This is a genomic window from Mycobacterium sp. E735 (assembly GCF_001666955.1).
In the GTDB taxonomy this organism is placed as follows: Bacteria; Actinomycetota; Actinomycetes; order Mycobacteriales; family Mycobacteriaceae; genus Mycobacterium.
Map to the genome: position 1 here is coordinate 1 of NZ_LZIX01000317.1, position 42,264 is coordinate 42,264.

45 protein-coding genes, 4 tRNA genes and 3 pseudogenes are annotated in these 42,264 nt (G+C 68.1%); 28 read left to right on the top strand and 24 right to left on the bottom strand.

What is annotated here, in order from left to right:
• A pseudogene (locus tag A5704_RS29905) lies at window positions 1-96 on the bottom strand (cation transporter); the annotation flags it as partial.
• 326 nt (window positions 97-422) lie between these two features.
• Between A5704_RS29905 and A5704_RS25615 the strand changes: the two are divergent.
• Window positions 423-758 (top strand): DUF732 domain-containing protein, encoded by a 336-nt coding sequence (locus A5704_RS25615; RefSeq protein ID WP_067751509.1) that lies wholly within the window; start codon window positions 423-425, stop codon window positions 756-758.
• Here A5704_RS25615 and A5704_RS25620 read toward each other — a convergent pair.
• The 3 genes from A5704_RS25620 to A5704_RS25630 form a co-directional block, all read right to left on the bottom strand.
• Window positions 755-985 carry a hypothetical protein gene (locus A5704_RS25620; RefSeq protein WP_067891735.1) on the bottom strand — a complete coding sequence of 77 codons (231 nt, stop codon included), beginning with the start codon at window positions 983-985 and terminating at the stop codon, window positions 755-757. The genes A5704_RS25615 and A5704_RS25620 overlap by 4 nt on opposite strands.
• A 62-nt stretch (window positions 986-1,047) precedes the next feature.
• Window positions 1,048-1,629, bottom strand: a complete 582-nt coding sequence (locus A5704_RS25625) for a hypothetical protein (RefSeq protein ID WP_067751516.1) — start codon at window positions 1,627-1,629, stop codon at window positions 1,048-1,050.
• Window positions 1,610-3,556, bottom strand: a complete 1,947-nt coding sequence (locus A5704_RS25630) for an alpha/beta hydrolase (protein ID WP_067891740.1) — start codon at window positions 3,554-3,556, stop codon at window positions 1,610-1,612. Before A5704_RS25630 ends, A5704_RS25625 begins: the two co-directional genes overlap by 20 nt.
• A 610-nt stretch (window positions 3,557-4,166) precedes the next feature.
• Here A5704_RS25630 and A5704_RS25635 point away from each other — a divergent pair.
• The 4 genes from A5704_RS25635 (at window position 4,167) to A5704_RS25650 (ending at window position 6,220) form a co-directional block, all read left to right on the top strand.
• The gene (locus tag A5704_RS25635) at window positions 4,167-4,514 is read left to right on the top strand and encodes a DUF732 domain-containing protein (protein WP_067751522.1); all 348 of its coding nucleotides are present in this window, start codon (window positions 4,167-4,169) and stop codon (window positions 4,512-4,514) included.
• Window positions 4,515-4,678: 164 nt separating this feature from the next.
• Entirely contained in the window at window positions 4,679-5,422 is a 744-nt protein-coding gene (locus A5704_RS25640; RefSeq protein ID WP_067751525.1) for a hypothetical protein, read from the top strand.
• 38 nt (window positions 5,423-5,460) lie between these two features.
• Window positions 5,461-5,691, top strand: a complete 231-nt coding sequence (locus tag A5704_RS25645) for a hypothetical protein (RefSeq protein ID WP_067751528.1) — start codon at window positions 5,461-5,463, stop codon at window positions 5,689-5,691.
• Window positions 5,692-5,806: 115 nt separating this feature from the next.
• Complete coding sequence (locus A5704_RS25650; RefSeq protein WP_067891742.1) at window positions 5,807-6,220, top strand: hypothetical protein; 414 nt, start codon at window positions 5,807-5,809, stop codon at window positions 6,218-6,220.
• A gap of 47 nt (window positions 6,221-6,267) precedes the next feature.
• On the opposite strand, the gene A5704_RS25655 is transcribed toward A5704_RS25650, so the two are convergent.
• Window positions 6,268-7,167 carry a helix-turn-helix domain-containing protein gene (locus A5704_RS25655; RefSeq protein ID WP_067784764.1) on the bottom strand — a complete coding sequence of 300 codons (900 nt, stop codon included), beginning with the start codon at window positions 7,165-7,167 and terminating at the stop codon, window positions 6,268-6,270.
• A 65-nt stretch (window positions 7,168-7,232) separates the two neighbouring features.
• On the opposite strand from A5704_RS25655, the gene A5704_RS25660 reads away from it, so the two are divergent.
• The 7 genes from A5704_RS25660 (at window position 7,233) to A5704_RS25690 (ending at window position 13,588) form a co-directional block, all read left to right on the top strand.
• Complete coding sequence (locus tag A5704_RS25660; protein WP_067891745.1) at window positions 7,233-8,171, top strand: SDR family oxidoreductase; 939 nt, start codon at window positions 7,233-7,235, stop codon at window positions 8,169-8,171.
• Complete coding sequence (locus tag A5704_RS25665; RefSeq protein WP_067751540.1) at window positions 8,168-8,971, top strand: acetoacetate decarboxylase family protein; 804 nt, start codon at window positions 8,168-8,170, stop codon at window positions 8,969-8,971. Before A5704_RS25660 ends, A5704_RS25665 begins: the two co-directional genes overlap by 4 nt.
• 4 nt (window positions 8,972-8,975) lie before the next feature.
• Window positions 8,976-10,190 carry an amidohydrolase family protein gene (locus A5704_RS25670; RefSeq protein ID WP_067751543.1) on the top strand — a complete coding sequence of 405 codons (1,215 nt, stop codon included), beginning with the start codon at window positions 8,976-8,978 and terminating at the stop codon, window positions 10,188-10,190.
• A 16-nt stretch (window positions 10,191-10,206) separates the two neighbouring features.
• On the top strand, window positions 10,207-11,475 hold the full coding sequence (locus tag A5704_RS25675; RefSeq protein WP_067751546.1) for an amidohydrolase family protein: 1,269 nt from the start codon (window positions 10,207-10,209) through the stop codon (window positions 11,473-11,475).
• A gap of 101 nt (window positions 11,476-11,576) precedes the next feature.
• A complete protein-coding gene (locus A5704_RS25680) occupies window positions 11,577-12,077 on the top strand; it encodes a hypothetical protein (RefSeq protein WP_067751549.1) in 501 nt (166 codons plus the stop codon).
• A gap of 464 nt (window positions 12,078-12,541) precedes the next feature.
• On the top strand, window positions 12,542-13,213 hold the full coding sequence (locus A5704_RS25685; RefSeq protein WP_067891748.1) for a hypothetical protein: 672 nt from the start codon (window positions 12,542-12,544) through the stop codon (window positions 13,211-13,213).
• Between the two features lie 90 nt (window positions 13,214-13,303).
• Complete coding sequence (locus tag A5704_RS25690; protein WP_156737765.1) at window positions 13,304-13,588, top strand: hypothetical protein; 285 nt, start codon at window positions 13,304-13,306, stop codon at window positions 13,586-13,588.
• Window positions 13,589-13,676: 88 nt separating this feature from the next.
• Here the strand turns inward: A5704_RS25690 and A5704_RS25695 are convergent, their stop codons facing one another.
• On the bottom strand, window positions 13,677-14,042 hold the full coding sequence (locus tag A5704_RS25695; protein WP_231969363.1) for a hypothetical protein: 366 nt from the start codon (window positions 14,040-14,042) through the stop codon (window positions 13,677-13,679).
• Between the two features lie 120 nt (window positions 14,043-14,162).
• Between A5704_RS25695 and A5704_RS25700 the strand changes: the two genes are divergently transcribed.
• Window positions 14,163-14,966 carry an SDR family oxidoreductase gene (locus A5704_RS25700; RefSeq protein ID WP_067891755.1) on the top strand — a complete coding sequence of 268 codons (804 nt, stop codon included), beginning with the start codon at window positions 14,163-14,165 and terminating at the stop codon, window positions 14,964-14,966.
• 119 nt (window positions 14,967-15,085) lie between these two features.
• Window positions 15,086-15,964, top strand: a complete 879-nt coding sequence (locus A5704_RS25705) for a helix-turn-helix transcriptional regulator (protein WP_067891758.1) — start codon at window positions 15,086-15,088, stop codon at window positions 15,962-15,964.
• Window positions 15,965-16,687: 723 nt separating this feature from the next.
• Here the strand turns inward: A5704_RS25705 and A5704_RS25710 are convergent.
• The 3 genes from A5704_RS25710 to A5704_RS25720 all read right to left on the bottom strand — a co-directional run bounded on the left by A5704_RS25710 (window position 16,688) and on the right by A5704_RS25720 (window position 16,950).
• Window positions 16,688-16,762: transfer RNA gene (locus A5704_RS25710), tRNA-Val, on the bottom strand.
• A gap of 13 nt (window positions 16,763-16,775) precedes the next feature.
• Window positions 16,776-16,849 (bottom strand) — tRNA-Cys (locus tag A5704_RS25715).
• 28 nt (window positions 16,850-16,877) lie between these two features.
• Window positions 16,878-16,950, bottom strand: a tRNA-Gly gene (locus A5704_RS25720).
• Between the two features lie 178 nt (window positions 16,951-17,128).
• On the opposite strand from A5704_RS25720, the gene A5704_RS25725 reads away from it, so the two are divergent.
• The 4 genes from A5704_RS25725 (at window position 17,129) to A5704_RS25740 (ending at window position 21,792) form a co-directional block, all read left to right on the top strand.
• Window positions 17,129-17,203: transfer RNA gene (locus A5704_RS25725), tRNA-Val, on the top strand.
• A 114-nt stretch (window positions 17,204-17,317) separates the two neighbouring features.
• On the top strand, window positions 17,318-20,575 hold the full coding sequence (locus A5704_RS25730; protein WP_067891761.1) for a serine/threonine-protein kinase: 3,258 nt from the start codon (window positions 17,318-17,320) through the stop codon (window positions 20,573-20,575).
• Between the two features lie 32 nt (window positions 20,576-20,607).
• Window positions 20,608-20,901, top strand: coding sequence for a hypothetical protein (locus tag A5704_RS25735; protein WP_067891764.1), 294 nt, complete (start codon window positions 20,608-20,610; stop codon window positions 20,899-20,901).
• Window positions 20,902-20,952: 51 nt separating this feature from the next.
• A complete protein-coding gene (locus tag A5704_RS25740; RefSeq protein WP_067891767.1) occupies window positions 20,953-21,792 on the top strand; it encodes an enoyl-CoA hydratase/isomerase family protein in 840 nt (279 codons plus the stop codon).
• On the opposite strand, the gene A5704_RS25745 is transcribed toward A5704_RS25740, so the two are convergent.
• Window positions 21,787-22,575: an MBL fold metallo-hydrolase gene (locus A5704_RS25745; protein ID WP_067891770.1), complete on the bottom strand. Its 789-nt coding sequence runs from the start codon at window positions 22,573-22,575 to the stop codon at window positions 21,787-21,789. The two genes, A5704_RS25740 and A5704_RS25745, sit on opposite strands and share 6 nt — an antisense overlap.
• A complete protein-coding gene (locus A5704_RS25750) occupies window positions 22,572-24,131 on the bottom strand; it encodes a long-chain-fatty-acid--CoA ligase (protein WP_067891774.1) in 1,560 nt (519 codons plus the stop codon). Before A5704_RS25750 ends, A5704_RS25745 begins: the two co-directional genes overlap by 4 nt.
• A 150-nt stretch (window positions 24,132-24,281) precedes the next feature.
• On the opposite strand from A5704_RS25750, the gene A5704_RS25755 reads away from it, so the two are divergent.
• On the top strand, window positions 24,282-24,872 hold the full coding sequence (locus A5704_RS25755) for a carboxymuconolactone decarboxylase family protein (protein WP_067891776.1): 591 nt from the start codon (window positions 24,282-24,284) through the stop codon (window positions 24,870-24,872).
• Between the two features lie 42 nt (window positions 24,873-24,914).
• Here the strand turns inward: A5704_RS25755 and A5704_RS25760 are convergent, their stop codons facing one another.
• On the bottom strand, window positions 24,915-25,490 hold the full coding sequence (locus A5704_RS25760) for a hypothetical protein (protein ID WP_067782584.1): 576 nt from the start codon (window positions 25,488-25,490) through the stop codon (window positions 24,915-24,917).
• Between the two features lie 196 nt (window positions 25,491-25,686).
• Between A5704_RS25760 and A5704_RS25765 the strand changes: the two genes are divergently transcribed.
• The 3 genes from A5704_RS25765 (at window position 25,687) to A5704_RS25775 (ending at window position 28,276) form a co-directional block, all read left to right on the top strand.
• Complete coding sequence (locus A5704_RS25765) at window positions 25,687-26,475, top strand: SDR family NAD(P)-dependent oxidoreductase (RefSeq protein ID WP_067782582.1); 789 nt, start codon at window positions 25,687-25,689, stop codon at window positions 26,473-26,475.
• A gap of 17 nt (window positions 26,476-26,492) precedes the next feature.
• Window positions 26,493-27,425 (top strand): catalase family peroxidase, encoded by a 933-nt coding sequence (locus A5704_RS25770; RefSeq protein WP_067751606.1) that lies wholly within the window; start codon window positions 26,493-26,495, stop codon window positions 27,423-27,425.
• A gap of 65 nt (window positions 27,426-27,490) precedes the next feature.
• Window positions 27,491-28,276, top strand: a complete 786-nt coding sequence (locus tag A5704_RS25775) for a sulfite exporter TauE/SafE family protein (RefSeq protein ID WP_082954976.1) — start codon at window positions 27,491-27,493, stop codon at window positions 28,274-28,276.
• 120 nt (window positions 28,277-28,396) lie between these two features.
• Here the strand turns inward: A5704_RS25775 and A5704_RS25780 are convergent, their stop codons facing one another.
• On the bottom strand, window positions 28,397-29,479 hold the full coding sequence (locus A5704_RS25780) for a glutamate--cysteine ligase (protein WP_067782579.1): 1,083 nt from the start codon (window positions 29,477-29,479) through the stop codon (window positions 28,397-28,399).
• Between the two features lie 39 nt (window positions 29,480-29,518).
• A complete protein-coding gene (locus tag A5704_RS25785; RefSeq protein WP_067751614.1) occupies window positions 29,519-29,956 on the bottom strand; it encodes an anti-sigma factor antagonist in 438 nt (145 codons plus the stop codon).
• Between the two features lie 155 nt (window positions 29,957-30,111).
• Here A5704_RS25785 and A5704_RS25790 point away from each other — a divergent pair, with 155 nt between their 5' ends.
• A complete protein-coding gene (locus A5704_RS25790) occupies window positions 30,112-30,732 on the top strand; it encodes a TetR/AcrR family transcriptional regulator (protein ID WP_067751617.1) in 621 nt (206 codons plus the stop codon).
• A gap of 10 nt (window positions 30,733-30,742) precedes the next feature.
• Here A5704_RS25790 and A5704_RS25795 read toward each other — a convergent pair whose 3' ends face one another.
• A complete protein-coding gene (locus A5704_RS25795; protein WP_067891779.1) occupies window positions 30,743-31,399 on the bottom strand; it encodes a DedA family protein in 657 nt (218 codons plus the stop codon).
• Between the two features lie 36 nt (window positions 31,400-31,435).
• The gene (locus A5704_RS25800) at window positions 31,436-32,275 is read right to left on the bottom strand and encodes an SGNH/GDSL hydrolase family protein (protein WP_369828503.1); all 840 of its coding nucleotides are present in this window, start codon (window positions 32,273-32,275) and stop codon (window positions 31,436-31,438) included.
• Between the two features lie 76 nt (window positions 32,276-32,351).
• Here A5704_RS25800 and A5704_RS25805 point away from each other — a divergent pair, with 76 nt between their 5' ends.
• Together A5704_RS25805 and A5704_RS25810 are read left to right on the top strand one after the other, a co-directional pair.
• A complete protein-coding gene (locus tag A5704_RS25805) occupies window positions 32,352-33,440 on the top strand; it encodes a permease (RefSeq protein ID WP_067891784.1) in 1,089 nt (362 codons plus the stop codon).
• Between the two features lie 30 nt (window positions 33,441-33,470).
• Window positions 33,471-34,274 (top strand): IclR family transcriptional regulator, encoded by an 804-nt coding sequence (locus tag A5704_RS25810; RefSeq protein ID WP_067891785.1) that lies wholly within the window; start codon window positions 33,471-33,473, stop codon window positions 34,272-34,274.
• A 12-nt stretch (window positions 34,275-34,286) separates the two neighbouring features.
• Here the strand turns inward: A5704_RS25810 and A5704_RS25815 are convergent, their stop codons facing one another.
• Window positions 34,287-35,060 carry a polysaccharide deacetylase family protein gene (locus A5704_RS25815; protein WP_082950112.1) on the bottom strand — a complete coding sequence of 258 codons (774 nt, stop codon included), beginning with the start codon at window positions 35,058-35,060 and terminating at the stop codon, window positions 34,287-34,289.
• Window positions 35,061-35,284: 224 nt separating this feature from the next.
• On the opposite strand from A5704_RS25815, the gene A5704_RS25820 reads away from it, so the two are divergent.
• Window positions 35,285-35,578 carry a YiaA/YiaB family inner membrane protein gene (locus A5704_RS25820; RefSeq protein WP_067751635.1) on the top strand — a complete coding sequence of 98 codons (294 nt, stop codon included), beginning with the start codon at window positions 35,285-35,287 and terminating at the stop codon, window positions 35,576-35,578.
• A 158-nt stretch (window positions 35,579-35,736) separates the two neighbouring features.
• On the top strand, window positions 35,737-37,053 hold the full coding sequence (locus A5704_RS25825; RefSeq protein ID WP_067782572.1) for an acyltransferase: 1,317 nt from the start codon (window positions 35,737-35,739) through the stop codon (window positions 37,051-37,053).
• A 48-nt stretch (window positions 37,054-37,101) separates the two neighbouring features.
• Here A5704_RS25825 and A5704_RS25830 read toward each other — a convergent pair whose 3' ends face one another.
• From A5704_RS25830 to A5704_RS25860, 7 genes and pseudogenes are all read right to left on the bottom strand, one after another.
• On the bottom strand, window positions 37,102-37,764 hold the full coding sequence (locus A5704_RS25830; protein ID WP_067751640.1) for a response regulator transcription factor: 663 nt from the start codon (window positions 37,762-37,764) through the stop codon (window positions 37,102-37,104).
• Window positions 37,754-38,914: a MacS family sensor histidine kinase gene (gene macS, locus A5704_RS25835; RefSeq protein WP_067751643.1), complete on the bottom strand. Its 1,161-nt coding sequence runs from the start codon at window positions 38,912-38,914 to the stop codon at window positions 37,754-37,756. The genes A5704_RS25830 and macS overlap by 11 nt, the downstream gene beginning before the upstream one ends.
• Before the next feature lie 47 nt (window positions 38,915-38,961).
• Window positions 38,962-39,684, bottom strand: coding sequence for a class II aldolase/adducin family protein (locus tag A5704_RS25840; RefSeq protein ID WP_082954978.1), 723 nt, complete (start codon window positions 39,682-39,684; stop codon window positions 38,962-38,964).
• Window positions 39,681-40,475 carry a 3-(cis-5,6-dihydroxycyclohexa-1,3-dien-1-yl)propanoate dehydrogenase gene (gene hcaB, locus A5704_RS25845; RefSeq protein ID WP_067751646.1) on the bottom strand — a complete coding sequence of 265 codons (795 nt, stop codon included), beginning with the start codon at window positions 40,473-40,475 and terminating at the stop codon, window positions 39,681-39,683. Before hcaB ends, A5704_RS25840 begins: the two co-directional genes overlap by 4 nt.
• The gene (locus tag A5704_RS25850; RefSeq protein ID WP_067751649.1) at window positions 40,459-40,737 is read right to left on the bottom strand and encodes a dihydrodiol dehydrogenase; all 279 of its coding nucleotides are present in this window, start codon (window positions 40,735-40,737) and stop codon (window positions 40,459-40,461) included. Before A5704_RS25850 ends, hcaB begins: the two co-directional genes overlap by 17 nt.
• Window positions 40,734-41,273, bottom strand: coding sequence for a 3-phenylpropionate/cinnamic acid dioxygenase subunit beta (locus tag A5704_RS25855; protein WP_067751652.1), 540 nt, complete (start codon window positions 41,271-41,273; stop codon window positions 40,734-40,736). The genes A5704_RS25850 and A5704_RS25855 overlap by 4 nt, the downstream gene beginning before the upstream one ends.
• Window positions 41,270-42,058 (bottom strand): annotated as a pseudogene (locus A5704_RS25860) (SRPBCC family protein); the annotation flags it as partial. The pseudogene A5704_RS25860 and the gene A5704_RS25855, both read right to left, overlap by 4 nt.
• On the opposite strand from A5704_RS25860, the pseudogene A5704_RS28640 reads away from it, so the two are divergent.
• Window positions 42,052-42,264 (top strand): annotated as a pseudogene (locus A5704_RS28640) (aromatic ring-hydroxylating dioxygenase subunit alpha); the annotation flags it as partial. The pseudogenes A5704_RS25860 and A5704_RS28640 sit on opposite strands and share 7 nt — an antisense overlap.

Below are 42,264 nucleotides of genomic sequence, written 5' to 3' on the forward strand. Positions count from 1 at the left end.
GGCCCGGTTGGCCTGCCGACGCTCGGCCGCATCATCGGTGACGGTGTCGAGGGGAAAACTTGCCGCGGGGTCGCGGACGCCGTTGACGAGGTGCATACGGCAAGCATGCCCGAACGCGCGCCGGCGCCCCACCCCGCTGGGCCGGCGTTTCCGCGACCCGCTCGGGGGTGGGCCTCGGGGCGCGGCGGGCGCCGTCGCGTGTTTCGGCAACCGTTGCTGCGGTCGGGGCGATAACTCGGCATAAATGCCGTTTCCGTTAATTATGGCGGAGTTTCGCGCGGCCGTCACCGGACAGGAAGTTTGCCGATTGCCGAGCGCCGAACCGGCGCGTGTGTAAAAGTATCGAGTGGCCGAACCATTAACCGATCGGCGCGTACACAAATACCGACGGCTAGAAGTTGATCCCACCCTGAGGAGCCACCATGAAGAACATCGCACGCTTGACCGGCCCAGTTGCCGTGGGTTTGGCGAGCATGGCTGTCATCGCCGCGCCCTTGGCGAATGCGGACGCGACGGATGACGTTTTCCTGCAGGCGCTCGGACAGCAGGGAATCACATTCCCCAACCTGTCGAATCAGACGGTCGTCAATGCCGGACATGGCGTTTGCCAGGACTGGACCAATGGCGCGACGCTGGCACAGACATTGGCCGACGTAAAGAGTGCGCTGCAGTTATCTGACAACAATTCGGGTTACTTCATCGGCGCGGCAACGCAGTCGTACTGCCCGCAGTACGTCAGCAAAGCCACGCAGAGCTAATCGGGGTTCCGCGGTAACTTCTTCTGGTCTGGGCGAATGGTGCCGTCGGGCGACGAGCCAAAACGCCTCGGCAGCAGCATGAACATCACCGGGAACCGTAGTCGCGCGTCGCGGTGGGAGAGTTCGAGGAACACGGTCTCTATCTCGATGTTCCGGATCGGTTGTCGCTCCATCATCAAACGCGTGCGCAGGTGATGCGGGCTTTTCAGCCACTCGACCAAATTCATGCCCGCGACTCTACCCTTCTGACGAAAGTCATTGCGGGGCCGAATGATTTCCCTGGATCACGTCAGCGGGCGTTCAGCTGGCTGGTGATGTCCGTGGTGTTCGTCTTGCCGTCGTGGTGGTGATCGGTGGTGTTGCGGCATTGTCCGTACAGCATGATCTGCCCGTAACTGTGGTCGGAGGGGGAGTAGCTCATATTCGCCGTCACCCCATCCTTGTTCAGCGTGGTGCCGAAGTAATGCTGTCCGGGAGGGGCGCCGTCGTTCCAGCCATGAGCCACCATCGCGGCGTGCACCTGCTGGAAGTACGCGTCGGGGTCGCCCTGCAACAGGAAACTCATGGTGACGGTGCCCATGTAGGGCGGATCTCCCTGGTCGTTGCAGGAGGCGAACGAGAAACCCCCGCTGAGTCCCCGCAAATTCGCCACGGCCGCAATCTGTTTCGCCGGATCGACAACCTGAGCCATGGCCTGGTCGTCGGTCAGGGGATGCGCGGAATCATCCACCGGATGAGAGGAACCGGGGGAATGTTGTTTGGGCGACATGGAACCGCATCCTCCTATCAACAGCGTGACGACGGCCGCCAGCGCGGCAAGCGCTGCCTGCCGCGACCGCTTGCGCCGGCGCTCAATGGTGGTGCTGGCCATCGAAGAAGTGATTGTCGGTGACAGAACCCGGCGGGCGGTTCCACTCCGGGTCGACGACCGCCGGGGTATGTGGTCCGACGGTGACCGGGGGGAGCCCGGGAATCCTGATTTGGACGCCGCCTATCTGGTGACGATGTCCGGCCGTCAGGCCGTCGGCTTCCAACGCGTCTCCGTGGCCCGAGACGATGTCGGCCATGCTGTGCAGCGCCTCGCTTCCGGGATAGTAGTAGTGCGAATGGTCGTGGGGGTTAATGCCGTTCGCGCCGGGCACCTCGGCGCGGAACCGCGTCGATCCGAAGCCGTCGACGGCGGGATCGGCGCCCAGGCCGGGGTCGCTGCCCATCACCTGCCCGACGATGTCGTCGCCGAAGAAGTGCTTGCTCAAGCCATTCAGCTGGCCGAGCATTCCGACCGGGTCGGTGGAGGCGTCCCCGACGAACACATGACCGCCGTCCAGGTGGAAATCGGCGGCGCTTTTGGCGGCGTCGGTGCCCGGACAGCCGAGCAGCACAGCGTCATTGGCGTGCATGCCGTGCATGGCGAAGGCGTCGGCCACGGTCGTCGAACCGTAGGAGTGGCCCAGCACCGTGACGTGTTGTCCGCCGCCGAGATGTGTCGCCCACAGTCCGTTGACGTCCTGCGCCAGCGCCGCGCTGCCGGTCCGTGCGAGTTCGGGTGTGGAGATGCGCTGCACGTCGGAGAAGTCGTTGGGGGCGTCGTACCCCATCCAGGCGATCACGGCCGTCGGGTTGGTGGGGTCGGCCGCGTTGGCTTGAGCGAAGAGGTTGATGGCGTCGTTGTGACCGTCGTGCAGCCATCCGCCCTTCACGCTGCTGCTGGTGCCCGGCACGATCACCGCCGTGTTCTTCGCGGTGTCCGGGTTGCCGATGGCGATCGCCGCGCGGCCCTTGCCGCCGAACGCCAACGGGTCGTAGGCGAACAGGTAGGTCGGATTGGGGTGCCGCGGATCGTTGCCCGCGTCGTGGTCGAGCCCTTGCTTGGTCTCGTTGGCGTTCTGGTAGCGGGTGATGTCGGTCGGCGAGAGGCCGTATTTGGCGGGGTCGTGCAGCACGTCGTCGACGGATACGCCGCTGCGGGAGGCGATGTCGCGCACCCGGTTGAGGTCACGGGTCATCACGGCGATGTTGGCGTCGCTTCGGGCCAGGACCGGGACGCCGTTGAGATTGCCGATCTGGTCCGGGTTTTCGGCGATGAAGCGCTGCCGCTGCTCGGGTGTCAGTGACGTCCACCAGCGATGCACGTCCTCGGGGTTGGTGTCCGGCGCCGGAATCTGCGTGTCGGCGTCGACTTGGCGCAGCGACTCGGGGTCGTATCCGTCGGCACGCAGATTGCCCAGCGACTTCTGCAACGTGGCCGAGTAGCCGTTGCGCAGCGCCTGCAGCTGCGCCAGCGCGGCCTTGGTGTCGCTGATGGCGTCGTCTTCGCACGCGTGGATGAGGGCGTCGAGCGCCTGCCGGTCGGCCGCGCTGAGGTGGCTGTCCTTTTCCATGTCGACCGCCTGCCCGATCAGGTCGTCGAGCTTCTGCAGCTCGCCTTCCAGCGTGGCGATCTCGCCGGCCCCGGCCTTTTGCGCCTCGGCCAGGGCGGCCGCGATGTTCTCCAAGTCGGCGCCGATCTTGGGCAGCTGGAGGGACTGGGCGCCCAGCGCTTTGATCACGCGCTGCACTTCGGCCGAGCCGTTGATCGGATGGTCGCCGTTCTGGTGGTTCCAGGCGGCGTCGAAGCGTTTGCGGGCTTGTTCGAAACTCTCGTTCGCTTCTTGGGTGCAGCGGCCCGCCTGGTGGAAAGCCTCGGCGAGATTCGAAATCTGAAACGGGCTACCGGCTTGCAGGCTCTGGTTGATCGCCCAGGGATCGCCCCCCGCTTCGGCGATCAGCGCCGGGACGCTTATGTACCGGAGCTGCATCGCACCGCCTGCTGTTTTGCGGCGTCACCGCCTCCCATGTCGGTGAACTTTACTATCGAACGCCCTCTTACACGCTTCACCCCGAGCGCGGTCTGGGGGCGCCGCATGTTGTCCGCAGGCCGGCCGCACGGCCGATTGTCAGGAATTCTCCAGGCCTTCAGCAGTTCGGACAATTAGCATTCGAATCGTGAACGCGCGGGCCGAAGGCTAGCGACTCGCTCTGGTGGTTCCCCAAGCACCGGAATCGCGATGAGGAAGTCGGCAGCGATATTTGTCGCCGTTGGGACTGTGATGCTCAGCGGAGCGACCGCTCACGCTGACTCGCCGTCTCCCGGCCCGACGCCGCCGCCGGGCACGCCGAAATGCCTGACGTTCGACGGCCCCCAGCTGAACTGGCTGCCGTGCGGGTGGACCACGGACGGGCGGAGATGGACTCCGCCGCCGCCACCGCCGCCCGCGGGCTGACACTGAAGCCTTGAGCGATGCCGACTATTCAGCTTTTCATAAGCTGCAATTTCCCTGCCTTTCCTATTCTTCGTTTTCTTGCCGCGTTTGCGACCGTCGACTGACGGCGGCGTCGCCACCGGCGCGAGGAAAGGAAACGCATCGAATGCCCTTACGTCGCTGGCTAACCCGGTTGGCCGTTCCCGTCACGGCTGGCGCCGCCCTTCTCGCCAGCGCCGGCATCGCGGCCGCCGATCCCCTCGACGACGCCTACCTGGCCCAGCTGCGGGCCCAGGGTTTCAATTGGCCGCCGGAACACGACGCCGCCCTCACGGGAATGGGGCGCCTCATCTGTGACGACCTGGGCTGGGGTTGGACGTATGACCAGATCGCTCAGAGCATCCACGCCAACCTGGATCAACGGAACGTGACGTTCGGAGACGTGCATTCCATGGTGGCCCTCGCGCATTCGACGTACTGCCCCTTGCAGCGGTGTTGGACAGACCACTGCTGAAATTGGCGAGCCCCGGCGGGTTTCGGTAATGGGTCGATAAGGAAGCCGCGGGATCCTTTACGAATTGCCCATCGAGTTCTTGCGTCCATTTCAAGGACGTGGCCTTTGGTCCCGGTGTAGCGTCCCGATCAATTTCATATGGGGCGTGGCAGAAAGACCAGGCGATGAGATCAGCAATCGCGGCCGCGACGGCAGCCGTTTTTGCCTTCGGTCTGAGCACCGCCGCGCCCGCTCAGGCTGAAACGACCGGCACCGTCAAAGCGCCGACCACCAATCGCATGACCGGCCCCACCTCGAAGGCAGGCCAGGAGGGCGTCTACAACGCCGGCCAGGTCCTGACCCTCGTTTGCCATACCGCGGGCGAGCCCGTGAAGGGCTTCTTCAGCTACCAGATCTCCAACGGCGGTTGGGACAGCCTCTGGTACAAGACAACTGACGGTCATTACGTCGCCGATGTCGACATCGACACGCGCACTCTCGACGCGCTCGGGCCGGACTGCGCCGGCGGCGCGGCGGCGCCCACCTCCAACGCCGGCGAGGACAAGGCGGCGCACGCCCTCGCGTGGGCGCGCGACCAGATGGCCAGCGACCCGAACAACACCGTGCAGTGCGAGGCGTTCGTCGAACAGGCCTACAACCACGCGTTCCGCTACCCCTCGGCGATGGATGCGTTCAACGACCTCAATCGCAACGGGCAGATCCATACCAGCCCCGACGGCATCCCGGAGGGGGCGCTCGTTTTTACGAGCAATCCCGGGTTCGACCACGGCACCGGACACGTGATGCTCAGCGAGGGCAACGGGCAGTACCTGACCGCCAATTACTTCACCCCGCCGCACATCCGGGAAATCAGACCGAGCCCGAACGACACGCAAAACATCTTTCTCGGTTGGGCGTACGCGCCGTAGCTGCGACGGCCGGCACCGCCTGTGGTACTCACGACGACATGGACAATCCTTCACCGGGCCCGGGATGGTGGCTGGCGTCAGACGGCAAGTGGTACCCGCAGCAATGGGAGTACACCTGGGATTACCGCGAGGGGGACACCGCGATGGACGAGATGAAGCTGAGGGCCGATGAGCTCGGTCGGCTGGGGTGGGAGATGGTCGGGCTGGACGCCGACCACCGCGGAGCCTTTTCCGTCGCATGTTTCTTCAAGCGGCCGATTGCGCCCTGAACCCGGGCGCGAGACACATCGGTGAGGCGTCGCCGGCACAAGTGGGTAAACAACGCAGTAACGCGCCGGGCGCGTCGGTTGTGCAAACAGCTCACTAGTTGAAAGGCGGCATCAGATGGCTCGTGACGAGGGGGGCCGGTGGGACGTCGGCATCAAGGACGACGCAGTTTTCGTTCAGCGTGTCTCGGACGCCGACGAGCAATTGTTTCTCGATTCGCTGGACTCCGATGAGGCCCGGAAACTAGCCGAGCTGTTGACGAAATTCGCGGACAAGCTCGACAACTCCGACAAATCGGACTCCGAAAAGTCCAAGGGCAAGGACAAAGACAAGAAGGACGAGGGCAAGGGCAAGAAGGACGACAAGGACTCGAAGGACGACAAGTCCAAGAAGGACAAGTCCAAGGACGACAAGGACTCCAAGGACGAGGACGACAAGGACGACGAGGACGACGAGGACGACGAGGACGACGAGGACGACGACGAGGACGACGACGAGGATTCCAAAGACTCCAAGAAGTCGTCGGACTGAGTCCACTCAAGCCGCGGGCCACTTCGTCGCCCGGCAGCCGTTGTCTCTCAACGAGTTTCGGCCACCGACTCTTCGGCCAGGGTCGCGCTCAGGTTGCGGGTCGCGGAAGCGAGCTGCGCCCCCATGCGGGTTACCGCCGCGCCGCTCATCGGCTCCGCGCTGGGGACCAGGCTGAGCATCAGGGCGATGCGGGAATCGGGTCCCAGGATGGGGGAGTCGATGTGGCTCACCTCGTAGGTGCGGTCCGGCTCCAGGCTGACCGGGAACCAGTCCTCCTGGTGGATCAGCTCGTCGGTCAGTTGCTGCGCCAGCTGGCTGAGCCGCGAGGAACGGACCTCGGCGCTGCGCACGATCAGCGCCAGCTCCTGCAGGCGCAGGTCGGGCAGGAGGTGAAGACCGACCGCGTAGCCGCGCTGTTGTGCTGCCGCGATGGCCCGCCCGTAGCGGTCCCGCACGTCCTCGGGCAGCGCGGCCAGCCAGCGCTCCCGCGCCTCGGCCCCGGCAAAGGCAACGGTCGAGGCGCCGTAGGGCGGGCGATGGGGGAACTGGGTGCCGGTGGGCATCGGATGCCCGCCGCCGCGGCGGCTACGAACCTGATCGACCACCGTCGAGTGGTCCTCGCTCACCGAGAACGCCACGCAGTGCGCGCCCGTCGCGGCCGACAGTTCGGCCATCGCGGAGCGGGCCAGCACCAGCGCCGGATAGCGCCCCGCCGCCTCCCGGCCGAGGCGAACCAGGGCGGGACCCAGGTGATAGGTCTTGCGAACCGGGTCGCGCAGCAGCCAGCCGGCTCGCAGCAACTCGGACAGCATCGAATGGCAACTGGCCTTATGGACGCTCAACCGGCGCGACACCTCGGCCAGCGTCATGCCCCGGCTCGTGTCGCCCGCGAGCTGCTCGAATAGGGCCACTACCCGCTCGGTTTGCGGGGAGGGACGCGGCGCCATGGGCGCAATGGTCGCATAGTGCGACTGCTTGCGATGTGATAAGCGACTATGTGACGATCGCCACAATGAATGACCTACCGGGCAAGGTGGCGGTGATAACCGGCGGAGCCGGGGGCATCGGCCGGGCCATGGGCAGGCGGTTCGGCCAAGAGGGCATGAAGGTGGTGCTGGCCGACGTCCTCGCCGAGCCGCTGGACCAGGCGACCCGGGCGCTCGCGGACGAGGGCATCGAGGTGGCCGGCGTGGTCACCGACGTCACCGACTATTCCTCGGTCGAGTCGCTCGCCAAGGAGGCGATTTCTCGCTTTGGCGGCGTGCACGTGGTGTGCAACAACGCCGGCACCGGCGGGGTCTCCGAGGGTTACATGTGGGAGCACGATCTGGCCGATTGGCGCTGGGGGATCGATGTCAACGTGTTGGGCGTCATCCATGGCATCAAGGCCTTCGTGCCCCTCCTGCTCGAACGGGGCGAAGGGCACGTGGTCAACACCTGCTCGGGCAATGGCGGGTTCGCGCCGATCGCTCGCGGGGCCATGGGCGGACCGGCCACGGCGGTCTACCCGATGACCAAGGCCGCGGTGCTCTGTCTGACGGAGAGCCTCTACACCCACCTGGAGATGACGGGGACGGGGGTGCGGGCGCACGTCCTGTTCCCCGGCGGCTTCTTGAACACCGGCATCTGGGAATCGTGGCGACACCGACCGCGGCGCTACGCCGCGACGCAGCAGCGTCAGACACCCGATCAGACCTTGGCGAAGGTGGTGGCCCGCTTCGAGGCCGCCGGTGCGCATGTCGAGTTCACTCCGCTCGAGACGGTCGCCGACCTGGTGGTGGACGGCATTCGCGCGGAGCGCTTTTGGATGATGGGGCCACCCACACCGGCCGATCAGGTCGTGAGCCGAAAGGCGGCCTCGATCCTGAATCGCGGCACACCCGATTACCTGGTCGACGTCCTCGGCCGAAGCGCCGAGCGGGCTGATGAGACGGAAGGAGAAAAGCGTTGAGCAACAAGGAAATCCGTTACGGTCCTCGCGCACCGGAGGCGCAGGTAGACCATGAGATCGATGCCACCAAGGCGCCCATCGCCACCGAGGCGGTGACGGTCACCTACCTCACCGATCCGGACATCGTCGCGGCCGTGCTGCCCAAGCCGCTGCAGCCGGGGGCCGAACCGCTGGTGCGGGTTCAGCTTCAGCGCGTGCGCATCGAGGGCAGGCCGCCGTTCGGGTCGGCGGTGTTCTCGGTGGCCGCCCGGCATGGCGAACGCGAGGGCGACTATCCCCTCTTCATGCCCCAGTCCACCGAACAGTCGGTCACGGGCGGGCGCGAAACATTCGGCGAACCAAAGAAACTGGCCCACATCGAGGTGGAGCGCGACGGTGATCGCGTCACCGCCGCCGTTGACCGCTTGGGCTATCAGCTCATCAGGGTGGTCGGGCAGGTCGCCGGCCCGGCGGAGCTGCCGCCCGACCAGGTGAACACCGAGTTCTACTTCAAGTTCCTGCGCGCCCCCGACGGCGGCGGTATCACCGACCCCCACCTGGTCTACGGCGAATACCATCGGCACTACGAGCTGTTGGAGAACATCGACGGCACCCTCGAGTTGGGGGAGTCGCCTCTTGACCCGGTGGCCGACATCGTGATTCGCGAAATCCGGTCGATCACCTGGTGCCGTCGGCGCACCATCCAGGTGGGCCGGATCGCGGCCCGCGTGCCGCAGGAATGGCTGCTGCCGTACGTGCACCAGCGCTACGACGACGTGGCCCTGCTCGCCGCCCCCGGGCCCGAGCCGGCGCGGGTGTAGGCGCATGGACCGGTACACGGTCATCTCGGCCGATTGCCACGCCGGCGCTGACCTGCTCGACTATCGCGACTACCTCGATCCGCACTATCGGGATGAATTCGACAGCTGGGCAAGGACATACGTCAACCCGTTCGGCGACCTCAGCGAGCCCGACGCCGAGCACAACTGGAACAGCGACCGGCGAAACTCGGAGCTGGACTCCGACGGCATTGCGGGGGAGGTCATCTTCCCCAACACCGTGCCGCCGTTCTTCCCGCACGCGAGCCTGGCCGCCCCTCCGCCGGAGACCGCGCGGGAGCTCGAGCTGCGCTGGGCGGGCCTGCGCGCGCACAATCGCTGGCTGTCCGACTTCTGCTCGTTGTCACCCGAGCGGCGGGCCGGCGTCGGCCAGATCCTGCTCGGGGATCTCGACGAAGCCATCGCCGAGCTGGCGCACATCGCCAAGCTCGGCCTGCGCGGCGGGGTGTTGCTGCCCGGAATCGCCCCGGGCACCGGCCTTCCCCCGCTCTACGCCGAGCATTGGGAACCGCTGTGGGCGGCGTGCGCGGAGGCGGGCCTGGTGCTCAACCACCACGGCGGCAACGCCGGCCCCAGCCCCACGGACGGGTGGGGCAGCTCGTTCGCGGTGTGGGTGTACGAGACGCACTGGTGGGCGCACCGGGCGCTGTGGCACCTGATCCTCAGCGGCGCACTGGATCGCCACCCGGACCTCACCGTGGTCTTCACCGAGCAGGGCGCCGGCTGGATACCGGCAACCCTCGCTTCGCTCGACGTCGCGGCGGCGCGCTACGGGCGTGCGAGCTCGGCGATCGCCCGGTTCGCCGGGCCCACCGCCGGTTCGCTGCGTCTCAAGCCCAGCGAGTACTGGGCCCGCCAGTGTTACGTGGGCGCCAGTTTCATGCGTCCAGTCGAATGTGCCGAGCGCCAGGCAATCGGCGTCGACCGAATCATGTGGGGGAGTGACTACCCGCATTACGAGGGGACCTTCCCCCACAGCCGAGAAGCGCTGCGGCACACCTTCTCCTGCGTCCCGGCCGACGAGGTGGCGGCCATCGTGGGCGGCACCGCGGCGGCAGTCTACGGCTTCGACCTCGAGGCGCTCGCGCCGCTGGCCGACCGAATCGGCCCGACCGTGGCCGAGGTCGCCGAGCCTCTGACCGCCGTGCCCGCCGGCGCGAGCAGCACCGCCTTCGAGCCCGACCCGATCCGTACCTGGTAGCGAAAGGACGCCCACCGTGGACCCGTACGTCATCATCTCCGCCGACACCCACGCCGAGCTCCCGACCGAGCGATACCGCGAATACGTCGACCCCGAATACCGGGACGACTTCGAGACCTACCTGGCCGAGAAGACCGCCGCGGCGCAGGCCGGTGGATTCATCGACGAGCAGTTCGCGCAGGAATGGTTCTCCGAGAACGGGGAGGGCATCGCGGGCGGATGGGATGTGGCGCTGCGCGACAAGGAGCTCGACGGCGACGGGGTGGTCGGCGAGGTCATCTTCCCCGACGCCGACGCGGTGACCGGGGTCGCCGGCGCGCCGTTCGGGGCCGGCCTGGGCCAGTCGGGCGACCTGGACCCCGGGCGCGCCATGGCCGGGGCGCGGGCCCACAATCGCTGGTTGGCCGAGCTGTGCAGCCACAGCCCCGAACGTCGGGCCGGGGTCGCGGTGGTGCCGATTCTGGCGGACGTCGACGCGGCCGTCGCCGAGATCACTCGCGCGGCCGAGTCCGGGCTGCGGGGCGGGATCCTGATCCCCGCGCGCTGGGTCGGCTATCCGCCGTATCACGACCGCCGCTACGACAAGGTCTGGGCCGCCTGCCAGGACCTGCAGATGCCGGTGCACACCCACTCCGGTCCGGCCCCCCAGGAGGAGTACGGCGGGCACCTGGGGATCTATGTCACCGAGGTGCGCTGGTGGGGGGCCCGCCCGATGTGGTTCGCGTTGTGGTCGGGAGTGTTCGAGCGATTCCCCCGGCTGCGCTGGGGCGTCACGGAGTGCGGCGCGTTCTGGGCCAACGATCTGCTCTGGCTGATGGACACGCGGTACCTGCGTGAGCATTCGGCCAAGAAGATGAGCCATCAGATGGAGGGCGACCTGACGATGCCGCCCTCGGCCTACTTCGACCGGAACTGCTTCATCGGCGCCACCACCACCGAGCGCCGGGAGCTGGCGCGGCGCTACGAAATCGGCGTTTCGAACCTATTGTGGGGCAACGACTTCCCTCATCCGGAGGGGACGTGGCCGCACACCCTCGACTGGCTGCGCCGCTCCTTCTGGGACATCCCGATCGAGGAGACCCGGCAGATGCTCGGTCTGGCGGCGGCGGAGCTCTACAACTTCGATCTGGGTGCCCTCTCCGGGCTGGCCCGGCGCATCGGCCCGTCGCCGGAGGACCTGGGTCAGGACGACGCCGTCAGCATCCCGAAGTGGGAGGCGGCCCGCCGGACCGGACGCCACTGGCTGACGGACGCGGAGCCGATTCCCGATTTGGTGGAGAGCTGAGGGGAGCGAATCTTCTCGCGGATGCCGACAATCGGCCAGAACCTTGCCCGCGATGTATCGGCGGATGACTATTGAAGAGGTACGGCCGCAGAGGAGAAACAATGGCATCGCACCGCTGGAGAAATTGCGTCGGTGTATGCGCCGCGTTGCTGCCGATCACGCTGTCATTTCCCGCTACCGCCCTCGCCGACAATCCGTCGTGGAACGGCCAGTACGCGATCACGTTCATGGTTGGTCCCAAGGCGGGCACCAGCATGGCGGTGGGCAATCCCGAGGTGCAGCACACCGAGATCTACGGTTTGCGCTCGAGCTGCACGAACGGCAAGTGCGTCGCCACGATCGTCAGCGGCCCTCCACCGACCAACCCGACGGTTCCGCAGCCCGTCCAGTTCACCTGGGACGGAAAGTCGTGGTCGCAAACCAACGATTTCCAGTGGGACTGCATGATGCCCGACACGTCGATCCAATGGAATCCGGCGCGAGCCACGGTCACCTACACGCCCCAACCCGACGGATCGCTCGACGGTCTGATGCACACCGACATTTTGAGCGGCGCCTGCCAAGGCACGATCGACATGGACATGAAGGCTGAACGCGTCTGAATTAACCCCGACACCGCGACGGCTCAAATTCCGCAAACCCGAGACACCCTTTGGCCGCCCGAATAGCCTCGATCTAGGTTTGGGCGCAACCCACTCCGGCTCTCTTGTAACGGTCTCCGGAAGAGATATCGAAAACTGTCCAATCGGCGGGGATGGTCCACCTGCAGGGCGCACCCACCGGGGAATGCGACCGCAAAGGAAGATCATGACCACACCCGACCGCCCCACCCACCCAAGACTGACAAGAGTGGCCGCCGGCGCGGCTCTCGCCGGCGGATTGGCGATGGCCGTTATGGGGCTGACCGCGGCCACGGCCAACGCCGATCCCGCGCCGCCAAACACCCCCAGCCCAAACCCCACCGCTGCTCAAAATCCGCATTCGGAATCGGGGCTCTGCAACCAAACCGTGGTCCCGCGCGGCGCCCCGGCGCCGCCCCCGGGGTACTGCGGGTAAGGGTCGACCAATGAACTGGGCGACGCTGCTGACCAACGCGCTCGTACCTCTCGCGTCGGTGATTTCGAGCGCCACCGTCGCGATTTGGACGAAGCGCATCGACGCCAGGAACAAGGAGGAAGACCGCCGCCACGAACGCGTCCTCGACTTCGAGAAGCGGGCGGCCGACGACAAGAAGGCCGTGTTGAAGTCGCTGATTTCGGCGACCATCTACGTCAAACGGGCGGCTCAATACGAGGGGTCCGGCACCGCCGAGGAGGTCGCCAGCCAGCGCCGCGCCGAGGCCATCCGAGAGCTCTACGACTTCCGCATGCGTCTCGGCCTCGACGACGGGGTGGCCGAGCTGATGGTCTACGCCGCGCCACCGGTGCGCGACGCGGTAAGTCTCCTGCTCGACGAGTGGGACCGCCAGTTCCGGGAGCATGGGTATTCGCTGACCCAATTGGATTCGTGCAAGCGACAATTGGCGCAGACGGCGGCCTGCCCCGCCCCGCAGGAGGACGTCACCGTGTACTACGAGGGCGAACTCAAATGGTCGGAGCTGAGGAGGGTGGAGATGGGGTGGCTGGACCGGTTGGGCCGGGACTCGGATCTCGACCTCGAGGCACTCGTGGAGTTGTGCGACCGCACCCTCGAGGCGGCGCACAGGGACTTGCGCGGCGGATACGGGCTCGACTTCTGACTCCTGCCGGCGCCGGGATGCTCCCCCCTGCCGACCGGGCGTAAACCGTTTGCTGGTTTTTCGGCGCGGCGGCTGGGTACCCTTATCCCCGTGCGCTTCGTTCCCGTTGCCGCCGCAGTCGGAGTAACCGTCGCGATGATGGTGGCGGCGCCCGCTCGTGCCGATTTGAGCGGTTACGGAAATTGCGTGGGAAGCATTACGCAAATCCCGCTGTCGGAACACGACTACCAGAACCAGCAGCTCCTCGGGGTCATTGAGCAGGATCTCAACTCCGGTGTTTCTCCGGCTGCCGAAGCGCAGCGGGTGTCGCACATGGGGTTCGACCCGCGGTTGGCCAATCGGATTGTGGAGTGCGTGGTTCAGGAACGCCCGTAGGCCGGCACGACTCATTCGGGTGACCCACACGTGGGCCACCACCGCGTTTCACGGTGGCGGCCCGGTGGTGTCAGTGTGATCGCGCGGCCTACGCCTTCCGGGTCAGCACCGGCAGGTGGTTGGGCGGTGAGGCCGGCGGACGGGGGTGCGTGCGCGCCGGCGCGTCGGTGACGACCGTCTTACCGTTGGTGCACGTGACGAGCTTTCCGGCGACGATGACGCCCTGGCCCTCGTCGATCGGGATGTCGTAGCCGTCCGGGTCCGTGTAGTGGCATCCGCCGCCCCCGCCGGTGGGCCCGTTGGGCTCGGCGAAAGCGGTGGCAGGCGCCACCGCGACAATGGCCAGCGCGCCGAACAGCGTGGCGGCGTACCGGAAACGAATCGATCTGCGGGCGGTGTTCTTCATGGTGATCTCCTGTAGGTCGTCGCGGCCCGTCGTTCGGGCCGCGTTCATCGACTTGGAGCTACCAGCAGCACCGAAGGGGACACTTTCGCCGATCCAAAGGTGGCACTTTCGGTACCTGTATCGCCAGGGTCTCCCCAGGGCCCCCACATGCCTGTCAACCTGGTTTAGATGACGGAAAACCAAGTCGCATCGCGCACAAGACTTTTCGATCTCAGTGGAAAGTACGCACTGGTCACTGGTGGCACCAGGGGTATCGGGCTGATGATAGCGCGCGGCCTTCTGCAGGCGGGCGCCCGCGTCGTCATCAGCTCACGCAATGCAGACGCGTGCGCGGGGGCGCGGCAGCAGTTGTCGAAATTTGGTGACATTCAAGCGATCCCCGCCGACCTGTCAAGCTACGAGGAGTGTCAGCGCCTCGCCAATCTCGTGACGTTGAACTCGGAACGCCTGAACATTTTAGTCAACAACGCGGGAGCGATGTGGCGCGAACCGCTGGCAACGTTCCCAGAGGAAGCCTGGGACACCGTGATCGACATCAACCTCAAGTCGCCGTTCTGGCTGGTGCAAGCGCTGCTGCCCGCACTTCGCAGATCGGGCACCGCCGATGATCCCGCTCGGGTCATCAACATCGGCAGCATCGCCGCCATCCACGTCGCCCAGTCGCCCAACTATTCGTACGCCAGCAGTAAAGCGGCACTTCATCAACTCACCAGAGTGCTTGCCAGGGAACTCGGCCCGCAGCACATCACGGTGAACGCAATAGCGCCGGGCCCCTTCCCGTCGCAGATGATGGCGTCGACGCTCGATGCCATCGGTGACGCGATTGCGGCGGCGGCCCCGCTGCGTCGGCTCGGCCGCGACGACGACATGGCGGGTGTCGCCGTGTTTCTCGCTAGCCGGGCCGGGTCCTACCTCACGGGCACCATCATCCCGGTAGACGGCGGCATCGCGACGACCGCGTCGGGTACTTAGGCGCCGGCGCCAGGCTTTCCAGCGGTCCCTCGTGCACACCTGTAAGCCAGGTCTCAACGCAGTCATCGGGGCACTCGCAGTGCCTCCCTCAGATTGCAGAGCGGGCCTACGGTAAGGGGATGGCCACGATGGATCTACGCGCCGAGATCCGGGAGTTTCTCAGCTCGCGTCGCGCCCGCATCGCACCCGAGCAGGCGGGCCTGACCGCCTACGGCGGCAATCGTCGGGTCAAAGGTCTGCGTCGCGAAGAGGTAGCGCTACTGGCGGGCGTATCTGTCGACTACTACGTGCGCATGGAACGCGGCAGCCTCGCCGGCGCCTCCGACGGCGTGCTCGACGCGTTGGCCTCTGCTCTGCAACTCGACGAGGCCGAGCGTGACCACCTGTTCCACCTCGCACGCCAATCCGGTGGGCCAAGCCGCCCACGCCGGCACAAGCCGGCCGTGACGGTGCGCTCGACACTGCAGCAGATGCTCGACGCCATCTCCGATGCGCCAGCCTGTATCCACAACGGCCGTTATGACGTGCTCGCCATGAACCAACTAGCCCGCGCGCTGTTCTCACCGGTGCTGGCCGATCCGCGACGGCCAGCGAACACAGCACGGTTCGTCTATCTGCACCCCGAGGCGGCCCGAGAATTTTTTGTCGACTACGACCAGATCGTCAGGGACGCGGCCGCGAAGCTGCGCATGGAAGCCGGCCGCAATCCGCACGACGAGGAGCTGATCGCCCTAGTCGGCGAACTGTCAACGCGCAGTGAGCTATTCCGGCAACGGTGGGCATCTCAGGACGTGCGGCTGCACCGGTCGGGCCGCAAGCGTTTGCACCATCCAGTCGTGGGTCAACTCGACTTGGACGTCGAGTCTTTGGAACTGCCCGACGAACCCAACCTGCGCCTCAACGTATACACCGCTGCCGCGGGTACGCCGACCGCGGATGGTCTAGCGCTACTAGCGTCGTGGGCGGCCACCCAACAGATGCTGGCGACCGAACTCTAAGCACCCGCAATCGCTGTTTCCCCCGCGAAGGTGGGTAAAGCGTCGACGTGTTGGATGCTCGGGTGATTCACATCCTTCGGTGCATGGGATTCTTCAGGTTTCGCAGATCCCGAGCACTTCGAGCGGATGTGTAGAGCCAAAGAGGTGGATCCAAGCGCTATTTGGTGACTCAGTTACAGGGCCGCTAGCCGCGCGGACGGTGCAGCCAAACGGTTACTCCGCGGGGTATTCCCAAATGTTCGTATGGTTCAACTCATGGTGATGTACACACACCATCGTCTTGCCCTGCCCATCCGTCGTTGGAGGCGCCCCGAACGGACACTGATCCCCCGGCGCCGGCGACAGCGGCGACAAGACCAACGCGCCAGTAATAAATGCGAATATCATCGTCGCGGTCCTTTCGCTAGCCGCTGTCCCTAGCACGATCTCGACACCAGCAGAGTTCAAAGAACGCGATGCCGTGGTCACGGCGTCACCGTGAGTGTTGTGTCTGGCGATCTCGCGACGCTCTTCACGTTCGTTGATGGGTTGGCGTCGACGGCGTGCTAATCGTGGGTGGTGATGATGGGATTGAGACGTACGTATGTTGCTGTACGTCTCTTTTCTCAAGCAGATCTCTTAGAGACGAAGACCCAGGAGTTATGGGTTTAGTCACCCGGGAGGGTGGCTATTGCATGCCACTGTTAAGTTCGCCTAGATACCAGGTCTCACCTGGGGTGATACTGGTGCGCGATACTGGGATTGAACCAGTGACCTCTTCCGTGTCAGGGAAGCGCTCTCCCGCTGAGCTAATCGCGCCGGGATCAAAAGCTGGAGGTGGAGACGGGAATCGAACCCGTGTGCACGGCTTTGCAGGCCGTTGCCTCACCACTCGGCCACTCCACCGCTGGGATTGATGCCACTTGCACCTTCGAGCGGATGACGGGATTCGAACCCGCGACCCTCACCTTGGCAAGGTGATGCGCTACCAACTGCGCTACATCCGCGCGCCTCGGACGAGATCGTCGCCCGTTGCGAAGCACGACGATAGTCGACGTGAGCGGGCACATACAAATTTCTCGGTACGAGCCGCGTCCAGGCTAGCGCAGACCCCGACAGGCGCACGCGGCCCATGCTGGGGAGCCGGTCCGTGCTAGTCTTCGACGTCGTTCGCCTCTCGGCGCCGGTCCCGTGGCTCAGTGGGAGAGCGTCCGCTTCACACGCGGAAGGTCGCTGGTTCGATCCCAGCCGGGACCACCACAAGTTGGCTGTTCGAGCCCAAATTTTCCCGCCATCGCCCCAGGTCCTTCCGCGATATGGTGTCACGACCAGTGCAAGGCGCACCGGCCTTACTCGCGAGGACAGAGACCGTCGATGGCCGACGTGGATGCAGAGGCGATCCAGCAGGATCTGATCGCCGGGGTCGCCGCGGAACTCGACTTTGAGGGTGTCGAGGAGATCGGGCGCGGCGGATTCGGGGTGGTCTACCGCTGCGCTCAGCCTGAACTGGACCGCCGGGTGGCGGTCAAGGTGCTCACCAACGACCTTGACCCCGACAACCTCGACCGCTTCCTGCGCGAGCAGCGCGCGATGGGCCGGCTCTCCGGTCACCCGCACATCGTCACGGTCCTGCAGGCCGGCACCACCCGCAGCGGCCGGCCGTTCATCGTCATGCCCTACCACGACAAGGGGTCGCTGTGGGGCCTGGTCAGCGGCCAGGGTCCCCTGCCCTGGCCCGAGGTGCTCAGCATCGGCGTCAAGCTCGCCGGGGCGCTGGAGGCCGCGCACCGCTCCGGCATTCTGCACCGCGACGTGAAGCCGGGAAACGTCCTGCTGACCGACTACGGCGAGCCGCAGCTGACCGACTTCGGCCTCGCGCGGATCGCCGGCGGGTTCGAAACCCGCGCCGGGGTGGTCATCGGTTCCCCCGCGTTCATCGCGCCGGAGCTACTCGAAGGCGCCACGCCGACAACCGGTTCCGACGTCTACTCGCTGGCCGCGACGCTGTTCTGCGCGCTGACCGGCCACCCGCCGATGGGCCGGTCGGTTACCGAAATGCTGACGGAACGGGGCGTGCCCGGCGACGTCATCGCCGTGATCGAGACCGGCATGACGCGCGACCCCACGCGCCGGCCGGTCACCGCGCTCGAATACGGCGAGCAGTTGCGCGAGGCGCAACGCCGTCACCGGATCCCCGTCGACACCATGGTCGTGCCGGTAGACCTGGCGGGATCGACAGTCCCGGCGGCCGCATACCGCGCTCGCGAAACCGCGTCGACGCCGCCGGCGCCGGCGACGAAATTCCGTCCCCCCGCCTCGACTCGATCGCTCGTCCCGCGCGACCGCTTGATGGCGCTGCTCCGCGAGGCCGGGCGCCGGCGGCTGATCCTCTTGCACGCGCCGTCGGGATACGGCAAGACCACCCTGGTGGCCCAGTGGCGCGCCGAACTGACCGCCGCCGGCGTGACGGTGGCCTGGCTGACGGTGGACGACGACGACAACAACGTGGTGTGGTTCCTCGCCCACCTGCTCGCCGCGATCCGGCGGGTGCGTCCCGCCCTCGCCGAACCGCTCGAGCAGATGCTCGAACAGCGCGGCGACGAGGCGACCCGCTACGTGTTGACCTCGCTGATCGACGCGATCGACGACCTCGGGGAACCGATCACCCTGGTCGTCGACGACTGGCAGCGGGTGTCCGACCCCCAAGCGATCGACGCCCTGCGCTTCCTGATCGAGCACGGGGGTGATCACCTGCAGATCGTCGTGACCAGCTGGTCGCGCCCCGCCGTGACGTTGAGCAAGCTGCGAGTCCGCGACGAGCTGGTCGAAATCGATTGCGAGAAGCTGCGTTTCGACAATGACGAGGCGCGGTCCCTGCTCAATGACGTCGCGGGGCTGCAGCTGGCCGGAGAGGACGTGGCGGCGCTGACCGCTTCGACGGACGGCTGGGTCGCCGCCCTGCAACTGGCGACGCTGTCCCTGCGGGGCGGCGGCGACGCAGGCGACCTGGTCAGCCGCATGGCCGGCGACGACGAGGCGGTCGAAGAATTCCTCGCCGAGAACGTCCTGGACACCCTGGAGCCCGAGCTGGTCGAGTTCATGATGGCGACCTCGATCACCGAACGAATCTGCGGTGAGCTGGCATCGGTGCTGGCCGAAGTCGGCGGCGGGCACGCCATTCTCGAGGACATCGAGCGGCGCGGCCTGTTCCTGCGCCGCATTGATCATGCCCCGCGATGGTTTCGCTACCACCAGATGTTCGCGGGGTTCTTGCGGCGCCGGCTCGAGCGCGACGATCCCGATCGTCTTGCCGAGCTGCACCACACGGCCTCGGAGTGGTTCGCCGAGCACGACCACATCAGCGAGGCCGTCGACCACGCGCTGGCCGCGGGGGAGACCGCGCACGCGGTCGACCTGGTCGAGCGCCTGGAGACCAGGGCGCTGATCAACCAGTCCCGCATGACGACGTTCCTGGGCCTGGTCGAGAAGCTGCCCCAGCAGCTCGTGGTCTCCCGGCCGCTGTTGCAGCTCGCGTCGGCGTGGGCCAACATCCTGCTGCACCGCAGCGAGGCCACCGAGGCCGCGCTGGAGCGCTTCACCGTCGCGCTGGCCAGGGCGGACCTGCCAGAGGCGAGGCGCGCGGACCTGACCCTGGAAGCCAGCGTGGTGCGGGCGGTGGCCGAGATCTATGCCGACCGGACCGACGGGCTGGAGGAACTGTTGGCCGACGTTGTGTCCCGCGCGGACGAGCTGCGTCCCGTGCTGCCGCAGGCCGCCGCCACCGCGTTGGCGTTCGCGGCGATCTACCGCTTCGATCTGCCGGCCGCGCAGCGACTCCTGGCGTGGGCGGAGCCCTTCAACGAGCAGGTCGGCGCGGTGGGCGCCGTCTACTCGTGCAGCTGGGCCGGCATCGCAGCCCGCCAGCGGCTCGACATCCCGCTCGCGCTGCGCAAGTTCCGCGAGGGTTTCGAGATCGGTTCGGCCGTGGGCTCGCACTCCTACGCGGCCCGCATCGCCGGCGCGGTGCTCGGCGAATTGCTCTACGAGACAGGCGAATTGGACGAGTCGGCCGCGCTGCTGGAGGAGAGCTATCACCTCGGTCCGGAAGGCGGCGGGGTGGACTACCTGGCTGCTCGCTACGTCGTCGGCGCCAAAGTCAAAGCCGCGCAGGGCGATCGCGACGAGGCGATCGGCCGCCTCGACGCCGGGATGGCGGTGGCCGAGAAGCTGCGGCTGCCGCGCCTGGCGGCCGCCATCAACCACGAGCGGGTCAGGCTGGGGCTGAAACTCGAACCCTCGGAGGCCGACCGGCTGCGGGCCGCCGGCGACGTGCCCCGGGACGGGAACGGGATCGCCACCGTCACCGCCGAGCTCGACGCGGCCTCCGGCATCCGGCTGCTCGCCCGAAGCCGCGCCCGAGACGACCGCGACCGGGCATGCCGGAACGCCGTCGCGCTGCTGGCCGGCATCGACGCGGCCGCCCGGCCGCTGGCGAACCTGCAGGCCCGCCTGCTGCTGGTCGAAACCCTCACCGCCGCCGGACGTCCCGCCGACGACGACCTCGCGCTGGTGCGTGCCCAGTGCACCCAACACGGATTGCCGCGGCTGCTCATCGACGCCGGCCTCGGCTGACGGCAGACAACACACACAAAGGACGGTGGAGCATGGTAGGCAACCAAGAAGGCATCGCAATCCTGAAACTCGAGTGCCCACAAGGCCATCCCGTCGGGAGGCTGCTCAAGGAGGCCCCCCATCAGGCGGTCGCCTTCGACCCGGGCGCCCAAGTGGGGCCCCGCCGCTTCTGGCCGGACGAAGACGACCAGCCCAGGTTCACCGCTCGATGCCGGTTCTGCGACAAGCCGGTGGGCGAGGCCACGACCGCGCTGCAGAACCAACTGGCCACCCTGATCGACGACGCGTCCGTGGCCAGCGCGACGGCCACGCTGCCGTACCTGTAGGTCGTGGCGGCTACTGTAAGAGCGACAGTAGCGACCGATGAGAGGAATCCCGTGGCCCAGGTTCCCCCGGCCCAGCACGACACCCCCCGCCCGCCGGAGGGGGATTGGCTCGGCACGCCGTATCTCACCCTCGAGCGGCACGGGTCGATCGCGGTGTGCACCATCGACCGCCCCGAAGCGCGCAACGCCCTGAGTCCCGCGATGTACTTCGGGATCCGTTACGCCGTCGGACGTGTCGCGGAGGACCCGGACCTGGCCGGGCTGCTGATCACCGGGACCGGGGACGTGTTCGCGCCCGGCGGTGACATGGGCGGCGGGGGAGCCACCGACAACTGGATCACCTTCGGCGGCGCGCTGGGCATGGACGTCACGCCGTTTGACACGGTGCGCACGTCGGCCAAACCCGTCGTCTCCGCGGTCAACGGCCTGTGCCAGGGCGGCGGGTTCCAGATCGCGCTGTGCAGCGACCTGTCGATCGTCAGCGAACGGGCCACCTTCCGCGTCCCCGAGCTGTTCCGCGGCTACGCCGACACCTACTACAGCCAGATGCTCACCCGCGTCATCGGGCCGGTGCGCACCCGCGACCTGATGTTCACCGGGCGGGTGCTGACCGCCGCGGAGGCCCTGGACTGGGGCCTGGTCACCCGCGTCGTGCCGCACGAGGACCTGCTGGACACCGCGAAAGAGCTACTCGCGCAGTGTTGTCGGACCGCGCCGCGGGCCCGCGGCGTGATCAAGTCGAGCATCGACAGCTACCTGGGTCTCTATGACCGCATCGGCATGACCAGCAGCCTCAGCGACGCCGAGGCCCGCGAGGGTTTCCGCGCGTTCAAGGAGCGCCGTTCACCCGACTGGGTGCACCCCGATCTGCGGGTCGAGGGACGGCTATAGGTCGATCCACTCTCCGTGCGGGGCGACCCGCAGCCGGTCGCCGATCCCGGCCTGGTCGAAGGCCGCCGCGAATTCGCCGGCGCCCTCGCTGAAGTGGGCCCAGCCGTCGACGTGGGCGGGTATGACGACGCGGGCGCCCAGGATCTCGGCGGCGGCGGCCGCGCGCGCCGAGGTCAGCGTCAGCGGCCGGCCGCGCTCCTTGGCCGGCACGCTCGCCGCGCCCGCGAACAGCACCGCGACGTCGATGACGCCCACCCGGTCGGCCACGTCCTTGACCGCCGCCATCGAGGCGTTGTCGCCGCTGAGGTACACGGTGGGCAGGCCGGGCCCGGACAGCACGAAGCCGGTCACCTCGCAGTTGACGTGCCCGCTGGCGTCGCGCTGCCCGTCGGCCGGCCCGTGAACCGCCGGAACCGCTTGCACCGCAAGCGATCCGGACAGCTCGTAGGTCTGCCAGGGCGCGACCCCCACCGTGGGTGGTCCCAGCCGGGCGGCGCCACCGGGGTGGGTGAGCACCAGCGGCGCGGCCAGGGCCATGCGGCGACCGTCGTCGTCGAGGTTGTCGGGATGCTGGTCGTGGCTGATCAACACCGCATCCACCGGGCCGAGCGCGTCGGCGTTCACCGCCGGCCCGGCGAGCTTGGTCAGGTATGCGTGCACACCGGGCGGGTCGAACGTCGGGTCCATCACGATCCGCCGGCCGGCGATGTCGACCACCGTGGTCGGCCCGCCCAGCACACTGATCGCACGATCGCGCCGTTGCGCGTCGACCGCGGCGCTCATACGCCCCGCCCCCGGCCACGCCAAAACGGTTCGCGCAGAGCGGATTTCAGGATCTTCCCGCTCGCGTTGCGGGGCAGCGATTCCACGAAGTCCACCGTCCTCGGGCACTTGTAGCCAGCGAGGTGCTGACGGCAGAAGCCGATGACGTCTTGCGCGTCGGTCTCGCCGTCGGCCACGACGATCGCCTTCACCGATTCACCCCAGAAGTCGTCGGGGACACCGATCACCGCGGCGTCGGTGATCGCGGGGTGCTCGATGAGCACGCTTTCCACCTCGGGCCCGTACACGTTCTCGCCGCCGGTGATGATCATGTCCTTCAGGCGGTCTTCGATGTAGACGTAGCCGTCCGCGTCCAGGCGCCCCACGTCGCCGGTGCGCACCCAGTCCTCGTCGGTGATCGTCTCGGCGGTCGCCTCCGGCCGGTTCAGGTAGCCGGTCATGTTCTGGTTGCTCCGCACCCAGATCTCGCCCGCCTCGCCGGCGGCCACCGCGGCGCCCGTCTCGGGATCCACCACCCGAATCTCGGTGCCCAGCACCGCCTTTCCGGCCGCCAGCTGCAGGTGTGGGCGCGCGGAATCGCGGTGGTCGTCGTCGCTTAGCGCGGTGACCGCCCCGCACAGCTCCGTCTGGCCGTACACCTGCACGAAACGGGTGTCGGGCCAGGTCGACAGCGCCCGGTGCAGCAGCGGCAGCGGCATCGGCGCGGCCCCGTAGACGATGTAGCGCAGGCCGGCGATCGTGGCGTGCGCCGCCTCGCCGGCGTCGAGGAACCGGGCGATCACCGGCGGGACGAAGAAGGCGTGGGTGGCGCCGGCCCGCACGGCGCCCGTGAGGGCGGCGGCGTCGGGTTCGCGGGTCATGATGGTGGGCACACCGGCCCGAATCCCGAACAGCGCGTAGCCGATTCCGCCGACATGGAACAGCGGCATGGCGACGAGGTTCGCGTCCCCGTCGTCGAAGGGGAAGGCCGGCGCCAGGTTCGCCGCGTGGTTGACCAGCGCACGCTGGCTCAGCAACACGCCCTTCGGGCGCCCCGTGGTGCCCGAGCTGTAGATCACCAGCGCGGTTTCGCTCTCGTGCACGTCGATGTCGCGCTCCGTGGGAGACGCGGCCGCCAGCAGGGATTCGTACTCGTCACCCACCACTACGATGCGCTCCACCCCCGGCGCGCGTGCGGCGGCCGCCTCGGCCGCGGCCCGCAGCTCGGCGCCGACGAAGAGCAGCCGCGCCCCGCTGTCGTCGAGCACGTGCACGAGTTCGTCGCCCATCGCGCGCCAGTTGACGACGGTGGTCACGGCCCCGATCGACGCCGCGGCGAACAGCACCTCGAGGCAGGCGGGGTGGTTCTTGTCCAGGAACGCGACGCTCTGACCGCGCCGCACACCGGCGGCGCGCAGCGCGCCGGCCGCACGGCGGATTCGCGCGGCCCAGTCGGCCCAGGACCACTCCAATTCGCCGTAGCGGATCGCGACGGCGTCGGGCCGCTGCTGTGCGTGCCGATCGACGAATCCCGCCAGCGTCTCCGTGGTGTTCGCCGTGGTGTCGGCTGGTGGCATGAGGCCCCTCCGAGGTCGGTTTGCTCCATTCTGCGATAGCGATCATGCCAGGACGTGCGGGCGGCCTGCCCGGTCCGCTGGGAGGTTCCGCCTACCACTGGTCACCAACAAGTCCTGGCGCAACGGTCGCCGCGGTCGCACGATCGAGCCATGCCAGCAAGGACGCGTCTGCCACCACTGCCACCGGCCACGTTGAGCGCTGATCAACGGGAGCTCTATGACGACATGGCGGCGATGATCGAAGACCACTTCGGGGAACTCATTGCCCGCCGCGAGGACGGTGCCCTTATCGGCCCCTTCAACGGCTGGCTGCATTTCCCGAATTTCGGGAAGCCGGCCTGGGCCTTCAACAAGGCGCTATGGGAGCACAGCGTGCTGCCCGCCACGGTCCACCAGCTGGTGATCATGGTGACCGCCGCCAAGTTCGGTGCTCGCTACGAGATCTATGGCCACGAGTACTTCGCCCGACGCGCGGGGCTGCCCGACCGGACGATCGCGACCATCGCCGCCGGCGAGCGGCCCAGCGACCTCAGCAGTGACCAGGCGGTCGCCTACGACATGGCGGCGGCGCTGAACCGTGGCGGGGCGCTGGCCGAGACGACGTACCAGGCGGCGCGACGTACGTTCGGTGAGCAAGGCCTCGCCGAAATCGTTTTTCTTGTCGGCTGCTTCTCGATGGTGGCCGTCACCCTCAACGCGTTCGATGCGTCGGTTCCGGGACGCGAGGGGGACGGCGAATAGTACTGTACGCCTTGCTGATTCGCCTGAACCAGTTCGCATCCCTCATTCCATCGAGCGGATCATCATCCCGCCGTCGTCCACGGCCTGCGGGGTCGCGTTGTTGTTCTGCCGGAAGTCGATGAACGCCGACCGCTGGTTGGACGTGTTCAGCAGCTCGGTGAACGTGCCCAGGACGGGAATCGGGCCCTCCGGGGCCGGCACGTCGGCCGTGTAGTCGATGGACGCCTGCTGTTGAAAGTTCGCGCTCTGCAGCGGCCGGGTGTCCGGCGCGGTCAAAGTCTTCATCTCGCCCAGGCCGGAAGATGACGCGTACTCGCTCATGTCGGCCTGCAACACCGCACCGACATCCGTCGCGCCGGCGGGCTTGACCGCGACCCGCAGCTGCGCGCTGCCGTCGGCGTTGCTGAGCGCCACCCAATTCGGCCCGCGGTGCCCGAGCGTCCAGCCGGGCGCGGGGACGATCGAGACGCCGTCGGCAACATCGACCGGATCGGCCGAGGCGAGCCGCACCGGCGCCGCATGGGTGGTCGGGAAGAGGACGACCGCCGCGGTCACGGCGGTGGCGACGGCCAGGCGGGCGGCTGCCCGCCGCGGGCGTATTGGCTGGGGGGTCGACATGTGTGGCTCCTGCTCAGGCTCTGGGCGAACGGGGGGATTCGCCCGCCGGTTCTAACGATCTCCCCGCAAGCGGGCCGGTGTCCAAGACCGCGGCACTATTTGGTGATAGCTCTCCTCTATCGAAACCGGCTTCGGCGGCGGACCGGTGTGTCAACATGTCTGCGGCCCAACCGACCTTCGACCGAGGGGACCAGACGTGGCGAACCCTGACCGTGCCCGCTCACGCACCTTCGTCGTGACGGGCGCCGCGTCCGGAATCGGCCTGGCGACCGCGCGGCGCCTACTGGCCGAAGGGGGCACGGTGATCGGCGCCGACCTGACCGCCGCGCCCGACCTGGGGCCGGGGTTCACGTTCGTCACCGCCGACGTCACCGACGAGGCGGCGATCGCTGCGGTGCTCGCCGCCGTGCCCGACCGCCTGGACGGCGTGCTGCACGCCGCCGGGGTCGCCGGCGGCGGCCCGGTCCACCTGCTCGACAGGGCCGAGTGGGACCGGGTCATCGGGATCAACCTGACCGGCACGTTCCTGGTCGCCAAGGCGGCGCTGGCCCGGATGATCGAGCAACCCCGGGTCGACGGCGAACGGGGTTCGCTGGTGACCGTCGCCAGCGTCGAGGGCCTGGAAGGCACGGCGGGTGGCAGCTCGTACAACGCGGCGAAGGGCGGCGTCGTCCTGCTCACCAAGAACATCGCGCTCGACTACGGACCGAGCGGCATCCGTGCCAACGCCATCTGCCCCGGCTTCATCGAAACGCCGATGGCGCAAAGCGTGTTCGGCCTGCCGGGCATGGAGGGCCCGCTGCACTCCATCACCGAAGAACACGCCTTGCAACGGCTGGGGCAGCCGGAGGAGGTCGCGGCCATGGCGGCGTTCCTGCTGTCGCCCGACGCCTCCTTCGTCAGCGGCCAGGCAATCGCCGTCGACGGCGGCTACACCGCAGGCCGCGATCACGGTGTCGTGAAACTCTTCGGCTTTCCCGAATAGCGCTTTAAGATTCGCGCATGGTCACTCCCGACGAGGCGATCGAGGCGATCCGAGGCACCGGCGGTGCCCAGCCGGGTTGTCGCGCGCTGCACGCCAAAGGCACGCTCTACCGCGGCACGTTCACCGCGACCCCGGACGCGGTCATGCTTTCGCGCGCAAAGCATCTCGACGGCTCGACGGTCCCGGCGCTGATCCGATTCTCCAATGGCGCGGGCAATCCCAAGCAGCGCGACAATGTGCCGGGGATCCGCGGGATGGCGGTGAAGTTCACGCTGCCCGACGGCTCCACCACCGACGTGTCGACGCAGACCGCCCGGCTGTTCGTCTCGAGCACGCCCGACGGATTCGTCGATCTGCTCAAGGCGATGCGGCCCGGCCTGACCACGCCGCTGCGCATGGCCAAATACTTCCTCACCCATCCGCGGCTGCTCGGCGCGCTGCCGGTGGTGCGCGACGCCAACAAGATCCCGGCCAGCTACGCGACCACCGAATACCACGGCTTGCACGCATTCCGCTGGGTCGCCGCCGACGGCAGCGCCAGATTCGTTCGCTACCATCTGGTTCCGGCTGCCGCGCAGAACTACCTGTCCGCGTCGGCCGCCCACGGCGAGGGTGCGGACTTCCTCACCGACGAGCTGAATGCGCGCCTGGACAGCGGGCCGGTGCGGTTCGAATATCGCGTGCAGATCGCCGGTCCCGCCGACTCCACGGTCGACCCGTCCGCGGCATGGCAGAGCACTCAGATCGCGACCGTCGGCACCATCGAGATCACCGGCCTGGAGACCCAACGCGAGCACGGCGGCGACATCGTCGTGTTCGACCCGATGCGGGTGACCGACGGCATCGAACCCTCCGACGACCCGGTCCTGCACTTCCGGACGCTCGCGTATTCGGCGTCGGTCAAGCTGCGCACCGGCGTCGACCGCGGGGCCGAGGCGCCGCCCGCCTGACCGGGAAACCCCCGCCCGCACTCGCCCGCGGGCCGAAACCGGCGGCAGGCTAAGGTTTTTCTTCAGTGTCGCCTTCCCACATGCTCTTGATCTGTTTGGCCGGGCTCGGCGCGGGCGCCATCAACGCGCTCGTCGGGTCCGGCACCTTGATCACGTTCCCGACTTTGGTCGCCCTCGGCTTCCCGCCGGTCACCGCCACCATGTCGAACGCCATCGGCCTGGTCGCCGGCAGCGTGTCGGGCACCTGGGGCTACCGCGCCGAGTTGCGCGGTCAATGGAATCGCCTGCGCTGGCAGCTGCCCGCCTCGTTGGCCGGCGCGGTGCTGGGCGCCTTCCTGTTGCTGCACCTGCCGGAGAAAGTCTTCGCCGAGGTGGTGCCGGTGCTGCTGGTGCTGGCTTTGGTGCTGGTGGTCGTGGGCCCACGGATCCAGGCGTGGACCGGCCGGCGCGCCGAGGTAGCCGGCCGCTCACCCGAACACATCACCCCCGGCCGCATGGCGGTCCTGGTGCTCGGCACGTTCGCCGTCGGCGTCTACGGCGGCTATTTCACCGCCGCCCAGGGCATCCTGCTGGTCGGGGTGATGGGCGCGCTGCTGCCGGAGTCGGTGCAGCGCATGAACGCCGCCAAGAACCTGCTCACGCTGGTGGTGAATGTGGTTGCCGCCGTGGCCTATACGTTGGTGGCGTTCGACCGGATCAGCTGGCCGGCCGCCGGGCTGATCGCGGCGGGCTCACTGGTTGGCGGACTGATCGGGGCGCGGTACGGGCGGCGGCTGTCGGGCAACGCGCTGCGGGCGACGATCGTGGTGGTCGGCCTGATCGGGCTGTACCGACTGGTCGCCGTGGCGTGACCGAGGCGCGGGCCGCATCGGCTGTGCGTTCACGGCTTTGAGTGTGCGCCCAGGGAGGGCCCGCCCGGCGTGTCGCCGCCCTGGGCGCACGCGCAAGTGAACAGAGGCGCGGCAACCGGTTCAGTCCAGCGTGGCGGCGGCCACCTCGTCGATGACGTCCCTCACCTCGCCGCGCTTGCGCCACGCCCGCCGCTGGCGCATCGCCCCGTTGCCCTGGGCTGCGACGCGGTCGAGTTCGCTTACGACGCGGCCATATTCGCCGAGCGTCTCCAACGCCGGCCGCACGCGTTGCACGAGGGCGCCCAACTGATCGCGCGCGGACACGGCTCCGCGGCCGTGGACCAGGTCGAGCGTGCGTCCGGCGAGGCCGTCGTGGGCGGCCTTCCAGTAGGCCGCGCGCAGGGCCGCCGGGGGAAGCCGCCCGGGCTGGTCGTCCTCGAGTGCCGTCATCACCGCGGCCCGGACCAGCGTCGCGAGCAACACCGTCTCGGCAACCGTCGCCGGCACGTCGGCGACCCGCACCTCGATCGTCGGGAAATTCTCCGACGGGCGCACGTCCCAATAGACCATCTTGCGGTCCAGGATGACCTCGCTGTCGATCAGCATCCGCACCGTGCGGTCGTAGTCGTCGGGGGAGGGGAAGAAGGGCGGGGGCCCGGCCACCGGCCAGCGCCGCCACAGTACGCTGCGCCAGCTGGCGTAGCCGCTGTCGGCGCTGCGGTAGATCGCCGAATTCGCCGACAGCGCAAGCAATGACGGCAGCCACGGCCACAGCCAGTTACTGACGTGAATGGCGGCCGCACGGTCGGGAACCTGCACGTGCACATGGCAGCCGCAGATGCCTTGCTCGTGGGCGACCATCCCGTACTCGGCGCCGATACGCCGATAACGCGGGGTGTCGGTGACGGGAAACTCGTGGGGCGTGGCGGGCGGAAGCCCGGCCGCGAGCAGCCGCAGCCCCACCGACTCGGCCGCCTCGGCGGCCGTGCGCCGCAACCGGGACAATTCCTCGCCGAGTTCCGAGCTGGTCGCCACGACACTGGAGGTGGTCTCCACCTGGCAGCTGCTCAGTTCCAGCTGCAACTCGACGCCCCGGCGTTGGGCCGCGGCGGCCACATCGCCGTTTCGCGGAGCCGGTTCGCCCGTTCGCGGGTCGACGAGGAGAAATTCCTCTTCCGCTCCGAAGGTGGGAGGGTCGCTCATCCCGTCGGGGGCGGGCCGATCAGTGGCGGCGCTGCCCCGTCACCAACGGGCCGCGGACGCCAGCGCGGAGTCAGCGGTCGGGTAGATGGGCAGCAGCGCGGACAGGCCGCACGCGTCGACGATGCGGGCGACGATCGGCTCGCGGCTGACCAGGCGCAGCTCGACGCCGCGGTTCTTGCAGCGCTTCGCCTCGTCGGCCAGCACCGCGAAGGCGCAGCAGCCCATGAATTCGAGGCCCGTGACGTCAATGACCAAGGGCCCCGGCGCGGCGACGATGCCGGCGACCTCGCTGATCAGCTGGCGCCAGGTGTGCTCATTGCAGGCGTCGACCTCCCCGCCCGCGTAGATCAGCACCGCCGGTCCGCTGCGATCGGCTGTCGCGCGCAGCGTGCTGTTCGGATCGCCCAACTCATAGACCAGCTTGGTGCTCAGCATGAGGTGGGTAGTTGTCATAGGTTCTGCAATGGCCGAGCTCATCGTGGCCTCCTAATCGACTCGCGTCTCACGACGCTGCGATGGATGCCCGTCCTGCCGTCTGAAGACAGACTCTTCGCGGAGTGCGAATCTCATTTCTATAACAAGACAGGTCGGTCTGTCTACATGTCCTGGCTAAGAGTATGTTGTGCGTTGTTATGACAACTTCCGATGTCGGAACGCCTCCCGCGTCGGCTCGTCAACGCATCTTGACCGCCGCATATGACCTGTTCAGCCGACGTGGAATCCGTGCTGTCGGCACGGAGGAGGTGATCGAGAGGGCCGGCGTCGCCAAGGCCACGCTGTACCGGCATTTCGCCACCAAAAACGACCTCGTGCTGGCCGTGCTGCAGCGGCGCGAGGAGGTGTGGACCCACGGCCTGATCGAGGAGCAGTCCCGCCAGCGCGCCGACACGCCCGAGGAGCAGTTGCTCGCGATCTTCGACGTCATGCACGACTGGATCCAGCTGCGCGACGGCTACGAGGGCTGCTCGTTCATCAACGTGCTGCTGGAGCTCGGTCCCGACTCCCCGGCCGGGCAGGCCTGCATCGTCCACATCGACCACGTCCGCGACATCGTGCGCCAGCGCGCCGTCGCGGCGGGGCTGATCGACGTCGAGGACTTCGCCTCGTCCTGGCACATCCTGATGAAGGGCGCCATCGTGTTGGCGGCCGTCGGCGACACCGACGCGGCTCTGCGCGCCCGCCGGATGGCGGTCGGTCTGATCGAAGAGCACCGGCCGGTGGTGCCCGGGGATCTCGGCGAGGCGGCCAGCTGAGCCGCTGGGGTCAGGCCGCGGTGTTCTCGGCCTTGCGGTAGTGCTCTTCCTCGAGTTCGGCGATGGCCCGCGAGGTGCGTTCCCGCAGCGCGAAGGCGGCGATCAAGCCGCAGACGATGGCGATGACGAGTGCGATCCAGGAGAACCGCTCCAGCCAGCGCTCGGCGGCCATCCCGGCGAAGTACACCACCGCGGTGGTGCCGCCGGCCCAGCAGATGGCGCCCGAGACGTTGGCCGCCAGGAAGCGCGGGTAGTGCATCTTCAGCGCCCCGGCGAGTGGCCCGGCGAAAATCCGCAACAGGGCGATGAAGCGGCCGAAGAAAACCGCCCGAACTCCCCAGCGGTTGAACAACTTTTCGGCCAACGCGACGTGTCCGGGACCGAAATGTTTGGGGAACCGCCGGCCCAGGCGGTCGAAGAGCGGCATGCCGAACTTGCGTCCGATCGTGTAACCGATCGAGTCGCCGACCACGGCGCCGATCACCGCGGCGACGCCCACGCCGATCGGGTTGACGGGCAGGTCGTCGTGCGAGGCCATCAGGGCCGCGCTGACCAGGATGATCTCGCCGGGAAGGGGGATGCCCAGGCTTTCGAGCCCGACCACACCGCCGACCACCAGGTAGATCGCGAGCGGTGGGATCGCGTGCAGCAAAGCCTCGACGTCCATGCGTCCAGGATGCCTGACCGTCCGGCGATACGCGCCCTAAACCCTCCGGTTCGCGTCGGCCGGCCTGCTCGGCGTGCCGAGGCTCTCCAGCTGTGGGCGCTTGGGCTCCCGACCGTCGGCCGACGACAGGCCGCGCAGCCGGCGCCAGATCCACGGGAAGAAGCTGTCCTGCGTCCAGCGCAGCTGCTCGTACGCGCCGGTGGTGCGCGAGCGGCGCCGGGCGTCGGGAGTTGTGTGGGCCCAATCATGGTTGCTGCCAGGCAGATTCAGTGCCTCGGCGGCCGCCGCGGCGAACAGCATGTGTCCTTTGCTGGAGGCGTGCACCCGGTCGATGGCCCAGGTGTCCAGCTCGCGCATCGACGGCGCGTTGTACAGGTCGACGAGCCCGAACCCGTAGCGGTCGGCGGCCGCCGTGATCGCCGCGTTGATGCGGGCGAGACGGCCCGACACCAGCCGTCCGAGTGGGAGGAATTGCGCGACGTTCGGGAAGGTCGTCGTCACCACCGTGGCCCCGGACCCGGCCAGCGCGGCGTAGACGTGTTCGAGGTCGGCCAGGGCCGGGCCGAACGACCGGCCCGGCTGGATGACGTCGTTCATCCCGGCGCACACCGTGATCAGGTCCGGCTGCATCGCCAGGGCCTGCGGAACCTGCTCGTCCAAGACGTCGGCGATCCGCTTGCCGCGGATCGCGAGGTTGGCGTAATGCAGGCCGGGGTAGTGCGCATCCACCATGGCGGCGAGCCGGTCGGCAAAGCCGAGGAGACCCACGACGTCGTCGCCGTCCCATAAGCCCTCGGTCTGGCTGTCCCCGATGGCGACGTAACGGCGATATCCGCAAGGCATAGCCCCGTACACGAAGCCGAGAATAATAGCCATCGCATCCCCGGTGCGGGAAGCGCGGCCACCCACGCGCCCGACGCGGGTCACCGCCCGTCGACTAGCGTCGGTGGGCATGGCGATGCCTTTGAAGGGCAATGCAATTCACGCGGGCCGGCGGGGAAACGTCGCGATCGGTGTTCTCGTCGCCGTGGCCCTGTTCGTGGCGGGGCTGCTGTGGGCGAAGTGGCTGCCTTACGCCGGCAAGGCCGCCACGGCCCGTCGCACCCACCACTGGTCGGGATCGAGCGTTCTCACGGTGGGCGGCGTCCACCCCGGCGATCGACCGGCCTGGCACGCCGCGGCGACCTTCTTCCACGCCTACGTGGCGTCGATCTGGCCGGCGTTGGTGGCCGCGCTGCTGATCAGCGCCTCGGTGCAGGCGTTGCTCCCGCGCCCGTGGCTGCCGCGCGTGCTGAACCGTCGCGCTCCGCTGTCCAGTGCGCTGGCCGGCGGGGTCGCCGGCATGCCGTCGATGATGTGCACGTGTTGCGCCGCCCCGGTCGCCGTCACCCTGCGGCGCAACGGCGTCACACCGGCGGCGGCCATCGCCTACTGGCTGGGGAACCCGCTGCTCAACCCGGCGGTGCTCGTTTTCCTGCTCTTCGTCGCTCCCTGGCAATGGAGCCTGACGCGCGTGGTCGTCGGCATCGCGACGGTGCTCGGGGTCGGGGCCGCGGTGGGATTGCTGTCCCGGCCGGACGGCGTAGTCCCGGCGCCTGACGCGAGCCCGCCTTCGGTTGGCGACGAGAGCGGGGGCAGGCCGCGCCGGTTCGTGCGGGCGCTGCTGTGGCTGGTGCTGTTTTTGCTGCCCGAGTACGCGGTCCTGGTGCTCGTGGTCGGGGCGTTCCGCGGTTTCCTGCTCACCTTGGGGCAACCGGCGCACCGTGGGCTGCTGCTGGGCCTGCTGCTCGTCCTGGTCGTCGCGATCGCCGGCACGCTCATGGTCATCCCGACGGCGGGGGAGATCCCGATCCTGCAAGGGCTGGCCCTGCTGGGCGCGTCGTCGGGGACGATCGGTGCGCTGCTGATCACCCTTCCGGCGGTGAGCGTTCCGGGCGCCGCGATGGTCGCCCGCAGCTTCGGGTGGAAGGCCACCGCGACCGCGACCGGCATCGTTGTCGCTGCGGGAATCCTCGGCGCTGTGGTGCTCAGCTTGCTGTGACTCGCAACCGGCGCGAGTACCTTCACTGTCATGGCGAGAAAGGGCGAGCGGGCCGCCGAAGCCCCGGCCGCCGATTCGCTTGCGCCGCAGTATCCGATCGAGTCGGTCGACAACGCGCTCAAGCTGCTTCTGCTGCTGGGCGAGCAACCCCAGATCCGGTTGAGCGAAGCCACCCGCTACCTGGGTGTGGCGTCGTCCACCGCGCATCGGTTGCTGGCGATGCTGGCCTATCGCGGGTTCGTCCGGCAGGACCCGGTGTCCAGGGCCTACCTGCCCGGCCCGGCGCTGACCGGCGTCGCGTTCGCCATCTTCGGCCGCATCGACATCCAGCGAGCGGCCACCCCGGTCATGCGCGGCCTCGGCGAACAGCTGCGCGAGACGATTCACGTCGGGATGTTGGACGGGGCCAGCGTCCGGTTCGTCGCCGCTGTCGAGGGCCCGGCCGCGGTCCGGGTGGCGTCCCGGCTGGGCCGCAGCATGCCGGCGCATTGCACCTCGACGGGCAAGGTCATGCTGGCGCAGCTGCCCGAGGCGGAGTTGCGTCAGCTGCTGCCGCGAGAACGGTTGCAGCGCATCACCTCGTCGTCGATCGGCAGCCGGACCGAACTGGAGGCCGAGCTCGCCGCCATCCGCGAGCGCGGCTACGCCATCAACCGGGAGGAGAGCGAGGAAGGCGTCGCGTCGGTCGCGGTGCCGATACCCACCCGGGCGCCGGGCCTGCGGCTGGCGCTCAATGCCGCCGCACCCCAGAACCGGCTCGACGCCGCCCGCTATGCCACGGTGGCCGCCGCACTTGTCAAGGCGGCCAAGGAGATTGGCGACCAGCTCGGCTGAGTCCGCCTCCAGTTACCTCCGGTGCCCCGGTCGCAGGAACACATCGTCGAGCGTCACCGTGCGCAGCCCGCGGGCTCGGATGATGTCGACGAGCTGCCCGTACACATGGGTGGCCGGTGGATGGTTGAGGTGGCCGATCACGATGTTCTGCGGGAGGAACGACTGGTAGGCCATCCGGACGATCTGGTCCTCGGAAACCAGCGCGGAATCCCGTAAGTCGCCGGACCACAAGGTGGTCACCTCATAGCCCAGCCCGGCGGCCACGGCGGCGACCGCGGCGTCGTGATGGCCGTACGGGGGCCGGAAGTACGGGGTGGCGTCAACGCCGTACGTGTTCCGCAGGAACGCGTCGGTGCGAGCGAGTTCGTCGGCGATTTGGGCCTTCGAGAGCCGAGTCAGGTCGGGATGTGTCCACGTGTGATTGGCCAGCTGGATCTGCCCGGAGTCGACCAGGGGTCGAAGCAGGCCCGCGTTGTCGGTCCACGAGTGGTAGGCGCCGGTAACGAAATACGTGAGCCGCACCCCGGTGTCCCGCGCGAATTGCGTGTACAGCCGCACCACGTCGGTGTCGGCGCCGTCGTCGACCGTCCAGGCCAGGAGATTGCCGTTGCCCGGAAGCCTGTTCAGCACACCGCCACCGGGTAGCGCGACGCGCGATCGAGGGTCCGGCGGGGGCGACAACGGCGCGGGTCCGGCAACATCACCCAGCGCCACGCACTCGTCAGGCCCGCCGGCGGCGACGGCCACCGTCGCGGCCAGCGCGGCCAGGAACCGGCGCCGGTCCAGTTCGGCCACGTCCATACTCCTCGGCCGTCGGCGCCTTTCGGGCACCGCGAAATTCGGGTCAGCTCGCGGGACAGACTAGGTGCACAGGTAGTTGGGTCCGGCCAGGTAAGGCGAGTGTCCGCCGACCGATACGAACCTGTGACGCAAGCTCAGTCAACCGGCAACCACAAACTTGAGTAGTCTTACGGATCCGGCGGGCAGCGCTCTGCCGCAGGCTGTTTGGCATGACCGTTCCCAACAGCATGTCCAAGACCACCGCCGCGTTTTTCGTTCAGGCCGCCGCCGCGTTCGCGATCAGCTTCGTGACCGCGCTGGGCGGGATCTACCTGCTTCCGCTCGACGCGTGGCAGCGAGGCTTCCTCGGCATCACCTTCCTGTTCTTGGTGTCGAGCGCGTTCACCCTGGCCAAGGTGATTCGCGACCAGCAGGAGGCCGCGACGGTGCGGGTGCGCCTTGACGAAGCGCGCATCGAGAGACTGCTGGCCGACTACGACCCGCTCAACGCCGCCGCGAACTGAGTAGTACTACTCAGGCCCGACGCGTAGAACTGCGCGGGCGCGGGCCCGCCCGACCGGCAATGCTTGGTCCATGGCATCCGAGACAGCACTTCACCTAAGTCGTATCGCCTAATCACGTTATCCCGCAACAGCTTTCCCGAAAGGTCCGATAACATCCCATGGCAACTCTCACGAGATTCCCCGGCGTCGCCGAGGTGGCGGCGGCCACTCCCGCCGACCGCGACCGCGTCCTGGACGTCATCCGCATCACGTCGCTGATCGGTGTGGTGCTCGGCCACACCGTGATGGCCATCAGCATCATCAAAAACCACGTGTTGATCTGGGACAACCTGCTGACCACCTCGGTGGTGTTCCAGGCTGCGACCTGGCTCCTGCAGATCATGCCGCTGTTCTTCTTCGCCGGCGCCGCGGCCTGCCTGTCGTCGTGGTCCGCCGGCACGAACTGGGGTGACTGGCTGATGAAACGCTGCACCAGACTGTTCCGGCCGGTGTTCTACTACCTGGCGTTTTGGGCTGTGGTGCTGACGGTGCTGTATCGAGCTCTGCCGCAACACATTTACGAGCCGGTGGCCGGTGTCAGCACGCAGCTGCTGTGGTTCTTGGGGGCCTACGTGCTGGTGCTGGCCGCCATGCCGGTGCTGCACCGCATCACCACCGCGGGGCGTCTCGCCGCCGCTGTGGCCTGCGTCTATGGGACCATCGCGGTGATCGACGCCATCAGGCTGCACTGGCCGGCCATGATGCCCCTGGGTTACCTCAACCTGGCCGTCTGGCTCATCCCCGCCATGTTCGGCATCGCCTACCGTCGCCGGCTGCTCAGCGGGCGTGCCGCACTGGCCGTCGCGGCGATCGCGTTCGCCGTCGACGTCGCACTGGTGGCCTGGGGTCCGTATCAGATCAGCATGGTCGGCACCGGTGATCACCGCCTGTCCAACACCAGCCCGCCCTCGCTGCTGCTGGCCGGCCACGCAATCGTCCTGAGCGCGTTGGCGATCGCCGCCGCGCCGGCGATCGCGCGCTGGGCCCGGCGGCCTCGGGTGTGGTGGTGGACGGCGATCGGTAACTCCGGGGCCATGACCCTGTACTTGTGGCACATGCCCGTGCTGCTGGGCGCGCACCTGGTCTTCGACTACCTCGGCTGCCCCCGGTACCCGGGCGCGCGGGACTTCCTCGCCGTCAGCCTCGCGCAACTGCTCATCGTGATCGGCGCCATGGCCGTGCTTTTCGTCGCGTTGCGCCCGCTGGAGAACAACCCGCTGCCGGGCTGGGACGGCGCCCCGACGGTGACGGGGCCCGGTCGGGGAGCGGCCGTCGGCAGCCTGTTGTGTGTTGCGGGCGTGGCGATCCTGGCTGCCATCAGGTGGGGACTCAAGGACGACGGCCTGGTGTGCATGGCGGTGATGGTCACCGCGTTGGTCGGCGCCCGCGTCATGGCCACCGCACCGGCGAAGCGCCTCACCGCGGCGCGCAGGTAGCTCGATGATTCCACGACCCGCGGCGCGGTCGGTCGGCTGCGCCGCGGGTCACGGCTCCTCGTCGAGGCCGTGCTCGATGGCGTAGCGCGCCAACTCCACCCGATTGGCGACCTGAAGTTTGCGAAAGGTCGCCTGCACGTGATTCTCCACGGTGCGGTGGCTCAGTGACAGCTTCTGAGCGATCTGTTTGGCGGACAAGCCCTTTGCCACGTAGCGCAGCACCTCGGTTTCGCGTTCGGTGAGGCTTGGCCTGGCGGGACCGTCGTCCTTGCTCTGTGCCATACGCCGGTATTCGCCCAGCACCAACCCGGCCAGGCTCGGGGTGAACACGGCGCGGCCCTCGGCCGTGGCCGTCACGGCTTGCGCCAGTTCGGATTTGGATGCGCTCTTGACCAGATAGCCGATCGCGCCGGCTTTGACGGCTTCCAGCACGTCGTCGCGCTCGTCGGACGCCGAGAGCACCAGTACCCGAGACGAGGGGGAGACCGCGAGCACTGCCGCGGTCGCCTGCGCCCCGTCGCCGTCGGGCAGTTGCATATCCATCACCACCACGTCGGGCTTGACCACGGCCGCGCGGCGCCGCGCCGCGGCGACGCTGTCGGCGGTGGCGACCACGGTGAACCCGTCGTCGGCCAGGTCGCGGGCGACCGCGTCGCGCCAGATGGGATGGTCGTCAACGACCATCACCGTCGTGGGGGTCTCATCGGTCATGGAACGCCTCTCCGCGTGGCACGCACAATTCCCACTCGGCGCCTTCGCCGGGTTCGCTGCGCAGGTGGGCGCTGCCGCCCAGCGAAGCCAGCCGCCCGACGATCGACTGGGAGATGCCCAGGCGGCCCTGCCTGACCGCCTCCTCGAGCCGGCCGGCGGCGATTCCGACGCCGTCGTCGCGGATGCTCACGAGGACGGAATCGCCGAGGTCTTCGACGAGCACGAAGGCGTGGGCGCCGGGTCCGGCGTGCGCGCCCACGTTGTCCAAAGCGTTGCCCACCGCGGCGTCGAGCTCGGTGCCCACCCGGCGGCCCAGGGGCACCGGTGCCGGGGGCAGGCTGAGGGACACTCGGTCGGATTCCCTGCACCGCAGCAGGGTGCGCAGGTCGACGGTGGCCCCGTCGGTGTCGTGGTCGGCGTCCGTGCTGGCCAGCCATCGCCGCAGTGCGCGTTCCTGCTCGCTGGCCAGGTCGGCGAGTTCTGCTGTGGCGCCACCGATTTCGTGGCCCCTCTTGGCCACCAGCGCCAGCACCTGGATGGCTCCGTCATGGACCTGGCGGGACAGGCGTTCCCGTTCTTGCACCGCGGCGGTCAACCGGGCCGCCCGTTGAAGCTCATCGTGGGCGCGGCGCGCGGTTTGGGCGGCCATGCCGATCGCCATGCCGATCGCAAGCTCGATGATGGCGGTCGCGTTATGCCCCAGGTTGAGGGCGAAATAGTTCTTGACCGTGAAATTGGTGGCCATCACCACCAGGCCCGTGAGCATGCCGCCGGCGGGGCCGAACTGGATGGCCGCCGAGATGGTGGGGTTGCTGGCCCACAGCGTCGTCGGCCAGGTCTGATTGTCAGCCGCCCAGTGTGGGTCGGTCACGAGGGGATTCGACGACATGAGCAGCACGACGATCACGATCTCGGCGAGCACCCATGCCGGTCGGCGGCCGAAGCCGCGCAGGTAAGCCACCGCGCAGGCCGCGCTCCAGCCGATGAGCACCGCGAACAGCACCCAGCCCAGCGCGGGGCGGCGCAGATCCGGGTTGATGGCGATTTGGAACCCGGTCGCGTAGACGCAGCTCAGCAGCCGGAACACCTGCGCCGCACGCCATAACGGCGTGGTGGGATCAAGGCTGTTTTTCGCCATCGTGGCCAGCATAAATGTGGGGCCCGATGACGGTCGGGAAGATCGGCGCGTCGTTAACCTCAGCAGGCCGGTAATCGAGCCACTTCATGACGCCAGGCGGCCTCCGCGGTGAAAGACGACCCCAGGTCCGGCAGGTCGTCCCAGTCCGCGTCGTCGATATCGCGCAGGGCGCCGCCGGCGGCTCTCACCCGCAACGACATTCGGGCCAGCGCGTCGAGGCTGATCGCCTGCAGCACCGCCTCCTGCACCGTGGCGGCGGCGCTGGTGATCCCGTGTCCGCGGCAGATCACGACCGGCCGGCCGCGCATGGCGGCCACCATCTCCTTGCCCAGCGCCGGGGTGCGGATCAGCACGGCGCGCTCGTAGACGGGCACGCCGCCGCGCGCGAGCCACGCGCCGGGAATGTCGAATGCCCCGTAGATCGGGCGGATCGCGATGCCGGCCAGGTCGGCGGCGACGACTGCGGGTGGGTGCAGATGCGCGACGGCGCGGTGCCCCGGATCGGCCAGCATGGTCTCCACGTGGATCGGCAGCTCGTTGGGCACGCGATAGCCGCCGAGTTCACCTTCGGCGCCGGCGCCGCCGTCGAAGGTGATCAGCCGAATGTCGCTGGGCCGGGTGAACGCCACCCCGGTGTCGGCGTCGCTTCGACAGCGGATGAGCAGCCGCTCGTCGTCCACTCGCAGGCTCAGGTGGCCGAGGATGCCGTCGACTAGGCCGCGGGCGGCGGCCACCCGGCAGCCCTGTGCCACCAGCGCGCGTTGCTCGTCGAGGGGGGTCAATGCGGTGCGCCCAGCCCGAATCCGCCGTCGGGGCGGACGGTTTCGCCGGTGATGCCGCGGGCGCGGTCGGAGGCCAGGAACACGAAGCTCCACGCGTGGTCCTCGCCGGACAGGGCGACGTTCAGCGGCGTGCGCGCGGCTAACTCCTGCGCCCGGTCCGGGGTGTCGTCGAGGCGGACGCCGTCCAGTCCCAGGCTGGCGAGCCCGCGCAGATCGGTGCCGAGCGTGCCGCCCGGCGCCACCCCGTTGACCCGGATCCGCGGCGCCAGCTCATGAGCCAGGGCGGCCACCAAGCCGCGGACGGCGAACTTCGACGACACGTACAGGGCACCGCCGCGCCCCGGGTAGAACGACGACGCGGACTCGGTCAGGACGATCGAGGGTCCCGCCCCGGCCCGCAACCGGGGGAGGGCGGCCTTGACGGACTGCAGGTGGCTCAGCACGTTGGTGTGGAACGTCTCGTCGAACGCGTCGGGAAGGGCATCGGCGTCGATGTCGGCGATGCCCCGGTAAAAGTCGAAGATTCCGACGCAGTTGACCAGCGTGTCCAGACCGCCGTAGGCGTCCACGGCGGCGTCGACCGCTCGTTCGTTGGCGTCGCGAGTGATCGCGTCGCCCTCGACGACCGGAACGCCGGGCAACTGCCGGCTCAGGGCCGCGCACTTGCGCTGATCACGTTCCAGCGCGGCAACTTTCGCGCCCTCGGCGAGAAATGCGTCGATCACCGCCCGGCCGATGCCCGATCCGGCGCCGACGACCAGGGCGCGCTTACCCTCAAGCCAGCCGGTCATCGCCCTCCCCGGCCTCATCGGGCAGCAGCGGCGCGTGGGAATTGCCCACCATCGCGGCCAGGGTGCGGCCGTTCTGCCAAGTCAGGGCCTCGACCTCGAGGGCGTCCAGGGTGATCCATTGCCCGGACCGCGGCGCGCTGATCAGCAACCGCGAGCCGTTTCGGGTGTCGACCCGGCGCACCACCACCTCGGTGAATTCGTTTGCCACGACAAGGGGTTCGCCGACCGCCCCGTCCAGCAGCCGCTGCAGTTCGTCATTCACAGGAACACCGCCAGATTCTGCATCCGTAACACCGACTCGTCGGCGATGATATTGCGCCGGGCCAGCTTCAGTGTCCTTTCGGGACCGCCGCACCAGCGCAGCAGGTCCTGGCGGCCGCACGACAACAAGGCGCTTTCGTTCACGTCGCCCCGGCTGCGGAACAGCAGCTCGGCCGATTCGACCACCAGATGCGCCGGGTCGTCGGCCTCGAACGTGCGCACGTTGGTGATGAAATGACGTAGCCGCGACGGCGGATCCTCGGCCCAGGCATGCTCGGTGCCCATCCGCGCGACCCGCTGACTCAGCGAGTATTTGTCCTCGTCGAAATGCGCCATGCCGGGCCCCCGTGCCGGTGCTGCGTCGAACCCCGCGCCGCGCGCGGTGGTCACCCGCACGGGCATCACGTAGCGGACGTCGTCGGTCAGCGTCTCGAGCCACGCCTCGTACTGCTGGGCGTCCAGCAGGTAGGCCTCCTCCACCAGGAACTGGTGCGCCTGCAAGTGCCGAACATCGTTGAACGGCAATGGCTTTCTCACGAGCCGTTTCCCTGCAGGTAGTCGGCCCACATGTTGAGCAGCGCGCGCTGGTTGTATTCGTTGTAGCCGACCTGCGCGCGGCCCGGCCCGTGGAACGCGTCGGCGGCCAGCGGTTCGACGACGGGGCTGCCGTCGGACAAAAGGCCCATCCGGCTGTTCAGCAACAGCCGACGGGCCATCGAACCGCCGGCCGTGGTGGTCAGCGACACCCAATTTTCCACGTCGTCCTGCTCGAACATGCCGGTCGAACCGAAGCACATCAGATAGGCCTTGTACGAATCCTGTTTGTACTGAGGGGGAGCCGCCGAGTCCACCGCGAACCACGAACACACCTCGGTTTCGTGCTCGCTGACCGGCTGCCACAGCCGGATCGAAATGAACGGCAGCGTTTCGTCGTCGTGGCCGTCGCGCACCTTGGGCCAGTTGTGCACGAAGCTCAGGTTCGGGAAACAGGTGGCGGCCGAGATCATGAACCCGTCCTCGCCGACCAGTCGCTGCTGTCGCGGCGTCCACACGCCTTTGATTCGGCCGATCATGTCGTCGGGATAGCCGACGTAGCGCATCCGCTCCTCGAAGCCGCCCGGCGGAAGTTTGTAGGTGGTGCCGCCGCCCCGGTGCGCCCAGTAGGTGGCGCCGTCCTTGCGCTTCTGCGCTTTCGGCTCGCGGAACAGGCCGATGTCCACGATCGAGGCGTGGGTGTGCGGCGTGTGGTACATGTCGCCGGCGAAATTCTCGGCGCCGATCTTCCAGTTCGCCTTGATGCGCCAGCGCTGCGGCCCCCGCACCGAACTTCGCGAGTTACAACGGCCTGCTGTTCATCAACTTGGACCCAGGGGCCGAACCGCTCGAGGACTTCCTCGGCGACTTCAAGTTCTATCTGGACTTCTACACCAAGCAGAGCGCCGGCGGCGTGGAAGTGCGGGGGCCGCAGCGCTGGCGCATCAAGGCGAACTGGAAGATCGGCGCCGAGAATTTCGCCGGCTACTGGTCG

Bases quoted from the DNA above. Each gene is read 5' to 3' on its own strand.
- A5704_RS25655 (WP_067784764.1), bottom strand. From the start codon at position 7,167: ATGGCGCCGCGTCCCTCCCCGCAAACCGAGCGGGTAGTGGCCCTATTC.
- A5704_RS25735 (WP_067891764.1), top strand. From the start codon at position 20,608: ATGGTAGGCAACCAAGAAGGCATCGCAATCCTGAAACTCGAGTGCCCA.
- A5704_RS25730 (WP_067891761.1), top strand. From the start codon at position 17,318: ATGGCCGACGTGGATGCAGAGGCGATCCAGCAGGATCTGATCGCCGGG.
- A5704_RS25750 (WP_067891774.1), bottom strand. From the start codon at position 24,131: ATGCCACCAGCCGACACCACGGCGAACACCACGGAGACGCTGGCGGGA.
- A5704_RS25615 (WP_067751509.1), top strand. From the start codon at position 423: ATGAAGAACATCGCACGCTTGACCGGCCCAGTTGCCGTGGGTTTGGCG.
- A5704_RS25635 (WP_067751522.1), top strand. From the start codon at position 4,167: ATGCCCTTACGTCGCTGGCTAACCCGGTTGGCCGTTCCCGTCACGGCT.
- A5704_RS25625 (WP_067751516.1), bottom strand. From the start codon at position 1,629: ATGGCCAGCACCACCATTGAGCGCCGGCGCAAGCGGTCGCGGCAGGCA.
- A5704_RS25660 (WP_067891745.1), top strand. From the start codon at position 7,233: ATGAATGACCTACCGGGCAAGGTGGCGGTGATAACCGGCGGAGCCGGG.
- A5704_RS25705 (WP_067891758.1), top strand. From the start codon at position 15,086: ATGGCCACGATGGATCTACGCGCCGAGATCCGGGAGTTTCTCAGCTCG.
- A5704_RS25780 (WP_067782579.1), bottom strand. From the start codon at position 29,479: ATGAGCGACCCTCCCACCTTCGGAGCGGAAGAGGAATTTCTCCTCGTC.
- A5704_RS25685 (WP_067891748.1), top strand. From the start codon at position 12,542: ATGAACTGGGCGACGCTGCTGACCAACGCGCTCGTACCTCTCGCGTCG.
- A5704_RS25770 (WP_067751606.1), top strand. From the start codon at position 26,493: ATGGTCACTCCCGACGAGGCGATCGAGGCGATCCGAGGCACCGGCGGT.
- A5704_RS25825 (WP_067782572.1), top strand. From the start codon at position 35,737: ATGGCAACTCTCACGAGATTCCCCGGCGTCGCCGAGGTGGCGGCGGCC.
- A5704_RS25820 (WP_067751635.1), top strand. From the start codon at position 35,285: ATGACCGTTCCCAACAGCATGTCCAAGACCACCGCCGCGTTTTTCGTT.
- A5704_RS25745 (WP_067891770.1), bottom strand. From the start codon at position 22,575: ATGAGCGCCGCGGTCGACGCGCAACGGCGCGATCGTGCGATCAGTGTG.
- macS (WP_067751643.1), bottom strand. From the start codon at position 38,914: ATGCTGGCCACGATGGCGAAAAACAGCCTTGATCCCACCACGCCGTTA.
- A5704_RS25795 (WP_067891779.1), bottom strand. From the start codon at position 31,399: ATGGACGTCGAGGCTTTGCTGCACGCGATCCCACCGCTCGCGATCTAC.
- A5704_RS25630 (WP_067891740.1), bottom strand. From the start codon at position 3,556: ATGCAGCTCCGGTACATAAGCGTCCCGGCGCTGATCGCCGAAGCGGGG.
- A5704_RS25790 (WP_067751617.1), top strand. From the start codon at position 30,112: ATGACAACTTCCGATGTCGGAACGCCTCCCGCGTCGGCTCGTCAACGC.
- A5704_RS25785 (WP_067751614.1), bottom strand. From the start codon at position 29,956: ATGAGCTCGGCCATTGCAGAACCTATGACAACTACCCACCTCATGCTG.
- A5704_RS25695 (WP_231969363.1), bottom strand. From the start codon at position 14,042: ATGAACGCGGCCCGAACGACGGGCCGCGACGACCTACAGGAGATCACC.
- A5704_RS25645 (WP_067751528.1), top strand. From the start codon at position 5,461: ATGGACAATCCTTCACCGGGCCCGGGATGGTGGCTGGCGTCAGACGGC.
- hcaB (WP_067751646.1), bottom strand. From the start codon at position 40,475: ATGACCGGCTGGCTTGAGGGTAAGCGCGCCCTGGTCGTCGGCGCCGGA.
- A5704_RS25810 (WP_067891785.1), top strand. From the start codon at position 33,471: ATGGCGAGAAAGGGCGAGCGGGCCGCCGAAGCCCCGGCCGCCGATTCG.
- A5704_RS25640 (WP_067751525.1), top strand. From the start codon at position 4,679: ATGAGATCAGCAATCGCGGCCGCGACGGCAGCCGTTTTTGCCTTCGGT.
- A5704_RS25755 (WP_067891776.1), top strand. From the start codon at position 24,282: ATGCCAGCAAGGACGCGTCTGCCACCACTGCCACCGGCCACGTTGAGC.
- A5704_RS25700 (WP_067891755.1), top strand. From the start codon at position 14,163: ATGACGGAAAACCAAGTCGCATCGCGCACAAGACTTTTCGATCTCAGT.
- A5704_RS25760 (WP_067782584.1), bottom strand. From the start codon at position 25,490: ATGTCGACCCCCCAGCCAATACGCCCGCGGCGGGCAGCCGCCCGCCTG.
- A5704_RS25830 (WP_067751640.1), bottom strand. From the start codon at position 37,764: ATGACCGATGAGACCCCCACGACGGTGATGGTCGTTGACGACCATCCC.
- A5704_RS25800 (WP_369828503.1), bottom strand. From the start codon at position 32,275: ATGGCTATTATTCTCGGCTTCGTGTACGGGGCTATGCCTTGCGGATAT.
- A5704_RS25650 (WP_067891742.1), top strand. From the start codon at position 5,807: ATGGCTCGTGACGAGGGGGGCCGGTGGGACGTCGGCATCAAGGACGAC.
- A5704_RS25670 (WP_067751543.1), top strand. From the start codon at position 8,976: ATGGACCGGTACACGGTCATCTCGGCCGATTGCCACGCCGGCGCTGAC.
- A5704_RS25620 (WP_067891735.1), bottom strand. From the start codon at position 985: ATGAATTTGGTCGAGTGGCTGAAAAGCCCGCATCACCTGCGCACGCGT.
- A5704_RS25680 (WP_067751549.1), top strand. From the start codon at position 11,577: ATGGCATCGCACCGCTGGAGAAATTGCGTCGGTGTATGCGCCGCGTTG.
- A5704_RS25805 (WP_067891784.1), top strand. From the start codon at position 32,352: ATGGCGATGCCTTTGAAGGGCAATGCAATTCACGCGGGCCGGCGGGGA.